This is a genomic window from Aphanothece hegewaldii CCALA 016 (genome assembly GCF_003007785.1).
GTDB lineage: Bacteria > Cyanobacteriota > Cyanobacteriia > Cyanobacteriales > Microcystaceae > Chroococcus > Chroococcus hegewaldii.
The window spans coordinates 173,014-230,684 of record NZ_PXOH01000006.1; the positions used below are offsets into that span (position 1 = coordinate 173,014).

General features: G+C 39.0%; 50 protein-coding genes and 1 pseudogene (2 of these 51 only partly in view). 30 read left to right on the forward strand and 21 right to left on the reverse strand.

The genetic code is table 11. From position 1 onward, the window contains the following. Positions 1-1,922 carry the 3' end of a PAS domain-containing protein gene (locus tag C7H19_RS26300; protein WP_219907612.1) on the forward strand. Its footprint begins 1,999 nt before the window's first position, so the window shows 1,922 of its 3,921 coding nt (coding positions 2,000-3,921); the start codon falls outside the window, past its left edge; its stop codon occupies positions 1,920-1,922. 97 nt (positions 1,923-2,019) lie between these two features. Then, entirely contained in the window at positions 2,020-2,217 is a 198-nt protein-coding gene (locus C7H19_RS08055) for a DUF2188 domain-containing protein (protein ID WP_106456360.1), read from the forward strand. Positions 2,218-2,281: 64 nt separating this feature from the next. On the opposite strand, the gene modB is transcribed toward C7H19_RS08055, so the two are convergent. The 3 genes from modB to C7H19_RS08070 form a co-directional block, all read right to left on the reverse strand. Then, positions 2,282-4,111, reverse strand: coding sequence for a molybdate ABC transporter permease subunit (modB, locus tag C7H19_RS08060; protein ID WP_106456361.1), 1,830 nt, complete (start codon positions 4,109-4,111; stop codon positions 2,282-2,284). Continuing rightward, entirely contained in the window at positions 4,108-4,899 is a 792-nt protein-coding gene (gene modA / locus C7H19_RS08065) for a molybdate ABC transporter substrate-binding protein (protein ID WP_106456362.1), read from the reverse strand. The genes modB and modA overlap by 4 nt, the downstream gene beginning before the upstream one ends. A 216-nt stretch (positions 4,900-5,115) precedes the next feature. Next, positions 5,116-6,189, reverse strand: a complete 1,074-nt coding sequence (locus C7H19_RS08070) for a tocopherol cyclase family protein (RefSeq protein WP_106456363.1) — start codon at positions 6,187-6,189, stop codon at positions 5,116-5,118. Positions 6,190-6,275: 86 nt separating this feature from the next. Here C7H19_RS08070 and C7H19_RS08075 point away from each other — a divergent pair, with 86 nt between their 5' ends. Then, the gene (locus tag C7H19_RS08075) at positions 6,276-6,980 is read left to right on the forward strand and encodes an EcsC family protein (protein WP_106456364.1); all 705 of its coding nucleotides are present in this window, start codon (positions 6,276-6,278) and stop codon (positions 6,978-6,980) included. A gap of 30 nt (positions 6,981-7,010) precedes the next feature. On the opposite strand, the gene C7H19_RS08080 is transcribed toward C7H19_RS08075, so the two are convergent. The 3 genes from C7H19_RS08080 to C7H19_RS08090 all read right to left on the reverse strand — a co-directional run bounded on the left by C7H19_RS08080 (position 7,011) and on the right by C7H19_RS08090 (position 14,907). Next, positions 7,011-10,172 (reverse strand): PAS domain-containing sensor histidine kinase, encoded by a 3,162-nt coding sequence (locus tag C7H19_RS08080; protein WP_106456365.1) that lies wholly within the window; start codon positions 10,170-10,172, stop codon positions 7,011-7,013. Positions 10,173-10,256: 84 nt separating this feature from the next. Continuing rightward, complete coding sequence (locus C7H19_RS08085) at positions 10,257-13,379, reverse strand: efflux RND transporter permease subunit (RefSeq protein WP_106456366.1); 3,123 nt, start codon at positions 13,377-13,379, stop codon at positions 10,257-10,259. Positions 13,380-13,389: 10 nt separating this feature from the next. Next, a complete protein-coding gene (locus C7H19_RS08090; protein WP_106456367.1) occupies positions 13,390-14,907 on the reverse strand; it encodes an efflux RND transporter periplasmic adaptor subunit in 1,518 nt (505 codons plus the stop codon). 498 nt (positions 14,908-15,405) lie between these two features. Here C7H19_RS08090 and C7H19_RS08095 point away from each other — a divergent pair, with 498 nt between their 5' ends. Beyond that, complete coding sequence (locus C7H19_RS08095; protein WP_245927375.1) at positions 15,406-16,182, forward strand: alpha/beta fold hydrolase; 777 nt, start codon at positions 15,406-15,408, stop codon at positions 16,180-16,182. A gap of 7 nt (positions 16,183-16,189) precedes the next feature. Here C7H19_RS08095 and C7H19_RS08100 read toward each other — a convergent pair whose 3' ends face one another. Together C7H19_RS08100 and gshA are read right to left on the reverse strand one after the other, a co-directional pair. Beyond that, complete coding sequence (locus C7H19_RS08100) at positions 16,190-16,651, reverse strand: tRNA (cytidine(34)-2'-O)-methyltransferase (protein WP_106456368.1); 462 nt, start codon at positions 16,649-16,651, stop codon at positions 16,190-16,192. Positions 16,652-16,701: 50 nt separating this feature from the next. Next, positions 16,702-17,844 carry a glutamate--cysteine ligase gene (gene gshA / locus C7H19_RS08105; protein WP_106456369.1) on the reverse strand — a complete coding sequence of 381 codons (1,143 nt, stop codon included), beginning with the start codon at positions 17,842-17,844 and terminating at the stop codon, positions 16,702-16,704. A 108-nt stretch (positions 17,845-17,952) separates the two neighbouring features. Here gshA and C7H19_RS08110 point away from each other — a divergent pair, with 108 nt between their 5' ends. The 3 genes from C7H19_RS08110 (at position 17,953) to C7H19_RS08120 (ending at position 19,500) form a co-directional block, all read left to right on the forward strand. Next, positions 17,953-18,324: a response regulator gene (locus C7H19_RS08110; protein WP_245927376.1), complete on the forward strand. Its 372-nt coding sequence runs from the start codon at positions 17,953-17,955 to the stop codon at positions 18,322-18,324. Positions 18,325-18,775: 451 nt separating this feature from the next. Next, the gene (locus tag C7H19_RS08115) at positions 18,776-18,973 is read left to right on the forward strand and encodes a hypothetical protein (protein WP_106456371.1); all 198 of its coding nucleotides are present in this window, start codon (positions 18,776-18,778) and stop codon (positions 18,971-18,973) included. 128 nt (positions 18,974-19,101) lie between these two features. After that, positions 19,102-19,500: a hypothetical protein gene (locus C7H19_RS08120; protein WP_106456372.1), complete on the forward strand. Its 399-nt coding sequence runs from the start codon at positions 19,102-19,104 to the stop codon at positions 19,498-19,500. A gap of 326 nt (positions 19,501-19,826) precedes the next feature. Here C7H19_RS08120 and C7H19_RS08125 read toward each other — a convergent pair whose 3' ends face one another. Further along, positions 19,827-23,468, reverse strand: a complete 3,642-nt coding sequence (locus tag C7H19_RS08125; RefSeq protein ID WP_106456373.1) for a HEAT repeat domain-containing protein — start codon at positions 23,466-23,468, stop codon at positions 19,827-19,829. Positions 23,469-23,666: 198 nt separating this feature from the next. Here C7H19_RS08125 and C7H19_RS08130 point away from each other — a divergent pair, with 198 nt between their 5' ends. Next, positions 23,667-23,867: a hypothetical protein gene (locus C7H19_RS08130; RefSeq protein WP_106456443.1), complete on the forward strand. Its 201-nt coding sequence runs from the start codon at positions 23,667-23,669 to the stop codon at positions 23,865-23,867. On the opposite strand, the gene C7H19_RS08135 is transcribed toward C7H19_RS08130, so the two are convergent. The 9 genes from C7H19_RS08135 to C7H19_RS08170 form a co-directional block, all read right to left on the reverse strand. Further along, positions 23,864-24,745 (reverse strand): alpha/beta hydrolase, encoded by an 882-nt coding sequence (locus tag C7H19_RS08135; RefSeq protein ID WP_106456374.1) that lies wholly within the window; start codon positions 24,743-24,745, stop codon positions 23,864-23,866. The two genes, C7H19_RS08130 and C7H19_RS08135, sit on opposite strands and share 4 nt — an antisense overlap. 41 nt (positions 24,746-24,786) lie before the next feature. Further along, positions 24,787-26,229, reverse strand: a complete 1,443-nt coding sequence (gene gatA, locus C7H19_RS08140; protein WP_425428881.1) for an Asp-tRNA(Asn)/Glu-tRNA(Gln) amidotransferase subunit GatA — start codon at positions 26,227-26,229, stop codon at positions 24,787-24,789. Between the two features lie 212 nt (positions 26,230-26,441). Continuing rightward, positions 26,442-26,672 (reverse strand): DUF433 domain-containing protein, encoded by a 231-nt coding sequence (locus C7H19_RS08145; RefSeq protein WP_106456376.1) that lies wholly within the window; start codon positions 26,670-26,672, stop codon positions 26,442-26,444. Between the two features lie 85 nt (positions 26,673-26,757). Next, entirely contained in the window at positions 26,758-26,967 is a 210-nt protein-coding gene (locus C7H19_RS27085) for a hypothetical protein (RefSeq protein WP_342752269.1), read from the reverse strand. Between the two features lie 42 nt (positions 26,968-27,009). Further along, positions 27,010-27,495 (reverse strand): alpha/beta fold hydrolase, encoded by a 486-nt coding sequence (locus tag C7H19_RS08150; protein WP_342752270.1) that lies wholly within the window; start codon positions 27,493-27,495, stop codon positions 27,010-27,012. Further along, entirely contained in the window at positions 27,492-27,812 is a 321-nt protein-coding gene (locus tag C7H19_RS08155; RefSeq protein ID WP_106456377.1) for a hypothetical protein, read from the reverse strand. Before C7H19_RS08155 ends, C7H19_RS08150 begins: the two co-directional genes overlap by 4 nt. 186 nt (positions 27,813-27,998) lie before the next feature. After that, positions 27,999-28,511 (reverse strand): flavodoxin FldA, encoded by a 513-nt coding sequence (gene fldA, locus C7H19_RS08160; protein ID WP_106456378.1) that lies wholly within the window; start codon positions 28,509-28,511, stop codon positions 27,999-28,001. Between the two features lie 451 nt (positions 28,512-28,962). Next, a complete protein-coding gene (locus C7H19_RS08165; RefSeq protein WP_106456379.1) occupies positions 28,963-30,474 on the reverse strand; it encodes a chlorophyll a/b binding light-harvesting protein in 1,512 nt (503 codons plus the stop codon). A gap of 99 nt (positions 30,475-30,573) precedes the next feature. Then, complete coding sequence (locus tag C7H19_RS08170) at positions 30,574-31,632, reverse strand: chlorophyll a/b binding light-harvesting protein (RefSeq protein ID WP_106456380.1); 1,059 nt, start codon at positions 31,630-31,632, stop codon at positions 30,574-30,576. Positions 31,633-31,964: 332 nt separating this feature from the next. Between C7H19_RS08170 and C7H19_RS08175 the strand changes: the two genes are divergently transcribed. From C7H19_RS08175 to btpA, 4 genes are all read left to right on the forward strand, one after another. After that, the gene (locus tag C7H19_RS08175) at positions 31,965-33,050 is read left to right on the forward strand and encodes a chlorophyll a/b binding light-harvesting protein (RefSeq protein ID WP_106456381.1); all 1,086 of its coding nucleotides are present in this window, start codon (positions 31,965-31,967) and stop codon (positions 33,048-33,050) included. 117 nt (positions 33,051-33,167) lie between these two features. Continuing rightward, the gene (locus tag C7H19_RS08180; protein ID WP_106456382.1) at positions 33,168-34,220 is read left to right on the forward strand and encodes a chlorophyll a/b binding light-harvesting protein; all 1,053 of its coding nucleotides are present in this window, start codon (positions 33,168-33,170) and stop codon (positions 34,218-34,220) included. A gap of 90 nt (positions 34,221-34,310) precedes the next feature. Continuing rightward, complete coding sequence (locus C7H19_RS08185) at positions 34,311-35,252, forward strand: glycosyltransferase family 2 protein (protein ID WP_106456383.1); 942 nt, start codon at positions 34,311-34,313, stop codon at positions 35,250-35,252. A gap of 92 nt (positions 35,253-35,344) precedes the next feature. Then, on the forward strand, positions 35,345-36,190 hold the full coding sequence (gene btpA, locus C7H19_RS08190; RefSeq protein ID WP_106456444.1) for a photosystem I biogenesis protein BtpA: 846 nt from the start codon (positions 35,345-35,347) through the stop codon (positions 36,188-36,190). A 4-nt stretch (positions 36,191-36,194) separates the two neighbouring features. Here the strand turns inward: btpA and C7H19_RS08195 are convergent, their stop codons facing one another. After that, positions 36,195-37,961, reverse strand: coding sequence for a response regulator transcription factor (locus C7H19_RS08195; protein WP_106456384.1), 1,767 nt, complete (start codon positions 37,959-37,961; stop codon positions 36,195-36,197). A gap of 494 nt (positions 37,962-38,455) precedes the next feature. On the opposite strand from C7H19_RS08195, the gene C7H19_RS08200 reads away from it, so the two are divergent. The 9 genes from C7H19_RS08200 to C7H19_RS08240 all read left to right on the forward strand — a co-directional run bounded on the left by C7H19_RS08200 (position 38,456) and on the right by C7H19_RS08240 (position 48,606). Further along, a complete protein-coding gene (locus tag C7H19_RS08200; RefSeq protein WP_106456385.1) occupies positions 38,456-39,700 on the forward strand; it encodes a response regulator in 1,245 nt (414 codons plus the stop codon). 36 nt (positions 39,701-39,736) lie between these two features. Beyond that, positions 39,737-40,108, forward strand: coding sequence for a response regulator (locus tag C7H19_RS08205; RefSeq protein ID WP_106456386.1), 372 nt, complete (start codon positions 39,737-39,739; stop codon positions 40,106-40,108). Next, positions 40,101-40,583, forward strand: coding sequence for a chemotaxis protein CheW (locus C7H19_RS08210; RefSeq protein WP_106456387.1), 483 nt, complete (start codon positions 40,101-40,103; stop codon positions 40,581-40,583). The genes C7H19_RS08205 and C7H19_RS08210 overlap by 8 nt, the downstream gene beginning before the upstream one ends. A gap of 17 nt (positions 40,584-40,600) precedes the next feature. After that, the gene (locus C7H19_RS08215) at positions 40,601-42,694 is read left to right on the forward strand and encodes a methyl-accepting chemotaxis protein (RefSeq protein WP_106456388.1); all 2,094 of its coding nucleotides are present in this window, start codon (positions 40,601-40,603) and stop codon (positions 42,692-42,694) included. Between the two features lie 4 nt (positions 42,695-42,698). Next, entirely contained in the window at positions 42,699-45,386 is a 2,688-nt protein-coding gene (locus C7H19_RS08220; RefSeq protein WP_106456389.1) for a hybrid sensor histidine kinase/response regulator, read from the forward strand. Between the two features lie 412 nt (positions 45,387-45,798). Beyond that, positions 45,799-46,329: a phycoerythrin subunit beta gene (locus C7H19_RS08225; protein ID WP_106456390.1), complete on the forward strand. Its 531-nt coding sequence runs from the start codon at positions 45,799-45,801 to the stop codon at positions 46,327-46,329. A gap of 59 nt (positions 46,330-46,388) precedes the next feature. Beyond that, entirely contained in the window at positions 46,389-46,883 is a 495-nt protein-coding gene (gene cpeA, locus C7H19_RS08230; protein ID WP_106456391.1) for a C-phycoerythrin subunit alpha, read from the forward strand. A 126-nt stretch (positions 46,884-47,009) separates the two neighbouring features. After that, on the forward strand, positions 47,010-47,609 hold the full coding sequence (locus C7H19_RS08235; RefSeq protein ID WP_106456392.1) for a HEAT repeat domain-containing protein: 600 nt from the start codon (positions 47,010-47,012) through the stop codon (positions 47,607-47,609). A 34-nt stretch (positions 47,610-47,643) separates the two neighbouring features. Further along, on the forward strand, positions 47,644-48,606 hold the full coding sequence (locus C7H19_RS08240) for an alpha/beta fold hydrolase (RefSeq protein WP_106456393.1): 963 nt from the start codon (positions 47,644-47,646) through the stop codon (positions 48,604-48,606). A 20-nt stretch (positions 48,607-48,626) separates the two neighbouring features. On the opposite strand, the gene C7H19_RS08245 is transcribed toward C7H19_RS08240, so the two are convergent. Further along, entirely contained in the window at positions 48,627-49,622 is a 996-nt protein-coding gene (locus C7H19_RS08245) for an SDR family oxidoreductase (protein WP_106456394.1), read from the reverse strand. A 181-nt stretch (positions 49,623-49,803) separates the two neighbouring features. On the opposite strand from C7H19_RS08245, the gene C7H19_RS08250 reads away from it, so the two are divergent. The 8 genes from C7H19_RS08250 to C7H19_RS08285 all read left to right on the forward strand — a co-directional run bounded on the left by C7H19_RS08250 (position 49,804) and on the right by C7H19_RS08285 (position 56,784). After that, entirely contained in the window at positions 49,804-50,466 is a 663-nt protein-coding gene (locus C7H19_RS08250) for a YggS family pyridoxal phosphate-dependent enzyme (RefSeq protein WP_106456395.1), read from the forward strand. 305 nt (positions 50,467-50,771) lie between these two features. After that, a complete protein-coding gene (locus tag C7H19_RS08255; RefSeq protein ID WP_106456396.1) occupies positions 50,772-51,359 on the forward strand; it encodes a cell division protein SepF in 588 nt (195 codons plus the stop codon). Positions 51,360-51,473: 114 nt separating this feature from the next. Further along, positions 51,474-52,277, forward strand: coding sequence for a pyrroline-5-carboxylate reductase (gene proC, locus C7H19_RS08260; RefSeq protein ID WP_106456397.1), 804 nt, complete (start codon positions 51,474-51,476; stop codon positions 52,275-52,277). Positions 52,278-52,372: 95 nt separating this feature from the next. Further along, positions 52,373-53,374, forward strand: a complete 1,002-nt coding sequence (galE, locus tag C7H19_RS08265; protein ID WP_106456398.1) for a UDP-glucose 4-epimerase GalE — start codon at positions 52,373-52,375, stop codon at positions 53,372-53,374. Beyond that, positions 53,364-53,633 carry a hypothetical protein gene (locus tag C7H19_RS08270; RefSeq protein WP_106456399.1) on the forward strand — a complete coding sequence of 90 codons (270 nt, stop codon included), beginning with the start codon at positions 53,364-53,366 and terminating at the stop codon, positions 53,631-53,633. Before galE ends, C7H19_RS08270 begins: the two co-directional genes overlap by 11 nt. A 166-nt stretch (positions 53,634-53,799) precedes the next feature. Further along, entirely contained in the window at positions 53,800-54,600 is an 801-nt protein-coding gene (locus C7H19_RS08275) for a pseudouridine synthase (RefSeq protein WP_106456400.1), read from the forward strand. After that, positions 54,581-55,354 carry a helix-turn-helix domain-containing protein gene (locus C7H19_RS08280; RefSeq protein WP_106456401.1) on the forward strand — a complete coding sequence of 258 codons (774 nt, stop codon included), beginning with the start codon at positions 54,581-54,583 and terminating at the stop codon, positions 55,352-55,354. Before C7H19_RS08275 ends, C7H19_RS08280 begins: the two co-directional genes overlap by 20 nt. A 122-nt stretch (positions 55,355-55,476) precedes the next feature. Continuing rightward, entirely contained in the window at positions 55,477-56,784 is a 1,308-nt protein-coding gene (locus tag C7H19_RS08285) for a Glu/Leu/Phe/Val family dehydrogenase (protein ID WP_106456402.1), read from the forward strand. A gap of 43 nt (positions 56,785-56,827) precedes the next feature. On the opposite strand, the gene cysC is transcribed toward C7H19_RS08285, so the two are convergent. Then, a complete protein-coding gene (cysC, locus tag C7H19_RS08290) occupies positions 56,828-57,373 on the reverse strand; it encodes an adenylyl-sulfate kinase (protein WP_106456403.1) in 546 nt (181 codons plus the stop codon). Between the two features lie 163 nt (positions 57,374-57,536). Here cysC and ilvC point away from each other — a divergent pair. Beyond that, positions 57,537-57,671, forward strand: a pseudogene (ilvC, locus tag C7H19_RS08295) (ketol-acid reductoisomerase); its annotated part runs 882 nt beyond the window's last position; the annotation flags it as partial.

Genomic DNA, 57,671 nt, shown 5'->3' on the forward strand with positions numbered 1-57,671 from the left:
ATATTAAACAAATAGAAGCTGACTTACAAAAAAGCCAGCGTTTTACTCAACAAGTGGCAGAAACCTTACCGGGTTTGCTATACGTTTACGATCTGAGCGAACAACGCAACGTATATATCAATCGTCAGTCACTAGAGCTACTAGGTTATACACCAGAACAAATCCACGCAATGGGATCAGAGATTACACCCCAGATGGTACATCCAGAGGATCTGCCACGAGCAATTGCATATCAAGCCGCGTTGAGTAAGGCTTCAGAGGGTGCAGTACTAGAACTAGAATATCGGGTACAACATACAAATGGTGAATGGCTCTGGTTACTATCCCGTAGTACCGTTTTTAGCAGAACACCAGAAGGAAAAGTACAGCAAATCTTAGGAGTGGCGATCAATATTACCGAACGCAAACAAATCGAAGCCGCTTTACAACAGAGTAACGATCGCTTTTATGCCGCCATGCGTGCAGTTGAAGGTATTGTCTTTGAATGGAACATACAAACCCAAAATGTTTATCGCTCAGAGCGGTTGTTTGAGCTTATCGGAGTTCATGCCGAAGATGCGCCACCGACCCAAGAATGGTGGGCTGATCGGGTGCATCCCGATGACCTGAAACGGATTGAGGCTGCCTTTCCAACGGTTATAGCAAATAGCGATCGCTATGAAGGCGAGTATCGTGTACGCCATGAAGCGGGTTACTGGGTGGATGTGTGGGAAAGAGGTTATTTACAGCGCAATTTACAAGGAGAACTGATCGGGGTTGTTGGTTTTACAACCGATATTAGTGAACGCAAACGAGCCGAGGAAGCCTTACGCGAAAGTGAGGAACGGTTCCGCAATTTAGCCGATAATATGTCTCAGTTAGCATGGATGACCGATGCCACTGGCTGGATTTTCTGGTATAATAAGCGCTGGTTTGAATACACAGGAACAACCCTAGAAGAAATGCAGGGTTGGGGATGGCAAAAAGTACATCATCCTGATCATGTTGAGCGCGTCGTTGCACATTTCCGCCACTCCATAGAAACAGGTGAAAGCTGGGAGGATACTTTCCCGCTTCGCAGTCCAGATGGAACTTATCGCTGGTTTCTCTCTCGCGCCCTCCCAATTAAAGATAATGAAGGAAATATTATACGCTGGTTCGGCACAAATACCGATATCACCGAGCGCCGAGAAATACAACTCCAGCTACAGGAACAAGCGCAACTCTTAGCAAAACGTAATCAAGAACTGGATCAATTTGTTTATGTCGTCTCCCACGATCTCAAAGCACCCTTACGAGCGATCGCTAATCTCTCCCAGTGGCTTGAAGACGATCTTAAAGAGCAACTGAAGGAAGAAAATCAACATCAGTTGGAGCTTTTGCGTCAGAGGGTATATCGTCTAGAAGCCTTTATTGATGGTCTGTTGGCTTATTCGAGAGTGGGTCGTACTGAGGTCGTTGAAGAAAAATTCAATGTCGGTGAATTGCTTTTAGAGATTCTCGATTCTCTGGCACCGCCCGTTAATTTTACCATTAAAGTTAAGCCACCGATGCCGCTTATTGTTGCTAAACGGTTGCTCTTAACTCAAGTTTTTTCTAATCTCATTAGCAACGCCATCAAACATCATCATCGCCCTGATGGACAAATTATCGTTTCTGCTACCGAAAAAGGAGACGGTTACGAATTTATCATATCTGATGATGGCCCTGGTATTGCCCCTGAACATCATGAAAAAATCTTTGGCATTTTTCAAACTCTTAAAGCCAAAGACACAAAAGATAGTACCGGAATTGGCTTATCAATTGTCAAAAAAATTCTGGAAACTGAAGGCGGCGCGATCGTTTTAGAGTCAGAATTAGGAATGGGAACTACTTTCCGTTTTACTTGGCCTAAGCAACCCCAAACCCTCAAAGACGATACGGCTAACCTCGTTCAGATTTAGAATCTTTAAAGAGGCTCAAATTATTTCTATCCTCAGATGGTGATGAGAGAGATTAATCTTTTGCTAGATTAAGACTGTAGCAATAGGGATTACTGTTATGCCTTGGTCTTACACCGATTATCCGATCTCACTCAAGAATCTGACACCCGAAGTACGAGACAAAGCGATCGATATTGCTAATGCCCTGTTAGAAGAGGGTTATGACGAAGGGCGTTCTATTGCGATCGCCACCGCACAAGCCGAAGAATGGGCCGAACGTCGCGGCAAACCCATTAAAAATCTACATAGTACATAATGAGTATAGCTGTAGGGGTTTGGTCACCAAACCCAACTTATGAGCATTTGGTTTGTAAACCCAACTAAGGAAAAACCATCAAACGCATCGGATGTAGTTGAATTTGCCAAGGAAACGGACGAGCTTTTAACTTAAACCATTTTTCCTGAAAAACTTCGGCTTGGATATGATAATCTTGCAAGCTAGTCGGAGCCGAATTGAGCTTAAGATAAAGAGTAACGCGGTGTTGTGTCTCACTTGTTGCGGCTAACCAACAAGGGAAAATATTTTGCGGCGTTGTGGTTTCTTCCACGTCAGGAAAAATAAACTGATGAGCGCGAATTCCTACGCACCCTAAGTATTTTGGAATGGGTTCAATAGTTTCTAATGTACATTCCCAGTCGGTGGCTATGAGTTGCCCAGAATTTTGAATCACCGCATTTGAGAAGTTTTTACATCCCGTAACTTGTGCCGCCCTTGCACTTTGTGGATGCTCAAAAATCTCTTGTTTTGTGCCTTTAGAGATGATTTTTCCTTGATCGATGACTAACAAATCAGAACAAACTCGATATGCTTCTTCAAGGTTATGGGTGACAAAGAGAGTAACGCCAGAATATTCGCTGAGACTGACTCGTAGGAGTTTTTCGAGTTGATCGCGTAAATAGGTATCTAAAGCGGAGAAAGGTTCATCTAATAATAGAATATCAGGACGACTGGCTAAAGCGCGGGCAAGGGCGACACGTTGCTGTTGTCCCCCAGAAAGTTCGTGAGGATAGCGATCGCTCATTCCCGTTAATTGTATCGCAACTAAACGTGATTCGACTTCCTGCTTTATCTCAAGAGAAGAAAGTTTTTTTGGTAAACCAAAGGCAATATTTTCAGCAACCGTTAGATGAGGAAAAAGAGCATAATTTTGGAACAAAAAACCGACACGACGTTCTCGCACCGATAAATTAATCTTACGATCACTGTCAAATAACGTTTTATTATTAAGGATAATCCGTCCGCGATCGGGTTTTGAGAGTCCAGCAATACAGCGTAAAGTCATGCTTTTCCCCGATCCTGATGCTCCCAGTAATCCTAATGGCTGATTATTGACATTAAAAGCCATATCTAGAGCAAAATAGGATAATTGCTTGTGAATATCGACGATTAATTCTGGCTCAAAATTTGATGGAGAGATGGGCAGAAAATTAGGGATAGATGGGTTAGAGGGTTTGGAAACCAAATTCCTACAGCGTTTACGTTTTTTCCTTGTCCATCCATCATCAGAATAATACTCGACAGCCATCATAACACTTAAAGATATTCCCAAAATCAGCAAAACCCACACTAAAGCTTGATCCATTTCCCCACCTTCAGCAGCAAAAAAAATCGCAATAGGGATAGTTTGGGTTTTACCCGGAATACTCCCCGCTAACATCAAAGTTGCACCAAATTCTCCTAAAGAGCGGGCAAAAGAAAGCAAAACGCCCGAAATAATGCCAGGTTTAGCCAAGGGTAAAATAATTTGCCAGAATACTCGCCATTCCGACGCGCCTAATGTTCTCCCACAAGCAATCAAATTAGGATCAATTTGTTTAAATGCTCCTAATGCTGTTTTATACATCAACGGAAAAGCAACAACTGTAGCCGCGATCACCGTAGCATACCATGTGAATATAATATCAATATTCAACTGTTCTAAGAGTTTTCCAAAAATTCCATTTTTACCCAATAAAAGTAGTAATAAAAAACCGACAACCGTCGGCGGTAATACTAAAGGTGAGGTTAATATTCCATCAACTAAGCCCTTACCAATTCCTCGATAATCCAACATCCAACGAGCGGCTATTACTCCTAAAAAGAAAGTAATTATAGTAGCAACGGATGCAGTTTTAAGAGAAATCCATACTGGCGTTAAATCTAAATTCATATGGGAGTGAAGCCGTATTTTCTAAAGATATTTTTAGCTCTATTACTAGATAAAAATTCTACATAATCTTTAGCATCATTGATATTTTTACTATCTTTAATAACCGCAACAGGATAGATAATCTGTGAGTGGGATTTTTCGGACGCGGTTGCTACAATTTTGACATCATCTGAAGTTTTAGCATCAGTTAAATAAACAAATCCTGCATCAACATTTCCTGTCGCCACATAACTTAGAACTTGACGCACATCTTTAGCATAAATTACTTTATTTGTAACTTTATTTAATAAACCTAGAGACGTGAGAACTTCTTGAGCATATTGTCCAGCAGGAACACTTTTAGGCTCACCCATCGCTATTTTTTTAGTTTTATCAGTAGCTAAATCTTGAAAACTTTTAATGGTTGTATTAGATTTCGGGACGATTAAAACCATTTGATTTTTAAGTAAATTTTTCCGAGTTCCATCAAGTAATAATTTTTTATCTTGTAATGCGTCCATTTGTTTTTTAGCAGCAGAAATAAAAACATCGACGGGCGCTCCTTGTTCGATTTGTTGCTGAAGTGAACCCGAAGAACCAAAGTTATAGATTAAGCTTATCTTTCCTTTTTCTTTTGTATAAATTGGTTTGATTTCTTCAAGTGCATCTTTGAGACTTGCGGCGGCTGAAACAAGGATTTCATTTGGCGCACTATAAATTATAGAAGGTGTTAAAAGATAACTGCTAATAATTAAACAAAAAGGAAGCAGAAAAAAACACAGAAAACGAATCAATCTATAATTAAACATTAATAAATCCTTTTGATGTTGTTTTAATGTAGGGGTTTGGTCTCCAAACCCAACTCAATATAATATAATCCAAAATTTACCAAAAATAATTTTTTTTAAATGTTAAATTTATTCTGGTATTTGACACATTAATCATTAAAAAGGTTTGGAAACCAAACCCCTACTTGATTATCATCAAAAATATTTGCTATTTTGTTACATTCAATACAGACCAAATCATCTAAACTCTTTTTCCCATTCTTCATCCCAAGGATTACCGCCAATTTCTAAACCACATAAATCAGTTTTTGCATTAATAATTATTTTTCCTGTGTTATCAATTAATTCTAGAATAAGTTTACCTTTTGTGGTATCTCGACAGCCAAATTGTAAACCATTTTCAGTGGGAATTCTTAGCCAAGTTCCTGTTTCTTGAGTGGTTCCCAATAGTTTAACAGTATAATACTCATTTCGTGCTTGCATTTCCCATTGTCCCCAAGGTTGTACTCGCCAACTAAACTGAGAATCAAACACCCCAAAAGCATAGAATTGAGCTTGATAATGAATCCCAATTAAACCGACTAATTCAGTCCACCATAATACTTTTCTGTTAGTCCCAACAGCCGTTAAAGTTAAATCAGATTGCTCACTAAAACTATTACAATTAATCCAAAACCATTTTTCAGGAAAAGAATGACCCCAATTTTTTTCAGCATAAAAAGGAGCATCTAAAAACTCATAACGTTGATTGTTCCATTCTATCCAACCATAAGCTAATCCATGTGCGGTTAAAACTTGCCATCCTGGATCTGCTATAGGTAAATAAGATAACCATCCCGCAGTCGCTTTTTGCGGTAAATTGGGATTACCCCAGCCATAAATCGGTTTAACTTCATAATACCAGCGACAATCTTTTCCTGTGCCTAGATCTCGTATATAACCTTGATGTAGAGTGGATGTAGCCTGATAACCTTCTTGGATATCTCGTGCAAAGATGGGAGGTTGTAACAGTTGTGGACGTATTTTTAAATCCGTTTTGCGCCAGTGGGCTAATTCTAATCTTAATCCAGATGCCCAAAATTGATTTACCTTTGGCATACTTCGACAGATATACTGTTCATTAATGCCTAAAATTTGGACAGCCCCACCACTGATAGACTCACCTCCAATTGGATCTTCAATAGAATACATAAAAGCAAAAGATTGTTTTTCTATCGGTAAGGTAACTCGAAAATACCAACCCTCAAAGAAACGGGGATCTTTATTATTCCAATGATAACCAGCGTGAGGGGTAATTGTGCGATCGTTCATATATGACTTAAGACTCAGGACTGTAACAAATTTTTTCACTAAGATAATAATGATAAATATCTAATCAAAGACCGCGCAACCCAACTATGGCAGATCCAAACCCAACGAATCAACAAAATCTTGATGCAGTGATCAAAGATATCGAAAAGCTTATCTTAAATTTACAGCAAGCCAGTGAATCAGTTATACCAAGAGTACACGATTTTGTTGAGAAAGGAACTGAAAGAGTTGGTCAAATTGTAACACCAGTTGTTTCTCATCCTTGGGTTAAATATGCGACTAAAGTACCTGTAATTAAATGGTTAATGGCCATTTTGGGACAAGTTGATATACAAAAAGTTAAGCAAGATGTTCAAAAACTACAACAAGAATATCCGTTAGAAAAACCCGATCAATTAGCCCAACGTATTATTAAAACAACCGTTTTGCAGGCGAGTGGCGTAGGTCTCATTACTAATTTTATACCTCCTTTAGCCCTAGCTTTATTACCACTTGATTTAGCCGCAGTAACCGTATTACAAGCGGAAATGATCTATCGTATTGCTGCTGTTTATGGGTTTTCCATTGAAGATCCCACAAGACGCGGTGAAATTTTAGCGATTTGGTGGCTATCGACAAATAGTTCTGGTTTTGTTAAAGCCGGATTTAGTATTTTTGAAATTATTCCCGTTGTGGGTACTTTTGTCGGTGTTGCTAGTAATGCTGCTTTGTTAACCTTGGTGGGAAATGTTGCGGGTAAATACTATGAAGAAAAGTTAAAACATTTAAAAAATGATATTTCAATAAGTTAATTAATATTGTAGGGGCTTGGGATCAGATATTTATTCTGGCTGTAGCGGCCAAGTAAAGCGGAAAGTTGCTCCCTGAGCTAACTGTGATTCTAAAACAATTAAACCGCCTTCGGTTTCAATAATTTTCTTAACAATTGATAAACCGATTCCAGTGCTTTCGGGTACTTCTTGTCCTCTAAGGGTTTGGAAAATATCAAAAACTCGCTGATGATTTTCAGGAGCAATACCAGGGCCATTATCGGAAATCGAAAACTCGTAATATTTTCCTTTTTGAGTTGCTTTAATTTCGATTAGTCCATCTGAGCGATCGTTGTGTTTGATAGCATTACTAATCAGATTAGAAAACACCTGAGATAGCAGCAATCTTTTAGTAAAAAGGGTTGGCATCTCTGGCTCTATAGAGATAGTAAAGGTCGATGGATGGGTGATAGAATCAATAATCTCGGCGATCAATTCGGATACTTTTACTCTTTCTGTAGCGACTTCGGTACGACCGATGCGAGAATAGGCAAGCAATCCATTAATTAGGGCTTCCATGCGAGTAACTCGACTCTGCATAAGCTGTATTTGACGCAGGTTTTCTTTATCTAGTTGCCCTTCTAAATCATCAGCAATCCATTGTGAAAGGTTAGAAATCCCTCGTAAAGGGGCTTTGAGATCGTGAGAGACAGTATAAACAAAGCGATCTAACTCTTGATTTCGTTCGATTAATTTAGCGGTGGTTTCCTCTAAAGTTGCGTTCAATTGTAATAGTTTAGCAGCTTGTTGCTGTAACTGAAGTTCGGCTTGTTTGCGCTGGCTAATATCGACGACAAAGCTAACTCCTCGACTTTGCGAATTCTTAAACATTACGCCGCCTAGCAGAATAGGAACGCGCTTTCCATCTTTACGGATATATTCTTTCTCTAAAGCCTCAGAATACTGCTGCTGCCGCATTATATTTAAAGAAGTTTCACTTCTGTCTATTTGTTCGGGTGGTGTCATAGCTCTCCAGTTCACGCGTCCTGCTTGCAAATCTTCACGGCTGTAGCCCACCATATTAAGAAACGCATCATTAGCATCGAGAACCGTGCCGTCTGTATCCCAGAACATGACTCCAAGCAAGTTCAGTTCGACAAGTTGCTTAAGATGAGCTTCGCTTTTTAGCAAGGCTTCTTCGGCTTGTTTGCGTTCAGTTAAATCTAGAATAAACGCTACCGATTCGATTCTTGCCTCTCCAACTAAACTATAGCCCACAAGCACTGGAACTCGGCTACCATCCTTGCGGATATATTCCTTTTCATAGGGAATACAAGCCCCTCTAGCTCTTGCCTCTGCAATGCCCAACTCATCTAGGTGTAAAAACTCTGGTGGTGTGATATCGATCCAGCGAAGTTTTCCTGCTTCGAGATCCTCCCGTGTATAGCCGACAATCCTCAATAGTTCGTCATTAGCTTCCGCAATGTTCCCGTAGATGTCACCGTAGAGAATACCAACGACACTAGCCTCAACAAACCCTCTTAGTTTTGCTTCATTGGCTGCGATGATGGCTTCTGAGCGTTTGCGATCGCTGATGTCTTGAATTAACCAACGAAAGCCAACAATCTGCCCTTGAGCGTTGCGGATGACAGTTCCCGTAATTGCAACTACAATTTGATGTCCCGTTTGATTTTTGATGCTCAGTTCATCAGTTTGTAGCTTTTGTACCTGAGTTTGCTCAGATAATTCGTAAATTAAATTTCTAAAAGCTTGACTATCCGAGTCAAAAATGTAGTTTGTTAATGGTGTGTTGATCAAAAAGCGTTGCTCAATCCCAACTAAATCGGCGATCGCTCGGTTAGCTTCTTGAATAATTCCTTTGGCATCAGTCACTACATAACCATCGGGTGCAAAATTAAACAAATCTTGGTAACGGTATCCTTCTGCTTCTGCGCGATCACGAGCAATTTCTAATTCTTCATACTGTTGACGTAATTCTTCTTCGGTAATCTGAAGTTCCTCTAAAGTGGTTTGCAAGTTTTGATTACTTTGACGCAGGGCTATTTCTGCTTGTTTACGATCGCTGGTATCAAAGAAAATGCCAATGAACCGTACAGCTTTTCCCGTCTCATCATAGAGAAACCGCCCAAATTCACTCAACCACCGAATTTCTCCGTTATCAGCGCGAATAATTCGATATTCTGTACTGTAGAGCGATCGCGTCTGTTCTGCCTGTTTAATTGCCTGTAGCACAGTTTCTAAGTCATCTGGATGAACTCTGCTGCGCCACATCTCATAAGTAGCTTCACCGCTCGATACGGGTTCATAGCCAAACAAGGTAAAATGGTTGTGTGACCAGATAGCTTGTTCTGTTTGTAGATTGATATCCCAAGTCGCCATCCCTGCATTGTTGATAGCCAAACTGATGCGTTCTTGACTATCACGCAAAGCAAGGCTTACTTGTTTGCGATCGGTGATGTCAATGGCAGCCCCATAAATTACTTGTTCTTCTGGATAAGGCTGGGCGTTCCAGAGTAACCAGCGATATGAGCCGTCTTTGTGGCGATAACGGTTTTCAAATGCAAATGTTTCATTACCAGAGAAAAGATTGTCGGCTTCTTCTAGAGATGGGTTGATGTCATCTGGGTGAACAAAATCAGTCCAAGGACGAGATAACATTTCGTCTACCGTCCAGCCGAGGAAGCGTTCAAAAGACGGGCTAACCCATTGAAAATAGCCGTTATTACCCGTGATCACTTGCAAATCTGAGCCAACGGCGAGAAATCTCTCTCGTTCCTGCTCAAATGTGATGGTACAGAATACGCCACCCACTCGCTCATCATCGTCTATTAAAGGACTATAAAAAAAAGTCAGGTCAGCTTCTTCTAAATGAATATTTTGCGATGATTTGCCTTCATTGAACACGGTTTCTGCTTGCTGTCCAATAATACCCCAATCATCCGCCCACACAACAAAGGCAGATTGACCCAAAGCTTGAGGATGACGTTGACCTAAAATAGTGGAGTAAGCATCGTTGTAAAAATGAGTCATTGACTTTCCCCACCAGACACCCATCGGATAAGGGGAACCTAACATGATGCGGATCGCGGTTTTCAGACTTTGTGACCATGTTTCAAGCTGCCCCACTGGTGTAGCCGACCAATCCTGCGATCGCATCAATTTGGCCATCTTGCTATCGCCAATAAAGATGATTTCAGCGATACTGGAATTCATCTCATAGGTCACAATTATAGCTCCCAAATCAAGACTCTAATCATCCATCAATCGAAAACTTTCGTTTATTTAACAATATCCATTTTAAATTGATTTACCTTGAAACATTCGTTCTGTCAATGTTTTTACGACAATATACAAAATTGGCACAATAAATAAACTCAAAAATGTCGCAATGAGCATACCTCCAAAAACGGCCGTACCCAAGGTTTGACGACTTCCTGCACCTGCACCAGTAGCAATGACTAAGGGAAAAATCCCGATTAAAGTCGATAAAGCAGTCATTAAAATGGGTCGTAAACGCTCTTGTGCTGCTTCTAATGCGGCTTTAGCAATGGGTAATCCTTCGTTTCGTAATTGATTGGCAAATTCTACGATTAAAATTGAGTTTTTACTAGCCATTCCTATTAGCATAACTAATCCAATTTGGCAATAGACATCATTGGCAAATCCTCTTAAAGATTGCGCTACTAAGGCTCCCATAATTGCCAGAGGAACCGCTAGCATGATAATAAATGGATCGATATAGTTTTCGTACTGGGCTGCTAAAACCAAAAAGACGAATACTAAGCCTAAACTGAAAATAATCGGGGCTAATCCTGCTGATTCTAACTCTTCTCGCGTTGTTCCAGACCATTCATAACCAAAACCGGGCGGTAAGATTTCCTGTGCTAATTGTTCCATACTTTGAATCGCTTGCCCAGAACTAGAACCTTGTGCAGCACTCCCGTTAATTTCTATGGCACGGAATAGGTTAAAGTGAGTAATATTCTGTGCGCCAGTTGTGGGAGTAAGGGTTACTAGATTGGATAACGGGATCATTTGATCTGTGGCTGATCGCACATACAATTTAGTAATATCTTCGGGTTTAGAACGATATTTTTGATCAGCCTGTACATACACTCGATAGGTTCTTTGTTGTAGGGTAAAGTCATTAACATAAGATGCACCTAACGCCGTTTGTAGGGTATTAAAAACCTCATCTACAGAAACTTGTAAGGCTTTGGCTTTATTGCGGTTGACATCAATTAGATATTGTGGACTATTAGCCGTAAATGTGCTGAAAACCTGTTGTAAACCTGGGGTTTGATTCGCTTTACCCAAAAGTTGCCCCATCGATTGTACCAAAGAATTAAGATCCCCATTAGCTCGACGATCTTGCAATTGAAAGACAAATCCGCCAAAATTACCTAAACCTTGTATTGCGGGTGGGTTAATGGGAAAAATTCGGGCTTCAGGAATACCCATAAATTTACCGAAAAGTTGCCCGATAATTGCTTGTGCGGTTTGTTGTGGTTGTCGGCGTTCTTTAAAAGGTTGAAGTGTGGAAAAAATAACGCCTTGGTTTGGAGTATTTCCACCAAAAGCAAAACCACCCACCGCGAAAACCCCTTTAATTTCGGGTACACTCAATAATTCTTTTTCGACTTTTTCCATCACTCGGCTTGTATATTGCAAAGATACGCCTTCAGGTGCTTGAATGATGGTGATAAAATAACCTTGATCTTCTTCGGGTAAAAAAGCGGTTGGTACTTTTAGATATAACCAAGCTGTAAAACCTAGTAAAAGAACGAATAAGCCGATAATAATGGATTTAAAACGAGATAAAGAAAAAAGCGATCGCTGATATTTCCTTCTCGTAAATTCTAACCCATCATTAAACTTGCCTAACGGGACTGCCATCCATCTAGGTAATTGTTGCCCTTGACGTAAGAGTAAGGCACACAGAGAAGGAGTGAGAGTTAAGGCGAGAAATGTCGAAATTAGAATCGAAAAAGCGATAGTTAAGGCAAACTGTCGATATAATGCCCCTGTTGTTCCTGGAAAAAAAGCAACGGGTACAAACACCGCCATCAACACTAAAGAAGTTGCAATAACCGCACTCGACAACTCACTCATCGCCCGACTTGCTGCTTCAGAAGGGTTCATGCCTTGTTCTTGAATATAGCGGCTAATTTGTTCTACAACAATAATCGCATCATCGACTACCATCCCCGAAGCAAGGGTTAAACCAAACAAGGTTAAGCTATTAATCGAAAAATTGAGGGCTTTAACAAAGGCAAAAGTTCCAATTAGGGCTAAAGGTATGGTTAAAGAAGGAATTAAAGTAGTACGCCAGTCCTGCAAAAAGATTAAAATGACTAAGACGACTAAACCCACCGCCATCAACAGAGTATTTAATACTTCAGCCATTGATTCTTCGACAAATTCCGTCGTATCAAACGCCACCTCATAGCGAATATTTGGAGGAAAGCCATTTTTAAGCTTTTTCATCTCATTTTTGACTTTATGAGCCACATCTAAGGCATTTGACCCCGGAAGCTGATAAATACCTAATCCGACGGCTTCTTTAGCCTGATATCGCAAGAATGAACCGTAATCCTGCGCCCCTAATTCCGCCCGTCCCACATCTCTAAACCGAACTAATGCACCATTTTCATCGGTTTTCAGCAATAAATTCTCAAATTCGCTCGGATCAGTTAATTGGCTCACTGCACGTAAGTCAAACTGATATTCTTGCCCAATGGGTGCGGGTTCTGCCCCTAATTTACCTGCCCCTACTTGTATATTTTGTTCCGAAAGCGCGTCAATAACATCCTGTGTAGTTAAATTGCGACTGGCTAAACGGTTGGGATCTAACCACAAGCGCATCGCGTAACGTCTTTCCCCAAAAATACGGACATTTCCAACCCCTTCGACTCTTTTTAGCGCGTCTACTAAATATCGATCCGCGTAATTACTGAGAAAGATATTGTCATATTCATTGTTATCACTGAATAAACCAATCCCCAATAAGATGTTATTCGATTCCTTACTGACTTGTACCCCGCTACGCTGTACAGTATCAGGTAATTGAGGTTCAACGATCGCTACTTGATTTTGAACATCAACTGCGGCTAAATCCTTGTTACGGGTGGAATCAAAGGTAACGGTGATACTACTGGTACCACTATTACTACTACTAGAACTAATATACTTAAGACCCTCTACGCCGTTGATTTGTCGTTCGACGATACTGGTAACAGCATTTTCTACAACTTCGGCACTCGCACCATCATAATTTGCTGTGACCTGAATTTGAGTAGGACTAATATCGGGAAATCGTTCAATGGGGAGCAAGAAAATACTAATTGACCCCACCAGTAAAATAATGATGGCGCAGACTGAGGAAAAAACGGGGCGTTTAATAAAAAAATCAACAAACATAATTTAGACTCTATTGCGGCATGGGTTGAATGGGTACGCCATCAGCGACATTAAGTAAACCTGCTGTGATGATTGTTTCTCCAGCTTTTAAGCCTTCTAAAACTTGATAATTATTCCCTTGTAAACTGCCAAGCTTGACAGAACGTTGTTTTGCGATCGTTTGTTCGGGTTTTCCTTCGGTTGCGGGTACTTTTTGAGCCACATAAACAAAGGTTTGTCCCCCTAAACGTGATATTGCTGCCGTTGGAACTAAAATTCCTGTTTTGCGATCCCAAATCACATTCGCTTCAATAAACTGACGGTTCAATAATGAGCCATTAAGATTCGAGATATCGGCTTTGGCTAAAATTAATTGTGAACTGGAATTAACATCGGGTGAGATAAAATTAATCTTCCCTGTAGCTGCAACTTTACCTTGAGGGTCTAGAATTTCTACAGGTAAACCAAGTCGCAGTCTAGGTGCTTGTTCTAAAGGAATTGAAAGATTGATCTCTAAATCATCATTAGTGGTTACCGTAGTTAGTTCATTAGTATCATCTACATAATCGCCGATTTTGGTGGGAATATCGCCGACTGTTCCTGAAATTGGAGCAACAACCCGTGTTTTATTCACATTAACTTGTGATAGTCGAACTTGTGCGGTGGCTTCTGCTACATCGGCTCGTCCTTGGGCTATTTCTTCAACACGAGAACCACTTTCAATTCGTCTCAGGTTTTGGGCTTCTCGTTCCACACCAGCAGCTAATTCATTAATATCCGACTGTCTTCCTTTAGATAGTTCACTAATTCGGCGTTTTGCTTGGTTCACGGCGGCGTTAGCATTACGCTGTATGGTGAGGTATTCTTGATACTGATCCTCGGAGATTGCGCCTTCTTGGCTTAATGTACTGTAACGCTTGACTCTTTGGTTGGCTAAATCTGCACTCGCTTGGGCGGAGGCGAGTTGAGCTTGAGCTTGAGCAATTTCTTCAGAAGGTGCGCCCGACTTGGCATTAATTAAACGCGCTTGGGCTTCTCTAACTCTAGCTTGTGCTTCTGCGATATCTTCTACTCGGTTCCCTTTTTCGAGTTGTGCGAGTCTGGCTTTAGCATTTTCGAGTTTGGCTTTGTCTGATAAAAGTTGCGCTTCTAAATCTTCGCTATCGAGTCGATAAAGAACTTGTCCCGCTTGTACGCGATCGCCTTCTTTGACTAAAATATTACTAATGCGTCCTGCTACTTCCGATTTAATGGTTACAGCACGATTAGCCTCTAAGGTTCCCAGAACTTCGGATTTGTCTTCTACTGTTCCTGTTTGAACGGTCATCAATTTAACGGGCATAGCTGGCGGTTGACCTGCTAAAGTTTGATCATTACCCGCATTTTGACTCGTTTTCCAGCTATTCCATCCCCAAACACCGCCGATCGCTAATAAGATAATCCCTGCAATCGGTAGCCATTTCTGACTTTTATTAGCTGCTGGGTTTGAGGGTTCTGTCTTAGATGACTCCCACGACTGAGATTGATTTAATGGCTTGGGATCTTGCATATTCCCTCAGTTGACAACGCAGAGTTAGGAATTGTTTTACATTCTAATACATTTAGCAATATAAGTTTTGTAAAAAATTTTGTAATATATTGTCAAATCAATGTTTTTTGTGCTAGGCAATCAAAAACGGTGGAACCTGCCGAAAATTCCTACAACCATCTACCGCTTAATTTGAAATAAATTTAGCATCCCACACTTGATTATTTTTTTTCTTAATTAAGACAATTCTCAATAATGAGATGAAGTTAGTCAACTCAAAATCTTGGCAAAATGTGCTTATAAACCATCTATAGTCTATTTTTTCGGCTTTATAGCCTAATGAATGCTCTCGGTATTAATGATAATATTTATTATTAAATAGCTCGACTCCGCTATACTATTTGATAATTCTGACATCATCGCTTAAAGGTTTAGCCCTAAGACCAGCCGATTTTTGTAGCAATTTGTAACAAAAATAAAAAGATCTATCTTTTTCATGATGAAAATGGAAAGCTAAATATGTTAGTAACTTCTGGGGAAAAAACGTCAATGTCATTACCCGATGTCGTGTGGTTAAATACAAGTACGAGTTTGCAGTGCTTCGCTCAACCGTTGTTAGCTCGTCTGTCCCATCAAGTCACTCTAGCTCAATGGAACTATCAGCAAGATCCAGATAAAGGTTGTTCCTTTGATGAGGCGATTTTTCAACTTCATCAATATATCAGTACATTAAAGCAACCCGTTCATCTAATTGGTCATAGTACCGCAGGATTATTAGGACTTTTTTACACTCGTCGCTATCCTGATAACGTCAAATCTTTAACCTTGTTAGCAGTAGGGAATAATCCGGCTGTAGATTGGCAATCCCATTATTATGCACATCGTCCTTTGATGAACCGTCAAAAGCTCTTAAATGCGATGGTTTATAATTTGTTTGGTTATCAAGATAAACAAACTCTCCAAGATTTAATCACTATTCTAGAGCAAGATTTAGAATCTTCACTATCACCTAACTCTCTCTTTAGACAGATGAACGTCTTACCTGGTGGTGTATCAGTCCCCTTAATGATTTATGGTGGTCAAAATGATCTTATTGTTGAATTAGAAGCTTTACAAGGTTGGCAACCTTGGTTAAAAGCAGAAGATCGTCTATTAACCTGTTCTGAAGGACGACATTTCTTTCACTTTTTCCAAGCTTCACAGGTGGGCGAACAAATCCTTAAATTCTGGAACAATTTTTCTCAACCTAACTTGACAAAAGATCCTAGTTTATGCAATGTTATACCAAAAATATAATATCTCATCAAGATAAATAACCTAACTGACGACGAACTTCAAATAGAGCGATCGCCACACTTACTGATAGATTTAAACTACGGACATTGGGTTGAGCCATTGGGATATAAACCAAGTTATCGCAAGCAGTAAGGATCTCTGGGGGTAAACCCTCCGTTTCACTGCCAAATAATAACCAATCATCATCTTGAAACGGATATTTGATATAAGATTCGGTGCCACGTACACTAAAACCGATCAAACGTCCGCTGTGTCTTTTGTGATGATTTTGGAAATCGGTGACAGTCGGATGAAAGTGTAGGTTAACATATGGCCAATAGTCTAACCCTGCCCGTTTGAGATAGCGATCGCTGATTTCAAATCCTAGGGGGCCAACCAGATGTAATTCTGTCCCCGTAGCGGCGCAAGTTCGAGCGATATTACCCGTATTCGGTGGTATTTGAGGATGAACTAAAACAACACGAGGCATTGACAGTAATCAGTAATCAGTAAACAGTAATCAATCAAAGCTGATCAAAGTTAAGCGACTAATAAAGGTTCACACAATTTATGTTCTAGCTCTAATTCTTCATGATCAAGGGTTTGAATCGCTTGTATCATAATTGAACGAACATCTAAACCTTTTTCGTAGTCTTTTAACCATTGTTGTGCCGAATTTCCCTCTCTAAGAATCTTTTTCACTGGAGAGAGAAAACAGCTAAAACCTTTCTCTTTAGCAATGGGTAGCACTTCCTCATAAAGTTCTGTAATCCAATCTTTAGCTAAAATTGGTCTACCATCTTTCCAATGTTTTAACTCAGCATCCAAACTATTTTTAGCCGCAGAACGCTCATTATCCCGTGTTAGAGTGATTAAATCTTCGCTTCTTTTCTCGCTTAAAATTAGTGGATCTAGCTTAGGATCGGCTAAAAGTTGGGTTAGACGGGCTTCTAGAAGGGCTGATATTGCTAAAAGAGTAATTGGATTAGTCACTAAATCACAGATTCGTAATTCCAGACGATTTAGATTATAAGGGCGATTGTTGCCATTTGGTCTAACCGATGACCACAAATGCCGAACATTTTGCATCGTTCCTAGTGTAATTTGTTGTTCTGTCCATCGAATAAAATGGGCATGACTTTCAAATAATGGAACATAGCTAGGGGTTTGGGGAAAAACCGACCAACGAGTAGAATGATAGCCTGTTGCTTGTCCATCCAAAAAGGGAGAAGATGCACTAAGGGCTAAATATAATGGTGCTTCTAGGCGAACTAGACGACAAGCTCGGATTAATTGTTCGTGATCACTAATACCGACATTAATATGAATGCTTGCGGTAACGACTTTTGTGCCGTAAGTTTGCTCAATATAGGTATGATAGGGATTACCAGGATCGGAGCGTTCAAAATGGTCACTACCTCCAGTGGATAGAGTACTACCAGGGATGAGGGTATAGTTTCCTAACTGTTTGAGATATTGTCTGAGTTGTCGTCGGGGTTTGAGAAGCGCACATAAAAGACGATCGTAGTTACAGAATGGGGCGGTAGTGTATTCTACATTACGGCTGTCGGGTTCTCTAACAAAGCCATCTAGATCTTTAACAATGCGATCGGATAAACCAATAATTTGACCTTCGGGTGTACTTGTATAGATTTCGACCTCAAAGCCTTTAGATAGAAGCACGATGATAATTCCTCGCTTGCGAGTAAGAAAGCCTAAAAGTTTACAAAGGATGGCAACTAGACTAGCTCTATCTTAAAATAGTTTGTCATGAAAAAGTACGGGGGCAATTTGAATAACAAAACAATCTTAATCGTAGACGATGAAGAAGATGTACGGGCGATTACAGTGATGGGTTTAGAAATGAGTGTCAATTGGAGGATTTTAAGTGCTAGTTCAGGAAAAGACGCTTTAAAAATGGCCAAAGAACATCAACCCGATGTTATTTTACTCGATTGGATGATGCCCGATATGGATGGTCGTACAACCTTACAACATCTAAAAAAAAATCCTCTGACTCAAACAATACCAGTCATTTTAGTGACAGCAAAAGAACAAGACTCTGTTTTTAACTCAGAAAATTTAGAAATAGCTGCGATGATTTCTAAACCATTTCGCCCCCTAAAACTTGCAGAACAAATTAAAGAGGCTTTACAATGGTAAGACTTAATCCAAAATCAATCACCTAAAAGTGTTATCATAACGTCAGAGAATATAGATCGGTAGAATCGTTTGTTTTCGGTATCAGCAGAAATCCTATGTCGATTATTGAAAGGCCGCTCTCCGAATGTTAGTTCTCCATTCGTTATGATTCAGGAGAAAAAAAATGTCAATATACATCGGCAATTCAATTGAGATTAACGAAAAAGAGATTAACCAAAAAGAGATTACAGATGTTTTTGCAGAGCATGGAAGTGTCAAGCGAGTACTTAACACCTCCATACATTTACCATTCGCTCAAAAAGTTAACTAAGCAAGAAAACGTGAAAATAGCGGTCAAGTGAATAGTTTTCTGCTTGAATTATCGTTATTAAACAAAATTATCTGATACACTGCCGATTATCGCTCTTTATTGCGGATCACCCGAATTCTATAGGTCAATTCAATTAATTTTGTGAAAGACTTAGAAAAAGCGATCGCAAATTCTCCAGAACTTTTTAATTGCTGTTATGAGGAAATAATTGTGGCAAAACGTAGAAACCCCAAAAAAGAAAAAGCGCAACGTAACTTAATGTATGCTCGTCAGTTTCGTCAGAATTCCACTAGGACTACTGGCAGAAATTCTTCACGTCAAAAGCGTAGGGAATCCTAAAAACGTGAATTATTAACAAGTAGGGTGGGCAATGCTCACCTTATTTTATTCTAATCGTTTTTTCATCTTCTCCGGATCTTCCCGATTCTTTTCTAAGCTTTGTTTAGAAAGGATGGAGGGAAGTCTTTATGTTAGATGCTACCCTAAATATAACCCAAGAAAATACTCTGCTTTCGGCGATATTTCCCGTAAACATTGAAAATAATATTGAGCAATTCCATTCATCTTTATTAGCTGATTCGGTTTCTCTACATCTCCAACCTATTCAAGCAAAACCTTTAACATTAGATACACCTATTGTATTAACAATATTTGCTGATTGGCTTGCCCATTTACGAACTAATCAAGCATTAACCGATGATTTTGATCAAAGAGATCAGCATGATTCTTTATTAAACAAAAAGTTTTTTCAAAATCGATACAGCAAAAATACAGAAGACTCATTATTATCCGAGTACATCGATTATGAGTACACAAGTTTTTCTATTGATGATAATCTATTGTGTTATTCAGATTCTTTGAATTGACCATAGCTAAAGTTTTTGACGTTTGATTCGGTGATTATAGAGATGTTCAAAAGCAGCATCTCTATTTTTTTTTGAGTTTATTTTTTATCTTCCCTAGTTCTTCTCGATTGATTTGTAAATTAATACTAGAAACGATTTAGAGATAAGATGATGTTTGACGGTGCCGAAGAAATATTCCGATGATTTACAGTATTTACTCCCTGAAATTAGCCATAATTGCTAAAGATTGAGCTAGGGATTTCGTTTTCAAATTTTGCCAATCGTTACCATTATAACATAGAGGTGTAATCAAATACATCTCTATTTTCTTATTAATTTTCGTGAATTTAGGTTTCTAATAAAGAATGTTCTAACCATTGTATAATTTTTAGACAAACTTCGGGATCTGTGGGGGAAAACTGCTGTATCTTTGCTAAAGGATATTCTGTAACGCCACAAATTAATCCTTTAAATTTATTTAAGCTTTGCCATAGGTTTTCGGTGAATCCGTCAGTCTCAGAATCATAAAAAACCCAAACATAATAATAGTCTTTTTGACTTCGGCACAGCATATTCCAATACAATCTTAATTTAGCCATTGTTTCTGGTATCCCGTGTTCAAATGGCGGACATTTTTGCTGTAACATTTGATCGTAAATATCGACTAAAGGATGTTTGGCATCAATTAATTCATTACTATCAATACAAATCAGACGAATTTTATCACTGAGAAAAGGATGTTCTTGAATTAAATGATTAAGTTGTTGTGAAAAGCTTTTTGGCAAAGCAGGAGGAGTAATAACAATATCTAAAGGAATTTTAGAAGCAATAGATACATTTGTCTGATGCCAAGCTTCGTAAAAGTCGGGATAAGTTATATGTTTGACGCAATGCCAGATTAATTTCTGAGTTGCCACATCCATATAATATTTAGGATCATACAAAAGAGGTTGTAAATGAGGAATTACATCAGTGAGTTGAGAGTTAAATAAAATATTAATTAAGCTTTCAGATGCTTGAAGTCGAGTTGAAGCATCCTCACTAAATTGTAAAACTTTTATTAAAGCTGCGATCGCTTCTTTATTTCCCTGTGCTATTTTTCCTAAACTAGAGGCGGCTTTTTTTAGCGTATTTGGATCTTGTTGCGGTTTAATGAGACGAATTAAAGTAGCGATGGCTGCGGAGTTTGATTGTCCGATTTCGCCGAGGCTTTCTGCTGCTAAACTTCTAATATCTTTATCTTGCGTAGATTGCGCTTGTTGTACTAATAAACATAAAGCTTCTAAATTTCCTGAATCAATTTTACTTAAACTGACTGCCGCTTGTCGTTTTGTAAATTCGTCTTCACTGCTATGAAGAATTTGCACTAAAGTTTTGATCGCTTCCGGGTTTCCTGGATCAATTCTGCCTAAACTTTCTGCTACTTCTCGACGGGTGGCTTCTTCTTCACTTTTTTCCATTAATTCTACTAAAGTACTAATAGCAACTGGATGATGAGGGGCAATTTTACTAAGACTTTCGATCGCATCTTTTCTGAGGAGTAAATGAGTGCTAGATTGAACTAATCTAACAAGGGTATTAATTACGGCTTGAGATCCCACACCAATTTTACCTAAGCTACTCACTGCTAACCATTGTGTTAACATGGTTTGATTACTCGATAGCAGATGTATTAAAGCTTCGATGGCTTGCCGATTACCTGAACTAATTTCGCCTAAACTATATACCGCTTGTTGACGAATTTCTTCGGTAAAATGATCTTGTAAGAGTTGAATTAATACAGCTAATGCCGTTGGATTTCCTGGATCAATTTTTTCTAAACTTTCTGCGGCTTGTCGGCGGATACTTAAATTTTTAGTCGTGCGAATTAATTGGACTAAAGAAGCGATCGCTGTTGCATTTCCTTGACCAATTTTTTCTAAACATTCAAAGGCGCGACGTTGCGTTACTGGGGATTCTGACGATTGAATTTGTCGAATGACTGTTGTAATAATTTTAGCATTTCCTTGACCAATTTTTTCTAAACTATTAAATGCTGATTGGCGTAATTCTTCGTGTGGACTAATTTCTATTAAGCGAGTTAAAATATCAATAGCTTTTAGATTGCCTGGATCAATTTTTCCTAATGTTTCTGCGCCTTGCCATTGTAAATAAGTTGAAGGCATTTCAATCAGTTGATTTAAAGCGGTAATTGCACTGGGTTGTCCTTTCCCTAATTTTTCTAAACATTGAAATATTTCTTCGGAAATTTCGGGATTATTTGTACAAGTTAAAAGCTCAACTAAAATAGCGATCGCTTTAGGATGACGCGACAAAATTAAAGCTTTTCTAGCTTCTTGCATCACGGGTTGAGGATAATTATAAGAATCAAATGCCCATTGAATCAAACGGCCAAGAATTTTCTCACTTTGCTCGCTCATGGTAAATTCAGCTAATCCTGTTGCGGCAAGGAAATAAGCTCGTTTTCCATAATAATTTTCTGAACTACATTTATCTTGAAAATTAATTAATTCTTTTAAAAATGCTTCTTTGTCTTCTTTGGAAATGTCTTCTCTCCCTAACCAAAAAAGGATTGTATTTTTCCAATTTTTATTAAATATTGGATATTCGGAACTAGGTTTATTTGCTTTTAAGTCATCACCAAAGAAAAAAGCCCAATCTTGAATTACTAAAGCTGCAAAATAATCTTGAAAACTGGTATCTAAAAAACCATATATTTTTTGATTTGATTGACCAGAAAATATACCAGAAAGTTTTAACCAACCGAGTTTAATGGCTAACTGAAATAGAGGATGAGCTTGTTCTGATTCTTCAATAATTAAATGATCTTTTAAACTAGAAGAATCTGGCTCTTTTTGCCTAACTTTTAAAGCCAATTTTCCTAAAAACTGATTGAGTTGTGATTGAACTTCAATCGTTGTTGTCACTTTTTCCGCTTGCCATTGATAAAATTCTGTTACTAATTCTTGATAAAGGTTTGATTTTGTTTGGGGAAAATTTGGATTTTTTTGATGCCAAAGACGACATAATAAAGCAATTCTTAGAGGAGTATTCATTAAATCACTAATTCTTTCTTGCCCAAATTGTTCTAAAGCTTGGCACAACTGATTCGGTAAATTTTGTCGTTTTTGTTCTTCGATTAAGTTTTTGTCTTGCCAACTAAAAATTTTATTACTTAAATAAAGATGAGTAAAACATTTTTTGACAAATTGTTTAATTTCATCAATAGATGAAAGACTTAAAGGATGATAAATATCAAAATTAGACAGTAAATTTGGGTCAGTTTCCCAACTATAGTTACGACTATTTAAAATAACTTTTGTTTTGTCTGCCCAGCCTTGTAGTTGTTGAGTAATAATCGAAAGAGGACTTAAAATAGTAGAGGTTTCATAAAATAAATGTTGTTGCAGAACTTGTTCAATCGCCATCTCATCAACGCCATCTAATAATAACCAAACTCGATGACTATTGAGTAATTCATTAAAGCGATCGTTCCAGTCAAATAATATATGTGGTTGCGTTTTCATGGCACGAGGCAACCATTTTTCTTGTAAATATTCTCTCAAAGTAAGTTGACTAACATCTGATAAAGAAATCCAAATGGGGATATCTTCGGTATTTTTTAAAATCCAAGATGCAATATGATGTAGTAGAATCGTTTTTCCCGTTCCAGATAAACCAATAATTGCTAAACGTCGGCCTTTACTTTTGCTTTTCTGTTGTTGCAGAACTTGTTTAAAAAATTCTTCTTGGGTATAACGCTGTATAATGTCGAGTTTTTGTTTTTGAGACTGTGATTCTTTTTTGTTGCGATCGACTAATCCTAGTGTAAGATTTAAGTCTTCCCACTCGGTTTCGGCTTCTTCGGGTAAGGTGGTAAAAGGATTGATCGGTAAAGACTGCTTTAGCATAAGTTGTCCTACTTTGCGCCAGTCAATCTCTAATTTTTTAAAAGATGCCTTCGGTTGCACATAGGATTCTGACATCATTTACGTTTTCTCACTACTCTACTCATCCTAGTTTTCCCAATATTTGCCAAATTGTAATGATTCGTCGGAAATTTTTTGCAACGCGTCTAGAATGAGTGAAACGACTCATCTTGCTATTCTAAAAGAAACTCTGCTCTTGATCAGGATCTATGTTACTTTTTATAGTACATTTAAACTTAAGTAATGGCGGAAAATCCTATGAGTATGACAGTTGATTGTAAAAAAGATTGTGTAGATGGTTGTGTATTGGGGGATGAATGCCCGAATAGAGATCACCAAGCATCTGCTTCTAAGTTTATTGGTGAAACTTCTTTAGATCAAATGCTAGAAATGGCGGAGGCAGCCCGTTTAAAAAAAATGACCGAACCGCCTAAATGGATTATTCCAGATGATTTTTAGCTTATTTTGGGTAAACGCGGCTTTTTACGGGCTATAATCTGAAACTCTCGTACAACACGATTAAATTCTTCCCCCGCAACGGCTAATAAATTATTATGCCCTGCGTAGGGAACTAATAGTAATTTTTTGGGTACGGTGGCTGACTCGTACAAAACCTGACTCATGCTTGGTGGAACGAGACGATCTTCTGTACCATGTAATAAGAGTAAGGGAACTCGCAGCAATTTTAGTTTACTGAGATTATCAAAGCGTTGATTTAAAATTAGATCGGCTGGAAAGAAGCGATAAACAGGCTGATACATCGCCATATCTCGCATCGAGGTAAAGGTATTATCGACGATGACTCCTGCACAAAAGGGTTGACGAATGGCTAAATCAATTGCGATCGCCCCACCTAATGAGTGACCATATAAATAAATCTGTTGTGCTGCGATTCCTCGTTCTAGTGTTAAATAATTCCATGCAGCTTGGGCATCCCGATATACTTCTGCTTCAGTGGGGAATTTTCCCTCACTCTTACCATAGCCTCGATAATCAATCATTAGGACGGAAAATCCTAACTGATGAAGTTGATAAGCGTTGCCCAGATTATAGCTGATGTTACCTCCATTACCGTGAAAATAGAGCAGAACATCCTCACTTGAACCGGGTATCCACCAGCCGTGAAGACGTTCGATTTTTCCGTTCCAGTTACGGACACCGATCCAAACATCCTCATAAGATAATTCTAGATCTTTGGGGGTTGTTTCGAGTTTAAGACTGGGTACAAAAATTAAGCGGTTTTGAATCAGATAAATGAGGATACACAGTAGTAAATAGGCTGCAAAACCAACACTAACACCAGTCAGCAAGAATTTTAACAGAATATGCGTGGTCATGGGGGGTAGATCGTCCTCAATATAGCCCGATAATTTAATGACTACTTTAGCTGAGGTTTGTATTTATGCCAATCGGTAGATTGTTCATAAGCATAACCAACATGAAATAAAATGTCTTCTCTTAGCACATTACTAATCATTTGTAAACCGATGGGTAAACCTTGTTGATCAAATCCACAGGGTATACTCATTCCGGGTAAACCAGCTAGATTGACAGGGATCGTCATTAAGTCGGATAAATACATACTAAGGGGATCTTCGGTTTTTTCGCCTGCTTTAAAGGCTGTGGTGGGTACAGTCGGAGAAACTAAAACATCGACAAGATCAAAAGCGGCTTCAAAATCTTGTTTAATTAGTGTGCGTACTTTTTGTGCTTTTAGATAATACGCATCATAGTACCCCGCCGACAGAGTATAAGTTCCTAACATGATACGGCGTTTGACTTCATTCCCAAAACCTTTGGCGCGAGTTTTGGTATACATGGAAAGCAAAGTATCTGCTTTTTCTCGGATACCATATTTAACCGCATCGTAGCGGGCGAGGTTGGCTGATGCTTCGCTGGGTGCGATGATGTAGTATGCAGGTAAACCGTAGCGAAAACGAGGGCAAGAGATTTCTTGAACGGTTGCGCCTAATGATTTAAGTTGTTCAATAGCTTGATGTACGGTTTGGGCAACGACGGGATCTAATCCTTCCCCAAAGGTTTCTGTAATGACACCGACTCTAACACCTTTTAGATCGCTTTTGAGAAATTGGCTATAGTCGGGAATGGGAACGTTTAGAGAAGTGGAATCTTTGGGATCATATCCAGCGATCGCATTCAACAGGATAGCCGAATCTTCTACAGTATGGGAAAATGGCCCAACTTGATCCAATGACGACGCATAGGCGACTAAACCAAATCTTGACACGAGTCCATAGGTGGGTTTAATGCCCACTACACCGCAGAAAGACGCTGGTTGACGAATCGAACCCCCAGTATCTGTTCCAAGGGATACAACGCATTCTGATGCCGCTACAGCAGATGCCGAGCCACCCGATGAACCCCCCGGAACTCTCGATAAATCCCAAGGGTTCGCGGTGACTTGATAGGCTGAATTTTCGGTGGAACTTCCCATCGCAAATTCATCGAGGTTGGTTTTGCCGAGCATGACTGCCCCAATATCTTTGAGTTTTTGGGTTACAGTAGACTCATAGGGTGGGATAAAGTTTTCGAGAATTTTCGATCCGCAAGTAGTGGGGATACCTGTAGTACAGAGTACGTCTTTGATGGCGATGGGAATACCTTCTAAGAGTCCGATGCTTTCATTATTTGCGATTTTATCATCTACTTTTTTGGCTTGTTGAATGGCTTGTTCTGAGGTGACACACAAATAGCTATGAACTTTGGGTTCTAGTTTTTCAATGCGTTCTAAGAATTCTGTTGTGATTTCTACTGCCGTACGTTCTTTATTGGTAAGTTGTTGATGAACTTCACGAATCATCGATGACATCGGAATAACGCCTATTGCATGAATACTTCTATCGCTTCATGCTACCTTATCACAGGGGGCTTTTGATGAGAAGATCGGCAATCAATAGAATTTGTCCCACCTATTGAACAAGTTTATAACTATTCTTAAATGAACGGCATCATAACCCAAGCTACGAAGATATGATACAACCGTTTGAGATACCCCCATATCGGCTAAGAACTTCATGAAGCATTGACGGTTAAAGGGCGAATTTCTTCATTAGTTAAGAATGCTGCATATTGTAGAGATTGACTGATATCTTCAGCTTCTAAATCAGGATATTCACTGATAATTTCTTTTGGACTCATCCCCGACGCAACTAAATTAACAACAAGAGAAACAGGAATCCGCATTCCTCGCACTACCGCCCGTCCTCCCATAATCTTAGGATCGAAAGTAATCCGTTCAAACATCTGTTTAATCTCCTTAATTGTGTTATAACATCTCATAAGAGCAAGATTAGAGGTCGTTAATCCATCCTAAATCAATTTCCTTTACCTAGTCATGAAATTTATTAACGGCTAAAGCACCTTCTGAGACGGTATTCCAAAATTTAAAGACTTGTTGACTCACGAATTGTGGATGGAAATAGTGGAAAAAGTGATACCCTTGAGGACATTCCCAAATACGATCGCCATTTTTTAACCAACTTGCCCAACGATACAAGCTATTTCGATCTACAATAAAATCGTCTTTACTTCCACACACCAGTAAAGGAACATCGACACTTTGTGGGGTAATGTTTACTTCCTAACACAAAGAATTGGGTGATGGTGATGTAATTAAATCTTTTTCTAGTATTTTAATTAGTGATTTTGTTTGCGAGATTTCTTGATAGCCAAATAGATTATGTACCATTTTTGCTAAGACGCGTTCTCGACTACAAGGAAGTAGACGCAGCATGGCATAATAGTGTACTTGCCAATCAATCGCAGGATTTGCACCTACTCCTAACAAGGTTAAGGTTTTCACTCTTTCTGGATAACGACGAGCATATAATAATCCTACCAAACCTCCTGTACCATGTCCTAGTAAATGAAGGGGAAAAGGTTGAGATTTAAAATAATCATGGAGTAGGGTTAAAGCAATGTCGAGGGAACTGGGTTCATCGGGTTCTTGTATATATTCCCATATTGCGATCGCTTTTTGTGCCGATAAATGATTAATGAGATGATTTTCAAAAACTCGAAAACTTGGATTAGCATTGATCCATATTGCATCAGGATGTTGTCTCATTTTTTTTTCCTTTTACTAGATGTGTCATGATTCGTTATAGAACAATTACATTGAATAGAGACTAAATTAGGGATTTTCTCACTATAAGCGATTGATTCAAAGTCTCGGCAGTTAATTGCTTCTTCCGATAAAGCCATATAAGGATTTACTGTACATTTTAGACGATAATCCCCAGTAAAATAAATACATTTATCGCATGGAACTTGATGCAATTTTTTGACATAAGTTAGTCCGCTTACACTTATTTCTCTAATTTTCCAGAGACTAACCCCAATTAATAGCCATGCTAAGAAACTACAGATAATTTGGAGAAACATATTTTTTTGTCTAAATTTAGCAAGAATAATAAAAAAGAGATAGGAAGAACCAAAGAACCCGAAGCAATCAAAGATTATTTAAGGGATCTAATCTTGTTACTTTTGTATCTTCCTATCCTTTAACGAGCCTCAAATAGAAAGATTGATGTCAACAGCTTAAACTCTAAACCCAAGTTGATTTTAGGATTAAATACCAAACTCGGTTTTTAATTGTGCCACCCATGATTTAATCCGTTTATCGGTCAATTCTGATTGATTATCTTCATCTAAAGCGAGTCCAACAAATTTACCATTTTTGACGGCTTTAGATTCTTCAAATTCATAACCATCTGTTGACCAATGTCCAACTGTTTTACCGCCTAATTCTGTGATTTTTTCTTCCAAAATTCCCATTGCATCTTGGAAGTTTTCTGAGTAACCGACTTGATCCCCTGTGCCAAAATAGGCGACTTTTTTACCACTAAAATTAATGTTATCGAGTTCGTCGTAATAACCACTCCAGTCGGCTTGTAATTCGCCAATATCCCAAGTTGGACAAGCAATAATGATGTTACTATACTGCTCAAAATCACTATCTTCAACTTCAGCAATATCATACATTGTTACGACATCATCACCGCCTAATTCTTTTTGTATTGTTTCGGCGACGTCTTGTGTTTTGCCTGTTGTGCTTCCGTAAAAAAGTCCAATTTTAGCCATATCAATCTCTAGGATGGTTTGTGTGTAATGAATAAATAAGATTCACTGAAAATCAGTAAAAGTTTTCTTGAGATAGGAGGAAGGATATCAGAAATGTCTCAAATAGAAGAGGGATTATTTAGAAATTTAATTTTGATGCTTTCGCCCTCTTTTCATTAATTTTTAATTTTTTCTGATTGATAAAATCAAGTTAGGTTGTTGGCTTTTGACTCGATTTTAGATAACGAAAAAACTTAATTACTGATTCTAGTGAATCTCTATTTTCAGAATAAGATAAATGAGAAACTATGTCAATAAATTTTTTCAAAATATTTTTAATCTTTTAAGGAGCAAAATAAATAATAGGGGTTCAGTTTCCCAACCCTCATCAATTGAATTTTTACAAGAATAATTAGAAGATAATAGATTGCTTAAAAGGGCTTGGCCGCCAAACCCCTACAACAATAAAAAATTAAATTTGTCCTGCACTAATCGATTGTAATAAATCCAAATTAGTTAACAGCATATAAGCAAAAATTGCGCCCCCTATTCCACCGACCAAGAAAGCAGCAGCGAACTGGCTCCAACCATCAACAGTTTTCAGAGAATCGGGTATATTTGGATTAGCTGTAGCGTAGCTTAATCGTCCTTGTTGGAATTCTTTTTTAAAGGAAACTGTTCCATAAATCGATAGACAAATCGTCATAATTACAATCAAGCTACAGGCTGATAATAAACCGACTAGGTTTCCTTGTTCAGTATTTCGTAAAGGCGATAATTTAATAAAGGGACCGAGGATAAAATATCCGTGAGCCATTCCTATTTCTAGACCTCTGGCTAAAGGCGATAAACCTTGTCGATAAATCGGTAAATTTTTCAGTAAAAACCGAGTAAAGTCAGAGGAATTAATCGGTGTTAATAAATTTCCGTTATAAGGATTTCCCGCATATTTTACTACTGTATCACCGCGTTTGAAATCAAATCCAGCCGCTTCACCTCTTGCGCGAATAGCGTGCCAAATATGACCGAATAAAAAGATTACAGCAAAGACAAAATGAAATGTTGCTAACCAACCTCTGGCAGAAACAACACCCGTTTCTGTTTCAATGAGTCCAACAGGACCATAAAAAACATCAGGATAAACCGTATTATTGACGGTGACGAAATAGGCCGCCAAAAATCCCATGTATGCGATCGCACCTAAGCTGTATGATAGATATGCTTCCCCAGAATATATCAAAACTCGACGCGCCCAAGGAAGGGGTTTAGTCGCCATGTGCCATAAACCACCGAGAATACATAGTGTACCGACCCAAAAATGACCGCCAACGACATCTTCTAGGTTATCGACGGCTGCCATTCCCTGAGAACCCGATGCACCGACTAAATAGCCGAAGATAGTAGCAGGGTTAAGGGTTGGGTTTGTAACGACGCGTACCATACCACCATTACTAGCCCAAGGGTCAAAAATTCCACCCCAAAACATGGCTTTAAAAACCAGTAAAAACGCACCTAATCCTAAAAGAACAAGGCGAATACCGAGAATAGTCGTCATTTTGCTGCTATCTTTCCAGTCATAGCCGAAAAACCCTGCAAAAGTCCGATTTTCTTCGAGAACTTCTGGCCCTAATAACGCATGGTACAAACCGCCTGCACCTAAAACCGCCGAAGAAATCAGATGAACTACACCAATGACAAAATAGGGATAGGTATCAATAACTTGGCCTCCTTCTCCCACACCTAAACCCAGTGTAGCTAGATGGGGCAGCAGAATTAGACCCTGTTCGTACATCGGTTGTGCAGGGTTATAGCGGGACAATTCAAATAAAGTCATTGCACCCGCCCACAGTACAATTAAACCAGCATGGGCAACGTGTGCGCCGAGTAATTTACCCGAAAGGTTGATAAAACGAGCATTACCCGCCCACCAACCAACGCTAGGTATTTTGGAACGATAGGGACTTTCATCAATAACGGCAGTCATATTTATGCCTCACCAAAAAAATGTAAAATAAAGAGGAAAGTTGAGATTTAGATTAGGTTTGGGAATGGACACAACTAAATCTCAACGGAAGTCAGGTAGTTAAATCGGTTGAGTCGGAACTAATGCAGGGTTAACCCGACCTTTGCGAAAATCAAAGCCAGCAGAACGTAAAGCGTGCCAAATATGCCCTTGGAGGAAGAAGAAAGCTAACCAAAAGTGAGTATTAGCTAACCAAACTCTTGAGCTTAATACAGTTGGGTCTTCTGCTGTAAAATAAGGAAAAAGACCTAATTTAATCGAAAGTGGCGAACCGTAAAAGACTTCTGGGTAAACGGTGGTATTGATGGCACAAAAATAAGCCGCAATAAAGCCCATTAATGCCAATGCACCTAAACTATAAGATAGATAAGCTTCTCCAGACCAAACAAATAAACGATGTGTCCATGCAAAGGGTTTTGTTAAAATGTGCCAAATACCGCCCGCAATGAGCATCGCACCGACCCAAATATGACCCCCAACGACATCTTCTAGGTTATTAACCCCTGCAATCCAATTTTTTCCGACAGCACCGAAGAAATAACCATAGATGATACCTGGGTTAAGGGTTGGTTGTTCAATGACTCTGACATTTTCCACCGCAGGGTCATACAACCCACCGAAATACATTGCTTTAGCCACTAAGAGGAATGCACCCAACCCTAATAGTACGAGATGAAAACCAAGAATATTGGTCATTTTGTTGGTGTCTTTCCAGTCGTAACCGAAAAAATCATACTTGGTTTCTAAATATTCAGTCCCCAGTACCGTGTGAAAAATTCCGCCAAATCCGATAAAAGTAGACGAAATAAGGTGTAATACGCCAATAACGAAGTAGGGGTAAGTATTAATAACTGCACCGCCCGCACCCACCCCAAAACCAAGCGCGGCGAGATGGGGTAATAAGATTAATCCTTGTTCGCTCATGGGTGCAGTAACATCGAAGCGAGACAGTTCAAACAGAGTCATCGCCCCAGCCCAAAAAACAATCAAGCCAGCATGAGCAACATGAGCGCCTAATAATCGACCAGAAATATCAACTAGACGAGCATTACCCGCCCACCAAGGAATCTCTTGAAAGTCTTTATTTTCTATAGAGGAAGCCTCTGTAATTGTTGTCATTTTGACAGACCTCTTTGACTACCTAGTTGAGAATTAAATTCAATAAGCTTAAAATCAGCTTACAGGATCTTGACAAATTATTGAGAATATTTCTCGTTAGATGAGTAATTTTAATCACGTTAAGTAAATGTTACAAGTAAACCTAATAGTATTTATTCTTAATTAAAAAATATGCTAAAAGCTGTAACGCTTATATATAAACGTTTTTAATCCTTATCTCTCTCCTTAGACTGATAAATTTATTAAGAAATATTATCAATAATTGTGCAAAGACAGAGAGATAAGGCACAATCAAGCCAAACAGAGTTAACACAACTTAATAGGAGATACAAGTGCAATCATACGGAAAACCCAAGGTAAAGTATGACTGGTGGGCGGGTAATGCTCGTTTTGCCAATCTTTCGGGCTTATTCATTTCGGCTCACGTTGCCCAAGCTGCGTTAATGGTTTTTTGGGCTGGCGCGTTTACCTTATTTGAAATTTCTCGCTATAATCCAACTTTACCGATGGGCGAACAGGGTTTAATCTTATTGCCCCATCTTGCCACTCTAGGTTTAGGCGTAGGTAATGGCGGTGAAGTCGTTAGTACCTATCCCTTCTTTGTAGTTGGTGCAGTCCATCTCATCTCTTCCGCCGTACTCGGTGCAGGCGCACTCTTTCACACCTTTAAAGCAGAAAGTGACCTAAAAGAAGCGAATGGACAAGCAAGAAAATTCCATTTTGAATGGAACGACCCCGCACAACTGGGTATGATTTTAGGACATCACCTTTTATTCTTAGGTGCAGGTGCCTTGTTACTCGTGGCTAAAGCGATGTTTTTCGGTGGACTGTATGATGCTGCATCCCAAACCGTTCGCGTCGTTACTAACCCAACTTTAGACCCTTTAACCATCTACGGCTATCAAACCCATTTTGCCTCAGTTGATAATCTCGAAGATTTAGTCGGTGGACATATTTATGTCGCTATTTTGCTCATTGCTGGCGGAATTTGGCACATTATCACCCCTCCTTTACCTTGGGCGAAAAAAGTTCTAATTTTCTCTGGTGAAGCGATTTTATCTTATTCTCTTGGTGGCATTGCTTTAGCTGGTTTTGTTGCGGCCTATTTCTGTGCAGTCAATACTCTAGCTTATCCTGTCGAATTCTATGGAGAACCTTTAAAGATTGAATTAGGTATTGTTCCCTATTTCTCCGATACTGCTGTATTACCTGTGGGCGTTCATACGGCGCGTGCTTGGTTAGCTAATGCTCATTTCTTCCTTGCCTTCTTCTTCCTACAAGGGCATCTTTGGCACGCTCTACGGGCGATGGGCTTTGATTTTCGACGCATTACTACCGCGTTAGACAATGCAGCTATTCCCAAAGAGGGTCAACCCATTGTTTCTAAAGCTAAACCGGCAACTGCTGAAGCGGAATAAAAGTAAAGGGGATTAAAAAAATCCCCCCATATTTACACACAATACTTTCATTCTAAATGATTCTGTAGAGGGCGGAAAATGCCCTCTGATTCCTTGCATTCAAAACCTAGAAGATTTATGACTACTGCAAATATTCGCACCTCCCAACAATATGATTGGAGTTGGTTGTCTGGAAATGCTCGTCTCATTAATTTATCGGGACAACTATTAGGCGCACATATCGCCCATGCGGGTTTAATCATGTTTTGGGCAGGTTCGATAACCCTTGTCGAACTAACCAAACTAAACCCCGAACTACCCTTATCTGAACAAGGATTATTATTAATTCCCAATTTAGCCCGTTTAGGCTGGGGTATTAGCGCAAATGGGACGATTATCGACACTTATCCTTATTTTGTCGTCGGAATACTTCATTTAGCGGCTTCGGCTGTTTTAGGTGCAGGAGGCTTATTTCATGTTTTCCGAGGCCCCGTAATACTAAAAGATGCCACTGGACAAGCGAAAAAATTTCACTATGAATGGAATGATGCTAAACAGTTAGGTTTAATTTTAGGTCATCATCTCCTCTTTCTCGGTGTAGCCGCTTTATTATTTGTCGCCAAAGCAATGAACTGGGGTGGTATTTATGACCCCGCTATTAACAATGTTCGTGTAATTACTAATCCCACTTTAGATCCGTTTACCATTTTTGGTTATCTATTTGGTTTTGTTGATGGACATTGGAACCCATTAGGTATGGCGGCGGTGAATAACTTAGAAGATGTCATCGGCGGCCATATTTGGGTAGGGGTGATGTGTATTGCGGGTGGTATCTGGCATATTATCACCGAACCCTTTAGCTGGGCCAAAAAAAGATTGATTTTTAACGGTCATGGAATTTTGTCTTACAGTCTCGCCGGTGTCGCACTAATGGCGTTTACATCCTGTTATTTTGTGGCGTTCAACGATACTGTTTATCCTACTGTATTATATGGTAGCGATCGCACTCAATTTGCCGCCGTTCAATTTGCACTGTGTGTTACTTTCTTAGGCGGTCATGTTTGGCACGCTTTTAAAGCTCGTAACCAAGGAAAAGCCCTCAGTAAACAAGAACAGTTTAACGGATTTCTTGCCGGTTTTGTCGGTTTAAGTATTCTGGTTATCGGGTTAGTCCTGTTGACTTGGCGTTAAAATTGTCGGGGCTTGGTCTTCAAGTCCCTACACCAGAATCGCGCTTGAATGTTAACCTAGAACTGTTCAATCTCTACTCAAGCGAAAACCGTGTTTTTTAGCGTTGTCATTCCGACTTATAACCGTAAACCGATTTTAGAAAAATGTCTCAAAGCCTTAGAAAATCAACAACTCAGCGATAATAAAGTACAAGGTTATGAAGTCGTCGTCGTGGATGACGGTTCAACAGATGATACCCTTAATTGGTTAGCCAACTCGCAAAAAGAATATCCCCACGTTAAAGTATTTGAACAAAATCATCAAGGGCCAGCCGCCGCCCGTAATTTAGGGGTAGAAAAAGCAACTGGTGATACGATTATATTTATAGATAGTGATCTTGTCGTCACAGAAAAATTCCTCCAGTCTCACGCTGATGCTCTCATTCAAGGGGAACAAGAACAAGGAAACGATTGCATTTTTACCTATGGTTGGGTGATTAATACCTGTAATTTTGATGATCCTAGCTCAGAACCTTATAAAATTACCGATTATTCAAGGGCTTATTTTGCCACAGGAAATGTCGCTATTGCTCGAAAATGGCTCGAAAAAGCGGGAAACTTCGATACACGCTTTCAATTGTATGGTTGGGAAGATTTAGAATTGGGCGTAAGATTAAAAAAACTGGGACTTCAATTAATTAAATGTCCCGAAGCAGTTGGCTATCACTGGCATCCTCCCTTTAAATTAGATCAAATTCCTAATTTAATCGATAAAGAAATCCAACGGGGACGAATGGGAGTTCTCTTTTATGAAAAACACCCGACTTGGGATGTTCGTTTAATGATACAAATGACTTGGATACATCGTATTTTATGGGGTGTACTCTCAGTTGGTGGAAGATTAAACGAAAAAACGATGGCACCTTTTTTACAATGGCTCATCGATATCGGTAAACCCCAACTTGCACTAGAAGTAGCGCGAGTATTTTTGAACTGGTACAACGTACAGGGAGTTTACGAAGCTTACCACGAATTACAACAGCGTACATCGTGATGTAAAAAATCATTTTCGATCATGGTTTTTTTCAGTGTATAATGATCATTTGGCTTTCCATAACAGATGCGAAAAAGGTAAACATAGATCCAGTGGACTTGATCAAAATCTTCAATACAGCCCATCCCATTATCGGAGTCGTTCATCTGTGGCCTTTACCAACGTCGGCTCGTTGGGGAGGCAGTCTCAAAGCAGTCATAGAACGCGCAGAACAAGAAGCGACGGCTTTAGCAGCAGGCGGTGTCGATGGTATTATTATAGAAAACTTTTTTGATGCCCCTTTTACTAAATCTCAGGTTGATCCCGCCGTCGTTAGTGCGATGACCTTAATTGTAGATCGAGTCAAAAATTTAATTGTCTTACCGATTGGTATAAATGTACTGCGGAATGATGCTAAAAGCGGAATGGCGATCGCTTCTTGTGTGAATGCCCAATTTATTCGAGTTAATGTCCTAACGGGAGTAATGGCGACGGATCAGGGTATTATTGAAGGCCAAGCTTATGAATTATTACGATATCGTCGAGAATTAGGCTCTGATGTAGGAATACTCGCCGATGTTTTAGTCAAACACGCTCGACCTTTAGGAACGCCGAATTTAACCACTGCCGTACAAGATACCATTGAAAGAGGGCTCGCAGACGGTGTAATATTATCAGGATGGGCGACCGGGAGTCCACCGAGTTTAGAAGATTTAGAATTAGCAACGGCGGCGGCAAAAGGCACACCTGTTTTTATCGGAAGTGGAGCCAGTTGGGAGAATATTAGTCATCTGATGCAAGCGGCGGATGGTGCAATTGTAGCTAGTTCCCTGAAACGTCAAGGAAAAATTACAGAACCCGTTGATCCGATACGAGTCGCTCAATTTGTTGAAGCAGCAAGACAAGTTAGTCAAGCCAAAGAACAAGCAAAATCTTTACAGTCAGTCAAAGCAAAATAATTAATTAGTGCGTATTTTTCAAGACTCTATTTCTCTTGAGTCGATTAAAAATTCGAGTGATTAATTCAGATTCACAAAAAGGCTTGTTAACATAATCATCAGCACCCGCACTAAACAAACTATGAATGACATCTTTCTCGTGGCGCGAGGTCAAAAATAAAATCGGTAAATTGTCCCACTGATTATCATTGCGGACTACTTGACATAATTCTATTCCTGTGATATGGGGCATATCTACATTTAAAAGCAAAATATCTGGAACAGTATAAATTAAAGTTTCCCAAAATTGACGGGGATCATTAAGAGTTGTTAATTCTATTCCCCAAGATGGGAGTAATTGTTGCAAAGCTTCGAGCAATAAAGGATCATCATCAACCGCCAAAACCTTAATATTATCTAGGGAAATAGACGATAAAGTTTTTTGTATTAAAGCCAAAAGTTGTTGACTGGGGAGATATTTTGAGATTAAACGTTTGCCACCACGTCGCGCAATTTCTAAACGAGTTAATAATTCTTCATCAACAGTAAAAACCAAAATCGGTAAATGAGGATATCGTGTTGTTAGTTCTTCTAGAAAAATCAGTCCATCAGTTACTTGAGCAACAGAAGAAAGATCAAGAAGAATCAAATGAGGCGCACCGCTTTGCGGATCTCTTCGAGATCGCTGCTTAATTTGCTCTTGAACTTCTTTGAGAGTAAAAACCGTATTAATCTGAATCTTAGCTTTTTTAGAAAGTGTTTGCAACGACTCAGCAAAAATATAATCTTGACTAATTAACAATAATTGATGAGAAAAAGAACAATTAGAAGAATTATGAGCCTTAAAGCGCAAAGATGGTTTAAATAAAGAACATTCAGTCCATGTGTGGAAGATTTCCCGATCGCGTTGATGTAAACTATTTGTACCAAATAAACTCGGAAATTCTGCTAACGGATGAAATGCTTCTTGGGCTTGTTCTTGAGCGACTTCTACAGTAGATTGTAACAGCAAATTTGAAGTAAACATCACCCGTTCTAAAAGAGGAGTATTCTGACGTTCCCACTCTTGAGTTACTGTAAAAGAAATTGGCTCGGCATCTAAAGAAAAATTAGTTTTAGTTTCTGGTACTTTCAAACGATAGCCTATTCCATAAACCGTTTCAATATAATTTTGCGCTCCTACATCTTTAAGCTTTTTTCGTAAACGTTTAATATGGGCGCGTACTGTATCCTTATTTGGAACATTATCAAACGACCATAAATGATCTAAAATCACATTACTACTAAAAATGCGACGGGGATGACGCATAAACAGTTCAATAAGACTATATTCCTTAGCAGAAAGGGAAATATACTGATCTTTGAATGATAATTGACAGGTACTTGGATCTAAACATAAATCCCCCCAAGATAGAACAGAAGTATTATATATATCTCGACGGCGTAATAAAGCGCGAATTTGGGCGAAAAGTTCATCAGGGTGATAGGGTGTAAGAATATAATCATCGGCACCCGCATCCAACCCATGCACCTTAGTACCGTTGTTTTGATGAGCAGTTAATAGTAAAATTGGCCCGTGATAGTTTTTAGCCCGTAGTTGGCGACACAGCGTAATTCCGTCTCGTTTCGGCAGACTCACTTCTAAAAGAATGAGATCATATGTCACCGACTGAGCATAATTCCAGCCCATTTCCCCATCACTAGCAACATCGACAACATAATGCTGACGAATTAAGTCTGTTACTAGCTTTTGAGCGAGAAGCTGATCATCTTCCACTAATAGAAGTCTCATACCAACCCTAATTGAGATGCTTTACTCTAAATATTCCCAAAAATTTAGGCAAATCATCATAATTGTCACAAGTTTTTCATATTTATGATTTATTTTTATAAATAGCTTGATGACACATAATACCAATTCACTTTTCCAATGCTACAGGTTTTGAGCCCCCCGCCTGCGGTTGGGGGGATCGCTCATCAGGATCTGTAGTCAAATTTTTTAGAATTGGTATAAGTTTACCCATTGGCAAAATCTAGCATTTCTCTCATCCTTTAAGTCTTCTAACAAAACTTATACGGTTTGAGCCAGAAAAAAGAGAGTGAAAGCTTAATTTTTGTGGAGACGAATCATGTTAATAATGTTTTGGATTATAAAAAACTTGATGACTCAATCTATAAGGGAAACGCTTAATGATAAACTCTTGTTAATGCTTCTATAATTTTCAAACCCTAAATTTCCTAATTAGGTCAGATATAATGCTGTTTTAAGCAACCGAAGAGAACTCAATGAATATGTGGAATGATTCGGCTAATTCAACTTATGATCTTTTGCTTCAACTTGCACAAAATGAATTTAGCGGCTGTTTAGAAATTTCACATCAATCTGTGTATTGGTGGATCTATTTTGAGCTTGGTAAATTGTTTTATGCAACTAACTCACTTGAGCCATTTGAACGATTAGAACGATATTTAAAACGATTAAGCCATAGTAATACACAAATCAACGGTTTTACCTGTAGTCAAGTTCGGGTCAAATTTGAGTCTAATCATCAAACTAATAATTCTTTAACTTCTAGTGACTATGAAGCAATTAAATGGTTATTACAACAAGAATATATTAAACAAGAAGAAGCGGTATTTTTAATAAATAAGGTTATGGAAGAAGTTTTAGAAGCTTGTCTTTTATTACCTAATTTTAATCTAAATATTTTACCTAATAATATTTGGCATGAAGTAACTTTTATTGTTCAAAATGAAGTCTATTCTTTTTTAAAAAAAATCTTACAAAATTTAGCAGAATGGCAAACATTAGCACCCCAAATTTTCTCTTCTTATCAAAGACCTTATTTTTTTAGTCAATACAATTCCCAAAATAATCAACTTTCTAGCGAAAAACAACAGCAACTAAGCCGTTTTTTAAAAGGATTTAGTTTTCGACAATTAGCCGCTATCCTCGATCAAGATGTTCTTAGAATTGCTCAAGGTTTACATCCTTTGATTACAAATGGTGTCGTTATTTTGCGGGAACCACGCCCACCTTTTTCGGATTTACCATCTCTTGCAACATCTCAAACACAACTTAATAATTCATCAATTGTTAAAAGAGAAACAATTCAGCAAAATAATAATATTTTCTTAGATAATAAACCGCTTAAAATCGTTCAAAATAGCGGAACAATTATTTGTATTGATGATAGTCCAATTATGCTTAAACAACTCAATCATTTTTTAGCTGATCATAATTTTTCAGTACATACCGTCAATGATCCACTCAAAGCATTGATGGAAGTCATACGAATTAAACCTAACTTAATATTAATGGATGTTTCTATGCCTAATTTAGATGGTTATCAACTGTGTCGGCTCTTACGAAATCATTCTTTATTTAAAACCACACCAATTATTATGGTAACGGGAAATAAAGGATTGATTGATCGAGCAAAAGCTAAAATTGCTGGTGCAACTGATTATCTAACTAAACCCTTTAATCAAACGGAATTATTAAAAATAATTTTTCGATATTTGACTTAAAGAAAGGCTAAACATTTTATTGAATTAGGAGTGAAAATGAAAACAGTTTTGATTGTTGAAGATACATTATCTGAACAAGCATTAATCGGAAATTACCTGAGAGAAGCTGGTTATTTAGTTTGGACAGCCAATGAAGTTAAAGAAGCTTTAAATAGGTTAGCGGTTCAATTACCAGATGTGATTATTACTGATTTAGTAATGCCTGGTATTAGTGGTTTAGAGTTTTGTCGAATGCTGAGGAAAAAGCCTGAAACACAAAAATTACCAATTATTGCTTGTACCTCAAAAAATCAAGATATTGATCGTTTGTGGGGATTAAAACAAGGAATTAATGTATATGTCACTAAACCTTTTACCAGTAAACAACTGATTCAAGCTGTACAATCTGTTACGGAAAATCATGAATGATTTAATTATTCAAACGCCTAATATTCAATTAGACTCTTATCTAAAAGTACAACTAAATAGCTCCACGATCGCAGCTATTGCAACATCACAAATTCAGGAAGCCATTATCAGTACAAAAGAAAAAATTACCCCCATTCCTAATATGCCAAATTGTGTATTAGGATTAGTCAATCAACGCAATAGAATTTATTGGGTAGTTGATTTAGCCCAATTGTTGCAAATCACCACAATAAAATCAGAAACAAGAGAATATAATCTCATTTTTGTTAGAGATTCAGATGTAATTTTAGGATTGGCTGTAACAGCTATTCAAGAAGTTACTAAATTTGCCATAGAGCAAATACAATCACCATTAAATATAGTGAGTTCGGGGATCGTTCCTTATCTAAAAGGGATTATCACCGAGGAGCAAAATAATCTCTTAGTTTTAGACGTATCTGCGATTATTAACTCACCTCAATTACACGAAACTTAAATAGAGGATTATTCAAAATGAATGCAAATAGAAAAAACAATCAAACTTTACTCGTCGAAAATCAAAAAATAGAGTTTGTACCCCGTGACAAAACTCAAAGCACTACTCCAATAGTAAATCAAACTGAATCAGTAAACTCGCTTCCTTGGTGGTCAAAATTAAGTATAAGAACAAAAGCAATATTATTAGCGATCGCAATAGGAACCCTTCCCGTTTTAACCATTGGCGGATTAAGCTATAACTTGTCATCAAACGCAATGGATGAAATCATTACCTCGGCGAAACCCAAGCAAGTTGAACCTTTACAAAATCGGGCTAATATTCTTAAAAACCAACTTCTTTGGCTCTTCTTACTCGGTACAGGTGTATCATCTGGACTGCTCATTGCGATCGCACTTTATCTCGCCAAGCGTTTAACTAACCCCCTACAGCAAGCCTCAGAAACCTGTCAACAACTGAGTGATGGCAATTTAGAAGCCCGTTTAAATCTCATGGGAGAAGATGAACTAGCCATTTTAGGATCTAACATCAACCAAATGGCAGAACGCATACAAAAATTAGTACAAGACCAAAAAGGGGAAATTCACCTAAATCAAACCTTTGGAAAATTTGCTCGCATTAAAACCATCGACGAACAAACAAAACTCCTAACCAGTCTTTTAGCCGAGATTCGAGAAGCACTTAATGTAGATCGAGTAGTAGTGTATCGCTTTAACCCTGACTGGAGTGGCTATGTAGCCGCCGAAGCATTGCGATCGCCCTGGCAGTCAGCCTTATCCGAACGAATTGGCGATGCTTGCATACCATCGGATTTAATTACAGCATACCGAAGAGGACGAGTTAAAGCCACCAATAACGTCTATCAATCGGGTTTTCATCCAGAACATATCGAATTGATGAAACGTCTTGACATACAAGCCAATTTAGTCACTCCCATCATCCAAAGTGGTAATCTTTTCGGAATTCTCGTCGCCCATCACTGCGCCAATGTGCATGAATGGCAATCCCACGAAATCGATTTTCTCACAAACCAAGCCAATCAACTCGGAATCGCTATGACGGGTAGTTTACTCGAACAAGTGCAAATCAGTGCCGAAAATGATCGCCAAGAAAATGAAAATCGACAAAAAGAACTTTTAGCCCTCCTGTCGAATATTGAAGGTGCAGCACAAGGGGATCTCACCGTAAGAGCAGATATCACAGCAGGAGAAATTGGTATTGTCGCCGACTTTTTTAACGCTATTGTCGAAAATTTGCGAGAAATCGTCCAACAGGTTAAATCATCCGCCGAAAAAGTCAATTATTCAATTGGTGAAAAACAACAAGCCATCGGTGAATTAGCCTCTGAAGCATCAAAACAAGCCGAAGTAATTCAGCAAAGCGTCTTATTTGGGGAACAGATGACGATTTCTAGCCGGAAAATCGCCAACAAAGCCCGGAAAGCCTCACAAGTAGCCAAAATAGCCTCAGATACGGCGCAAAAAAGTGGCACGATGATCGAAAAAACCGTCGCCAATAATCAACAGTTACGCTCTACCGTTGCTGAAACCGCCAAGAAAATGAAGCGTTTAGGGGAATCATCGCAACAAATCTCTAAAGTTGTCTCTTTAATTAATCAAATCGCCCTCAAAACTAACCTCTTAGCCGTTAATGCAAGTATTGAAGCCGCACGAGCCGGAGAAGAGGGAAGAGGTTTCGCCATTGTAGCAGAAGAAGTTGGACAATTAGCCGCACAATCAACCTCAGCTACTAAAGAAGTTGAACAAATTGTCGATGCAATTTTGTTAGAAACCAATGAAGTTATTAAAGCGATGGAAGTCGGTACAACTCAAGTCGTTGAGGAAAGTCGTTTAGTCGAAGAAACCAAGCAAAGTTTAGAGAAAATTCTCGGCATTGCTCAACAGATTGACGTTCTTTTTTATGCGATTTCTCAAGAAACGGAATCCCAAAACGAAACAGCACAAAAAATTACGCAATTAATGCACGATATCGCTCAGATTTCCCAAGAAACCGCGACATCTTCTCAAGAAATGTCAAACTCTTTAGAGGCAACTGTGGCGATCGCTCAAGATTTACAAGCATCTGTTAGTCAGTTTAAAGTTAGCGGGTAAAACGATGAAAGAGCAAGACATTAAACGACAGTTTTTAGACGAAGCGGGCGACTACCTTAATGTTATTGAATCAGCATTGTTAGGCTGTTCGACTAAAGAAATCACCTCGGCGCAATTCGATGCAGTCTTAAGGGCGGCTCATTCAATTAAAGGAGGGGCGGCGATGATGGGATATCAAACCCTTAGCGACTTCGCCCACCGCTTAGAAGATTTTTTTAAAGTGCTAAAAAGCCACTCAAAACCAGAAATCGACGAAACTGTCGAAAGTCTTTTTCTTTCATCCGTCGATCAACTTCGACAAATCTCGTCTTTTTATCGTCAGGGAGCCGAAACGATCGCCCCTGAATGGCTGTCGGAGCAAGTTGAGCCGATTTTTCAAGGATTACTTGATCGCATTGGGGAACTCACCCCAGAAAAATCTCTGAGCCTCCTATCAGAAGACGTTGGGGAGGAGATGACGGTCTTAATCTTTGAAACAGAGGTCGAAAGCTGTTTACAAGGCTTAGAATCGATTATAGCCCAACCTCAGCCCACGAATTTAAGGGAGGAGATATTGTCGATTTCCCAAGAATTGGGGGGACTGGGGGAAATGCTGCAACTTCCCCAGTTTAGTCGCTTATGTACTTCCATTTATGAACACTTAAAATCAGCAACTGAGGGAATTGATGCGATCGCACTTTCAGCAATTCAAGCATGGCGACGCGCTCAAGCGATGGTGATTGTCGGGCAAAAAGAGGCAATTACGAGCGAATTTTTGCTAAATCATTCTACAGTAATTCCAACTCTAGAAACTGAGACGACATCACCCGAAGAATTAAAAATAGAAACCGTTTCAACTGAAGAAAAAACCTTACGTGTCTCTTCTTCTCTTCTTACTGAGCTTGCGGACTTGTTTGGCGAAATGTCCATCGGACGTAATAGCATGGATTTACAATTACAACGATTGCGACGATTATTTAATCTTCTCAATCAACGAATTCAGCGTTTAGAAAGTTCTAGTCAAGCTTTGCGCTCTCTTTATGATCAGAGAATACAAGGATACACATCTTCAGTAATTCCTATTAAAACAAATAGCGTCAAACCACATTTAGCTCTGTTTGATAATCTCGAAATGGATAATTACAGTGATTTACATCCTCTTTCTCAAGAAGTGATGGAGACAATTTTCCAGATCGAAGAAGTGGCAAATGATTTAGATATTTATTTGGCAGAAACAGAAAAAACAGCGAAAGATTCACAACAGACTTTTGAACTCATCCAAAGTCAATTAACTAAAGCCCGAATGCGCCCTCTTACGGATTTAATCGCCCATTTTCCCAGAGCTTTAAGAGATATGAGTCTCAAATATGGTAAACCCGTCGAGCTAAAAATACAAGGGGAAACCACCAGAATCGATCGCACTATTTTAGAATCTTTAAATGATCCTTTGTTACACTTATTGCGGAATGCTTTTGATCATGGCATCGAAGATCCCGAAAAGCGCAAAGAAGTAGGAAAACCGCCTCAAGGTACGATTACAATTAGTGCTTCTACGGTTCGCAATCATACAATAATTCAGATACAAGATGATGGAGCAGGAATAAATCTCGATAAAATTCGCTCCCAAGCTCATAAGATGGGATTAGATGAAGATATCATCGCTAAAGCTACTATTGATGACTTATTAAATCTGATTTTTGAACCTGGTTTTAGTACAGCCGAAAATAAGAGCGAACTTTCAGGGCGAGGTGTCGGTATGGATATTGTTAAAACTCAAGTTCAACAAATGCAAGGTGATATTAAAGTTAGCACTCTTGCGGGTCAGGGAACAACATTTACGATTACTGTGCCGATGACATTATCCTTAATTCGAGTTCTGTTAATTGAAGTCGAACAAATGTTAATGGCTGTTCCTTGTAATGCGATCGAAGCAATGATCCTACCTGAACCTTCTCAAATTATACAATTCAAAGGACAAACTTTTTTAAAAGAAGAATCTGAATTATTTCCTTTAATTTATCTCAAAGACTGGTTAAATATTCCGACTGTTTATACTCAAAGAGATCATGAGTCTTTACCGAGTATTGACAAACCAACTATACTTAAGATCGCCCTAGGAAATAATTATATCGGGCTATGGGTTGAGCGATATTGGGGTGAACAAGAAGTAACGATTCGTCCTGTTGAAGGGAATTTAAAATTACCTAATGGCTTTACGGGATGTACAATTTTAGGTGATGGTTGCGTTGTTCCTCTGATTGATCCAGCACTGTTGTTACAGCCGAGTTTTCCTCCTTCTTTCTTATCCTCTTCTTTTATTTCTAACTCCCAACCAACAGCCCAAAAAGCTACTCTTTTAGTTATTGATGATTCAATTAATGTTCGTCGTCTTTTAGCACTCACTCTCGAAAAAGCTGGATATCAAGTCGAACAAGCAAAAGATGGTCAAGATGCTTTAGAAAAATTACAACGCGGTTTAGGAGTACAAGGAATTATTTGTGATATTGAAATGCCTCGTCTCGATGGTTATGGATTTTTAGCTAATTATAAAACTGATTCTATTGGTCAGAATATACCAGTTGTCATGTTAACCTCTCGTAGTGGCGAGAAACACCGCTCTATTGCTATGAATTTAGGTGCATCTGCTTATTTTTCTAAACCTTTTCAGGAAAAATTACTCTTACAAACTTTACAATCTTTGATTAAAAATTAACAAGCAAAAAAGATTTTTCTTTAATAGGGTTTGGTTTTCAAAACCCTACGCTATTTTGTCGGGATTTGCTCTCTTTGATTGTGTGGGCAATTTCATATAATGATTTTTTTGTCAAGATTTTTATACAAAATTAACAAAACTTAATAAATAAACGAGTAGATGAGATGAGTCACAAGAAATGAAACAAGATCTTAAAACATTTTTACGGCTCTCCAAGGCTTATCAGATAAGGGGATCAAGCCAAAATGAAGAAAAAGGACTTCACAAAAAAAAATTACAAAATGTTACTTAGTTTTTAAGAATTGAGACAATAGACACCTCTAGCTTTTATTGTCAAATATCGATTAGCAGAGTTATTCAAAGCTAATCCGAGTCATAAGAAAGTCATTTTGTTTATATTAAGGAGAGCTCAATGCTTGACGCTTTTTCCAGAGCAGTTGTAACTGCTGATAGCAAAACTTCCGCCATCGGTGGACAAGAACTAGCAAACCTCAGAAAATTCATTGCTGAAGGTAACAAACGTTTAGACGCTGTTAACGCTATTGCTAGCAACGCAAGCTGTATCGTTTCCGACTCCGTAGCTGGAATGATCTGCGAAAACCAAGGTCTAATCCAAGCTGGTGGTAACTGCTACCCCAACCGTCGTATGGCTGCTTGCTTACGCGATGCTGAAATCGTCTTACGCTATATTACCTACGCTTTATTATCAGGTGATGCGTCTGTATTAGATGATCGTTGCTTAAATGGTTTAAAAGAAACCTATGTTGCTTTAGGTGTACCCCTTCAGTCTACTGCTCGTGCAGTTGGCATCATGAAGGCCTGTGCTGTTGCTCACATCAACAACACCTCTGAACGGAAAATGGAAATGATTCAAGGTGACTGTGCTGCTATCACTGCTGAAGCTGCAAGCTACTTCGATCGCGTTATTTCCGTTCTTAGCTAAGTTATTTTGTAACGACGAAGCCATTTACTTTGTGATCCATTAAAGGAGAAATCTAAACAATGAAATCTGTTGCTACTACTACAGTCGCTGCGGCTGACTCAGCCGGACGTTTTCCCACCCAGTCAGATTTAGAATCCGTACAAGGAAGCTTACAACGCGCTAATGCTCGTTTAGAAGCTGCTGAAAAACTTGCTGCTGGTCTAGATAAAGTTACTCAAGAAGCTGGAGATACAGTATTCAAAAAGTATCCCTACTTAAAAAGTGCTGGTGAAGCTGGCGAAAACCAAACCAAAGTTGACAAATGCTACCGTGATATCAAACACTACCTACGTCTCATCAACTACAGCTTAGTTGTTGGTGGTACAGGTCCTCTTGATGAGTGGGGTATTGCTGGTCAACGTGAAGTTTACCGCGCTTTAAACCTACCTACTGCTCCTTATGTAGCTGCTTTTGAATACACCCGCGATCGCGCTTGCGCTCCTCGTGATATGTCTTCTCAAGCTTTAGTTGAATTCCGCTCTTACCTCGACTATGTGATCAACTCCTTGTCGTAGTAATTGTCTTGAATTAAACTCTAGGGGACTTTTAGTCAGTTGCTTTGCCTCAAAAAAGGGGTTAAGTGATCGGCCAGAAGTCCCCTAAGCTATGGATAATATAATTAAGAAACTATATTTAAAAACATGACGATAGATACTCTTTTTGAACAACTCAACCACCCTAACCCTTACATGAGGAAACGTGCGATGCTCGATCTCGCTGAAGTTCGAGATGAGACTACAATTCCTCGTTTGATGCAGATGTTAGATGAAGCGGATGTCTCCCACCGACGTTCTGCGGTAGTCGCTTTAGGGGTAATTGGTGTTGATGCGGTTCCTCCTGTAGTAGAAACATTACTAAATAGCCAAAATACAACCATCAAAGGCAGTTGTGTCAAAGCTTTAGCCCAAATTTCTCTTAATCATCCTGAAGTCTCTTTCCCCGAAATGGGTTTACAAGGATTAAAGCAATCTCTCAATGATCCCGATCCTGTTGTCTATATCGCCTCAGCAATGGCTTTAGGGCAAATAGGCACACCAGCACTCGATATTCTCATCGAATCTTTAAAAACAACCGATAATCTGGCTCTATCCATTGCGATCATTAATGCTCTTGGTTCAATTGGCGATCGTCGTGGTCTAGAAGTCTTAACCGAATTGGCTAATAATGAAACCGTTGATGAGTACGTCAGAGAGTCTGCAACAAGCGCCTTATCTCGTCTAGAATTTATCACAAAGCAATAACATAATATATTGTTTTTGTCAAGGATTTATCTAAATGAATATTCAAACCCTTCTTTTAGTTGCTACTACGATCTATCAAATTCTAGAAAGTTGGGTTGAAAATCAAAAGCCACTACCAGGTAAACGAATCGATGTCGGTGGCTATTATTTACATTATTATATTGCGGGAAATGCAAGCCCAACTATTGTTATCGATCACAGTTTAGGCGGAGTTGAGGGGTATTTGCTGGTAGAGGAACTAGCAAAATTAACAAAAGTCTGTATTTACGATCGCGCAGGTTATGGATGGAGCGCTCAAAGTCCTTATCCTCGAACGAGTGAGCAAATTGTTAAAGAATTAGATACTCTTCTCACTCAAGCAAGAATTACTCCTCCTTATATTTTAGTGGGTGATTCTTTCGGTAGTTATAACGTTCGGTTATACGCTCATCAGTTTCCCGAAAAAGTGATCGGAATGGTTCTAACTGATGGACTCCACGAAACAGCTATGCTAAAGATGCCCATACAACTAAAAGCATTAAAATATTTTTTCATTTCTGGCTTTGTGATGTCTATTCTAGGAGCATTGCTAGGAATTATCCGATTACTGAAAACAATAGGCATTTTTGAGCTAATTAAACCAGAATTACGCCAGTTTTCCCCAGATCAACTTTACCCGATTAAGCGTTCTTTCTGTCGTCCGCAACATTGGATAACTATGATTCGAGAAATGCTGAATTTAGATATTAGTAGCGAACAACTCAAAAAAGCAAATCAGTTTGGTTCATTACCCATTGTTAGCATCAAAGCCAAACATTTTTTTAACCCGTCCATTTGGACATCGGTTATTCCGTTACAAGCAACAAACCGACTACGGGAAAAAATGCACGATAATTTATTAACTTTATCATCCGATTGTATTCAACTAGAAGCAAATCAGAGTAGTCATTTTATTTGGACGGATCAACCTCATCTGATTCTAACTGCCGTAAAAATGATTTTAGAGAAATTGAGTTAAAGAAAGGCGATCGCTTTTCCCTAACTAATAGCCAAAAACGCAGCAGTTACTAAAATTGACCCAATGAGCATAGCTGTTATTGTAGGATGTCTCATTAACCAGTCAGAAAGACTAGGAATCGTTAAATGTCCAAAATCTCCTTCTACTCGGTTATCACTTGGCATCGGTTCAAATAAATTATCTTCTGCACTCTCAAATTTAGGCTCATTTGTGCGCTGCCCCGGAAAAGCGATCAAAAGTAATAAAGCATCTACCAATGGTGGCGAAAGTCGTTGTAACACATCGAGTATTTTTCCGATATCCCCAACAATAAAATCACGCGTTGGATGCTCGGCAGTGTAAAGAATGGCATCAGCGACTAAACTGGGTTGATAGTAAGGCGGAATTCCTGTCGGTTTAACGCCTAATTTAGTCCGAACATGATTATAAAATGGCGTGTTGATCACAGCAGGTTTTACACTCGTGACGCTAATAGGAATGCCTTCGTGTTTCAGTTCCACGCGCATCGATTCCAAAAATCCCTCAATACCATGTTTAGCACTTGAGTAAGCACTTTGCAAAGGCATAGAGCGACGACCTTCCATCGAGGAAATGTGGATTAATGCTCCTCGTCCTTCTCGTTTAAGATGGGGTAAAGCGACCATTGCTCCGTATACTTGTCCCATCAAATCCACATCAATAATACGTTTGAACTCTTCTGGCGTAAGCTGGTCAAAAGGAGCCATGACACCCGTAGCGGCAACCTGAACCCATGTATCGAGCCGTCCATAGGTTGCTATAGTATAATCTGCGATCGCTTTAACCTGATTAAAATCGGCGACATCAGCCACAATAGATACTGCATCACCTCCACCTGTACGAATCTCGTTTACTAAAGATTCTAAGCCCGTTTGACCTCGCGCCGCTACTACCACCTTAGCCCCACGTTGGGCAAACCGAAGGGCTGTTTCTCGTCCAATTCCGCTAGATGCTCCAACTACCGTAACCACTTGTTGGGCTATAGGTTTCAGTTGCATTGTGTTAAACTCCTTACAGTCAAGAACGTTTAGGCGTTAATGACCTTTTTAATTTTTTCACTCGTAATATAACGATTTATTGAATTGCGATCGGTCTATCTTAAGAAAGGTATAAATTAATAAGCCGTTAATCAAAGACGGAGATGTTTTACCCATTTGTTTGATAAGTTCTATTTTCATTATGACGATCGCCCAACGAATTGAAAAAATTCGTCAATCTCTACCGAGTCATGTCCGTTTAATTGCTGTAAGTAAGCAAGTGTCAGCCGCAGCAATACGAGAAGCTTATCAAGTTGGTGTACGTGATTTTGGGGAAAGTCGCTTACAAGAAGTGATCCCAAAACAGGAACAACTTAAAGATTTACCTGATATTTGTTGGCATTTTATCGGGCATTTACAGGCGAATAAAGCTAAAAAGGTGTTAGAACATTTTCAATGGCTTCACTCAGTTGATAATCTAACCTTAGCGCAACGCCTCGATCGTTTGGCTACAGAGATGAACATCTCTCCTCAAGTTTGTTTACAAGTCAAAATTTTGAGCGATCCCAATAAGTATGGCTGGGAAACATCCCAATTACTTCAAGATCTACCCGCCTTGGCGCAGTTTCAACAACTCAAAATTCAAGGTTTGATGACAATTTTACCCTTGGGCTTATCGGAATCGGAAAAATTAGTCGCTTTTAATAAAACAAATGAACTATCTCAAAATATTAATCAACGATCCCACTTATCATTAACTGAATTATCGATGGGAATGTCTAATGATTATTTGTTAGCAATTCGAGCAGGTGCAACGATGATTCGCCTAGGAACGATACTGTTTGGGGAACGCCAATCAATTTGAGCAATTGCTCACAGTCAGGATTTAAAATAATTTTTGTGAATTATTGGTCTTTATATCTTAAAATGTCAAATGCAATTATTAACTTACAACCCTAATTTTTTTAGGGAACTAAACAATCACTTTCCGCGACTACAACGAAAGAATTATTTAGTCTTTTTGCATCTACATTTTACTGATTTTACTTAGTTCAATTGTACTAAGTAAAGGAACAAAAAACAAGGAAAAACACTAAACTTCAATACTGCTCTTGGCGTATTCTAATGCTGAGTCTAACTTGAAACAGAAGTTTGAAAGGATCATAAACTGTGACTAACCTCTTTGAAAAAATAAAAAACTTTGTTAGCTCATCGGAGTCTGACAACGACGATTACGAAACTGACTACCCAGATCATAAATGGCAACAATCCTCAAATTTTGAAGAGGAAGAAGAGGAAGAACCAGCCAAACCAGAACCCACCCCTTATCGCCGATCTCGTGAGACTATGAACTTTCCCCCTGATACCTCTCTAGGAATAAACAGAACCAGCAACGTCATCGGAATGCCTGGAATTACTAATAATAATGCTGAAGTTGTGGTTATTGAACCCCATTCCTTTGATGAAATGCCGCAAGTGATTCAAACCTTAAAAGAGCGTAAATCGGTTGTCCTAAATCTTAATGTGATGGACCCCGAAGAGGCACAAAGAGCAGTAGATTTTGTCGCTGGTGGAACTTTTGCCATTGATGGACATCAAGAGCGAATTGGTGAAAGCATTTTTCTCTTTACCCCTAGCTGTGTCAAAGTTAGCACTTTAGGGGGCGCACTTCATGATGTTACTGAAACCTCTAAAGTCAATTTTCGTAGCACCTCAACCTCGTCTTGGGGAGCCGATGTAAATCGTATTGCTCAATAAAAATTAACTCAATAATGAGAATATAATAAATAATCGACCATTGTCATGATGGTCTTTTTATTTCTTTAAAATAAATTGAAGAGTAGCTATCTGTAGATCAATAGTGGAGTGATAGTGTCTATTAAATTAGGAATTATTGGCGGGGGAGTGATGGCCGAAGCAATTCTCTCTCGGTTGCTCGCTCAACAAATTTATGATCCCAATACTGTATTAATCAGTGAACCGCAACAGCAAAGGCAAGAATTTTTACAAGCAAAATATCAAGTAAATGTTACCTCTGATAATCGTTCGGTGACTCAATCCGAAGTGATTTTACTCGCCATCAAACCGCAAGTCTTATCGACTGTGTCGGGTGATTTATCTGAGCTTTCTTCTACTACCTTGATGATTTCGATCCTGGCAGGTGTTCCCCTCAAACGCTTAGAAGAGATTTTTTTGAATAATCCCATTATTCGGGTTATGCCCAATACTCCTGCAACCGTAGGCGCGGCAATGACGGCGATCGCTTCTGGAAAACACGTTCAATCTCATCATTTATCCTTGACAAAAAATATATTCTGTGCTATTGGGGAAGTGGTAGAAGTTTCCGAGTCGTTGATGGATGCTGTCACTGGTTTATCGGGATCAGGCCCCGCTTTTGTGGCGATGATGATCGAAGCCTTAGCCGATGGGGGTGTAGCCGCAGGACTCCCCAGAGCGATCGCGTTACCGTTAGCCTTACAAACCGTTCTAGGAACCGCCCAACTCATACAGACAACAGGAATACATCCCGCTCAACTCAAAGATCAAGTCACAAGCCCAGGCGGTACAACGATCGCAGGTGTCGCCCAACTCGAAAAACAGGGCTTTCGTTCGGCTGTGATTGAAGCCGTTTATGCTGCTTACAAACGCTCAGTAGAATTAGGACAAAAATCTTAACAATTAAGCGATCCTTTATGAAGAGGCATTAAGAGAAAAAAATAAGATATAAAAGTTAGAAGTAACAATAAAATCGAGTCTCAAACAAAGTGAAAATGAAAGAAGTAAAACCGACTATTTTAGTAACGGGTGGTGCTGGTTATATTGGTTCTCATGCCGTTAATGCCTTATGTCGTTCTGGTTATTCAGTCATTGTTCTTGATAATTTATCCTATGGTCATCCCGAAATTGTTAAAGATATTTTAAAAGTAGAATTAATTGTCGGAGATACACGCGATCGCACCTTACTAGATCAGATATTTGCGACACACAACATAGCTGCGGTGATGCACTTTGCCGCGTTTATCGCCGTAGGTGAGTCAGTCATTGAACCCGCCAAATATTATCATAATAATGTTGTGGGAACTTTAACACTTTTAGAAGCCATGTTAGCCGCGCAAGTGAATAAAATTGTCTTTTCTTCAACTTGTGCAATTTATGGAATGCCGAAAGAAATACCTATGACTGAAACTCATCCTAAAGATCCACTCAGTCCCTATGCTGCTACTAAAAATATGGTTGAGCAAATTTTAGCGGATTTTGATCAAGCTTATGGATTAAAATCAGTCGCCTTTCGCTATTTTAACGCTTCTGGGGCTGATCCAAGTGGGCAATTAGGGGAGGATCATGACCCCGAAACTCATTTAATTCCCTTGACTCTTTTAGCCGCTTTGGGTAAACGTTCTTCTCTAAAAATCTTTGGGACAGATTATGATACACCAGATGGTACAGCGATTCGAGATTATATTCATGTTTGCGATTTAGCCGATGCTCATGTCTTAGGACTAGAATATTTATTAAAAGGCGAAAATAGCGACGTTTTTAATTTAGGAAATGGCAACGGTTTTTCAGTTAGAGAAGTCATAGAAACCGCCGAAAAAGTAACGGGTATAAATATTCCTGTTATTGAAGCCGAACGCCGCGCCGGAGATGCACCGATTTTAATTGGTAGTAGCGAAAAAGCAAAAAGAATTTTAGGATGGAATCCACAATACGCAGATTTAGCTATGATTATTAATCATGCTTGGAATTGGCATCAAAAACGTCATGGAAGTTAAAGAGGATTTGTATCGTCTAACCTTAATTGTTGCTCAAATGGGAGAAGCGGTTATTACAACGACTGAAACCGTCGAAAAATTAGCTCAAAAAATTGATGCGATAGCAAATGCACTTCAGACTCAAGGACATCATGTTCAGCAACAAAGCTATCAAATCTTTGCTCTTAGTGATGCTTTACAAACTCTAATCGATCATCAAACTGAATCAAAAAAGCAAGTTGATAAACTGATTGAAGCTTTACAAGATTTAATCAAGTGAATATTTCTTTGAGCAAAAAATTGAAGAGAGTAAGATGAGTGATCCCTTTAGTCGGTGTAATTTTTGTGAGATCTTTGGGAGAAAGAGGCAACAATTTTCCAGTTAGAGTGTCATTTTTTATAATAAATGTAGCTATCTTCTTTCTTTTGAGTCTAATTATTACCGAATGACGGAACGTGTACAGAAAATCCTATCCCAGTGGGGAATTGCGTCTCGTAGAAAAGCTGAACAGCTTATTTTAGAAGGTCGTGTACGTCTTAATGGTCAAATTGTACATTTAGGACAACAAGCAGATCCAGCAAGCGATCTTTTAGAAGTAGATGGCAAAATGATCCAACCTGGCGATCGTCCAAAACAAATTTATTTGCTAGTTAATAAACCTTTAGGGGTTGTTTCCACCTGTCATGATCCCCAAAACCGTCCGACTGTATTGGACTTACTCCCAAAACATTTATGTCATGGACAAGGAATACATCCAGTAGGACGTTTAGATGTGAATTCAACAGGTGCGTTAATCTTAACAAATGATGGTCAACTGACTCTTAACTTGACTCATCCTCGCTATCATTTACCAAAAACCTATGAGGTTTTGATTGATGGACATCTATCAGAAATCAGTATTCAAAAGTGGCGAGATGGAGTTATGCTAGAAGGGAAAAGAACTTTACCTGCTCAAATTAAAATACTCGATCTCACTCCTCACCACAGTTTATTGCAGGTTATTTTGACGGAAGGACGAAACCGTCAGATTCGCCGTATTGTTGAGCAGCTAGGCTTTCAGGTGTTAAAACTACACCGAACAGCAATCGGTTTAATTCAACTTAATCTTTCTCATAAACCTCCTTTATCTTCGGGTCAATATCGTCTACTAGAACCCTTTGAAATTGCTTTTCTGCAACAACACATTCATCTAGGCACCAGAAAAAAGCTGCATCGGCAAAATCACTATGTTTCGCAAAAAGCCTAAAATTGATCCCATTGTTCAACAACGAGAAAAATTACAAGAACTTGGCTCTCGTTTACAGAACATTCGTACCGAAAAAGGACTCTCTTTAGATGTCGTCTCTCGTAAAACAATGATCCCACGACGTTTGTTAGAGGCGATCGAAATGGGGCAAATGGAAAACCTACCTGAACCGATTTATATTCGCTGGTTAATTAAACAATTTGCCGAAACGTTAGGATTAGACGGTGTAGCTTTTTCGAGTGAATTTCAGGTTCATGTTAAACCCCAAACGACTTCATCTAACTTTCTGCGTTTACCCAACTTTCAATTACGCCCTTTTCATCTTTATTTTTTCTATATTCTTCTTCTTCTATTTTCAGTAAGAACAATTTCTAATGTTCTCGAACAATCTACCCTAGAAATTAATCGTTTACCTAGTCCGGTTGTTCCTTCGGTTAAACCATCTCCTGTTCCTCAACCTACCCCGGTACAAGCGGTAACAGCAACTAACCCCCCTGCTAAAACCGAACTTGATAAGTCTGTTATTGTTGATATTCAACTTAAAGATGATTCTTGGTTAAAAGTGATTTCTGATGGAAAAAAAGAATTTGAAGGACTTCTCCCAAGTGGAACCCATCGGACTTGGAAAGCAGACAAAGAACTAACGGTTCGTGCGGGTAATGCGGGTAGTGTTTTTATTACCGTTAATAAAGAACAAGCAAAACAACTCGGACAACCAGGACAAGTCGAAGAAGTCACTTACACAGCCAATTGAGCCAATATCAAAAGCATAATTAAGAAAAGTAAATTGTAGCAAAATATACTATTTTAAATTGTTTTAATAGAAAGAGAAGGAGATCGCCATTGACCTAAAAACTGAAGGAGTGAAAGCGAGATATGTCTACTCTGCTCGCAGATGCCAGTATAAGATTAGAAAAAGCCTTAAAATACGTTTCAATATCCGAGGACGCGATCGCACGTCTCAAACACCCTAAAACGAGTTTAAGTGTATCTATTCCAGTGCGGATGGATGACGGTTCACTGAGAATCTTTCAAGGGTATAGAGTTCGCTACGATGATACACGTGGGCCTGGTAAAGGAGGTGTGCGCTATCATCCCAACGTCAATATCGATGAGGTACAGTCTCTCGCGTTTTGGATGACCTTTAAATGTGCCTTATTAGATTTACCCTTTGGGGGCGCGAAAGGTGGCATTACCTTAAATCCGAAAGAACTTTCCAAACAAGAATTAGAACGCCTGAGTCGGGGGTATATTGATGCGATCGCCGATTTCATTGGGCCAGATGTTGATATCTTAGCACCCGATGTTTACACCAACGATATGATCATGGGTTGGATGATGGATCAATACAATATCATTCAGCGAAAAATCTGTCCGGCTGTCGTCACTGGAAAACCTCTGACGATGGGAGGAAGCAAAGGGCGAGATACTGCAACAGGTACAGGCGCATTTTATGTTATTCACTCTATGTTGAGTAAATTTGCCCAAAAACCAGAAAATACAACCATTGCTGTCCAAGGATTTGGGAACGCGGGATCAGTGGTTGCAGAATTACTCTTCAAAGCGGGTTATAAAGTCGTTGCCGTTAGTGATTCGATGGGCGGGATCTATACTGAAAAAGGGTTAGATATTCCCAGTCTCAAACGTCATAAAGAAGAAAATAAAGACATAAAAACGCTTTATTGTCAAGATAGTCTTTGTGATATGGTGGAATACCAAAGCTTGAGCAATGCAGAGTTATTAAACCTAAATGTCGATGTTTTGATTCCTGCCGCCTTAGAAAATCAAATTACATCAATCAATGCAGCCAACATTCAAGCAAAGTATATCTTTGAAGTGGCAAACGGCCCGATCACTTCAGAAGCCGATGCAATTTTAGAACAAAAAGGAATTTATGTGTTTCCTGATATTCTCGTTAATGCAGGGGGCGTAACAGTCAGTTATTTTGAGTGGGTTCAAAACCGAAGCGGGCTATATTGGCGCTTAACAGAAGTTAACGAACGACTCAAAGAACGTATGGTAACTGAAGCCGAAAAAGTTTGGATAATTGCCAGAGAGTTTGATACTTCTTTACGAACTGCTGCCTATATCCATGCTATCGAACGTCTTGGAGAAGCCTTAGACGCAAAAGGAACCAGAGATTATTATCTCAATGGGATCACACCAAAATTAATCAAAAGATAACAAAATTGGTAGAGACGCAATATATCACGTCTCTACATATTAATTAAACTGCCGCACCTTGAGCGATATAACCGAGTTCTTCTAATTTGCTCCAGACTTTAGCGACACTTTCCTCTAATTCCTCTAAATCAGTTCTACACTCAATTTCAGGATTAGCGGGAGCCTCGTAGGGATCGGTAATGCCTGTAAATGTTTTAATTTCTCCTGCTCTTGCTTTCTTGTATAGACCTTTAACATCTCTATCTTCACATACAGCTAGAGGAGCATTAACAAAAACCTCAACAAAATCACCAATTTTTCCTCTGACTTCCTCACGAATTTCTCGATAAGGAGAAATAGCAGAAACCAAAACAATCACACCATGACGAGTGAGTAAGTTAGAAACAAAACCAATACGACGAACGTTTTCATCACGGTCTTCTTTACTAAATCCTAAACCTTTGGTGAGATTAGTCCGTACAATATCACCGTCTAAAACCTCAAAATCATAGCCTTCTTCTGTAAGCTTTTTTTGTAATGCTTCTGTAATTGTTGTTTTTCCTGCACCACTCAATCCCGTTAACCAAACTGTAACACCACGCTGTTTCATACTTAATCCTTTTTTATAATTGATCTTCGCGTTTAGATTAACCTGTTATCCCTCATAATGGCAAGCCTTTTTTCCTTAATTCAAATTCTTTTTGCTCGTCTCTGATAAATAAGATTAATTCATGAGACATCAACCCTTTGGGGTATAATTAGGAGTTTGCAGGAAATTACCGAAGAAGGAGACCAGCCTCATGGCTCGAATGTACTACGACGAGGACGCTAATTTAGACTTATTATCAGGCAAAACAGTTGCCATTATCGGTTATGGTTCGCAAGGTCACGCCCATGCTCTTAATTTA

What these genes read in the sequence shown, in the direction of transcription:
- C7H19_RS08055 (WP_106456360.1), top strand. Translation starts at nt 2,020, where the DNA reads ATGCCTTGGTCTTACACCGATTATCCGATCTCACTCAAGAATCTGACA.
- modB (WP_106456361.1), bottom strand. Translation starts at nt 4,111, where the DNA reads ATGAATTTAGATTTAACGCCAGTATGGATTTCTCTTAAAACTGCATCC.
- modA (WP_106456362.1), bottom strand. Translation starts at nt 4,899, where the DNA reads ATGTTTAATTATAGATTGATTCGTTTTCTGTGTTTTTTTCTGCTTCCT.
- C7H19_RS08070 (WP_106456363.1), bottom strand. Translation starts at nt 6,189, where the DNA reads ATGAACGATCGCACAATTACCCCTCACGCTGGTTATCATTGGAATAAT.
- C7H19_RS08075 (WP_106456364.1), top strand. Translation starts at nt 6,276, where the DNA reads ATGGCAGATCCAAACCCAACGAATCAACAAAATCTTGATGCAGTGATC.
- C7H19_RS08080 (WP_106456365.1), bottom strand. Translation starts at nt 10,172, where the DNA reads ATGAATTCCAGTATCGCTGAAATCATCTTTATTGGCGATAGCAAGATG.
- C7H19_RS08085 (WP_106456366.1), bottom strand. Translation starts at nt 13,379, where the DNA reads ATGTTTGTTGATTTTTTTATTAAACGCCCCGTTTTTTCCTCAGTCTGC.
- C7H19_RS08090 (WP_106456367.1), bottom strand. Translation starts at nt 14,907, where the DNA reads ATGCAAGATCCCAAGCCATTAAATCAATCTCAGTCGTGGGAGTCATCT.
- C7H19_RS08095 (WP_245927375.1), top strand. Translation starts at nt 15,406, where the DNA reads ATGTTAGTAACTTCTGGGGAAAAAACGTCAATGTCATTACCCGATGTC.
- C7H19_RS08100 (WP_106456368.1), bottom strand. Translation starts at nt 16,651, where the DNA reads ATGCCTCGTGTTGTTTTAGTTCATCCTCAAATACCACCGAATACGGGT.
- C7H19_RS08120 (WP_106456372.1), top strand. Translation starts at nt 19,102, where the DNA reads ATGTTAGATGCTACCCTAAATATAACCCAAGAAAATACTCTGCTTTCG.
- C7H19_RS08125 (WP_106456373.1), bottom strand. Translation starts at nt 23,468, where the DNA reads ATGATGTCAGAATCCTATGTGCAACCGAAGGCATCTTTTAAAAAATTA.
- C7H19_RS08130 (WP_106456443.1), top strand. Translation starts at nt 23,667, where the DNA reads ATGAGTATGACAGTTGATTGTAAAAAAGATTGTGTAGATGGTTGTGTA.
- C7H19_RS08135 (WP_106456374.1), bottom strand. Translation starts at nt 24,745, where the DNA reads ATGACCACGCATATTCTGTTAAAATTCTTGCTGACTGGTGTTAGTGTT.
- gatA (WP_425428881.1), bottom strand. Translation starts at nt 26,229, where the DNA reads ATGATTCGTGAAGTTCATCAACAACTTACCAATAAAGAACGTACGGCA.
- C7H19_RS08145 (WP_106456376.1), bottom strand. Translation starts at nt 26,672, where the DNA reads ATGTTTGAACGGATTACTTTCGATCCTAAGATTATGGGAGGACGGGCG.
- C7H19_RS08150 (WP_342752270.1), bottom strand. Translation starts at nt 27,495, where the DNA reads ATGAGACAACATCCTGATGCAATATGGATCAATGCTAATCCAAGTTTT.
- C7H19_RS08155 (WP_106456377.1), bottom strand. Translation starts at nt 27,812, where the DNA reads ATGTTTCTCCAAATTATCTGTAGTTTCTTAGCATGGCTATTAATTGGG.
- fldA (WP_106456378.1), bottom strand. Translation starts at nt 28,511, where the DNA reads ATGGCTAAAATTGGACTTTTTTACGGAAGCACAACAGGCAAAACACAA.
- C7H19_RS08165 (WP_106456379.1), bottom strand. Translation starts at nt 30,474, where the DNA reads ATGACTGCCGTTATTGATGAAAGTCCCTATCGTTCCAAAATACCTAGC.
- C7H19_RS08170 (WP_106456380.1), bottom strand. Translation starts at nt 31,632, where the DNA reads ATGACAACAATTACAGAGGCTTCCTCTATAGAAAATAAAGACTTTCAA.
- C7H19_RS08180 (WP_106456382.1), top strand. Translation starts at nt 33,168, where the DNA reads ATGACTACTGCAAATATTCGCACCTCCCAACAATATGATTGGAGTTGG.
- C7H19_RS08195 (WP_106456384.1), bottom strand. Translation starts at nt 37,961, where the DNA reads ATGAGACTTCTATTAGTGGAAGATGATCAGCTTCTCGCTCAAAAGCTA.
- C7H19_RS08200 (WP_106456385.1), top strand. Translation starts at nt 38,456, where the DNA reads ATGAATATGTGGAATGATTCGGCTAATTCAACTTATGATCTTTTGCTT.
- C7H19_RS08205 (WP_106456386.1), top strand. Translation starts at nt 39,737, where the DNA reads ATGAAAACAGTTTTGATTGTTGAAGATACATTATCTGAACAAGCATTA.
- C7H19_RS08210 (WP_106456387.1), top strand. Translation starts at nt 40,101, where the DNA reads ATGAATGATTTAATTATTCAAACGCCTAATATTCAATTAGACTCTTAT.
- C7H19_RS08215 (WP_106456388.1), top strand. Translation starts at nt 40,601, where the DNA reads ATGAATGCAAATAGAAAAAACAATCAAACTTTACTCGTCGAAAATCAA.
- C7H19_RS08220 (WP_106456389.1), top strand. Translation starts at nt 42,699, where the DNA reads ATGAAAGAGCAAGACATTAAACGACAGTTTTTAGACGAAGCGGGCGAC.
- C7H19_RS08225 (WP_106456390.1), top strand. Translation starts at nt 45,799, where the DNA reads ATGCTTGACGCTTTTTCCAGAGCAGTTGTAACTGCTGATAGCAAAACT.
- cpeA (WP_106456391.1), top strand. Translation starts at nt 46,389, where the DNA reads ATGAAATCTGTTGCTACTACTACAGTCGCTGCGGCTGACTCAGCCGGA.
- C7H19_RS08235 (WP_106456392.1), top strand. Translation starts at nt 47,010, where the DNA reads ATGACGATAGATACTCTTTTTGAACAACTCAACCACCCTAACCCTTAC.
- C7H19_RS08240 (WP_106456393.1), top strand. Translation starts at nt 47,644, where the DNA reads ATGAATATTCAAACCCTTCTTTTAGTTGCTACTACGATCTATCAAATT.
- C7H19_RS08245 (WP_106456394.1), bottom strand. Translation starts at nt 49,622, where the DNA reads ATGCAACTGAAACCTATAGCCCAACAAGTGGTTACGGTAGTTGGAGCA.
- C7H19_RS08250 (WP_106456395.1), top strand. Translation starts at nt 49,804, where the DNA reads ATGACGATCGCCCAACGAATTGAAAAAATTCGTCAATCTCTACCGAGT.
- galE (WP_106456398.1), top strand. Translation starts at nt 52,373, where the DNA reads ATGAAAGAAGTAAAACCGACTATTTTAGTAACGGGTGGTGCTGGTTAT.
- C7H19_RS08270 (WP_106456399.1), top strand. Translation starts at nt 53,364, where the DNA reads ATGGAAGTTAAAGAGGATTTGTATCGTCTAACCTTAATTGTTGCTCAA.
- C7H19_RS08275 (WP_106456400.1), top strand. Translation starts at nt 53,800, where the DNA reads ATGACGGAACGTGTACAGAAAATCCTATCCCAGTGGGGAATTGCGTCT.
- C7H19_RS08280 (WP_106456401.1), top strand. Translation starts at nt 54,581, where the DNA reads ATGTTTCGCAAAAAGCCTAAAATTGATCCCATTGTTCAACAACGAGAA.
- C7H19_RS08285 (WP_106456402.1), top strand. Translation starts at nt 55,477, where the DNA reads ATGTCTACTCTGCTCGCAGATGCCAGTATAAGATTAGAAAAAGCCTTA.
- cysC (WP_106456403.1), bottom strand. Translation starts at nt 57,373, where the DNA reads ATGAAACAGCGTGGTGTTACAGTTTGGTTAACGGGATTGAGTGGTGCA.